The sequence below is a fragment of the Serratia sp. KH_031 genome (assembly GCF_057839655.1).
On the sequence record NZ_CM174496.1, the window covers coordinates 3,459,705 to 3,517,375 of the forward strand.

The 57,671-nt window shown below is 50.6% G+C and carries 32 protein-coding genes (2 of these 32 cut by a window edge); 6 read left to right on the forward strand and 26 right to left on the reverse strand.

Annotation, left to right across the window (positions count from 1 at the left end):
* The 17 genes from AC3ISQ_RS15600 to sdhC all read right to left on the reverse strand — a co-directional run.
* Window positions 1-1,843, reverse strand: partial view of an Ig-like domain-containing protein gene (locus tag AC3ISQ_RS15600; RefSeq protein ID WP_489347944.1) — the 5' end (the start) only. 2,138 nt of this gene lie to the left of the window's left edge; only the first 1,843 of its 3,981 coding nucleotides appear in the window; it begins with the start codon at window positions 1,841-1,843; its stop codon lies off the left edge, out of view.
* Window positions 1,844-2,140: 297 nt separating this feature from the next.
* A complete protein-coding gene (locus tag AC3ISQ_RS15605; protein ID WP_489347946.1) occupies window positions 2,141-5,761 on the reverse strand; it encodes an Ig-like domain-containing protein in 3,621 nt (1,206 codons plus the stop codon).
* Window positions 5,762-6,060: 299 nt separating this feature from the next.
* Window positions 6,061-10,059, reverse strand: coding sequence for an Ig-like domain-containing protein (locus AC3ISQ_RS15610; RefSeq protein ID WP_489347948.1), 3,999 nt, complete (start codon window positions 10,057-10,059; stop codon window positions 6,061-6,063).
* Window positions 10,060-10,358: 299 nt separating this feature from the next.
* A complete protein-coding gene (locus AC3ISQ_RS15615; RefSeq protein WP_489347950.1) occupies window positions 10,359-14,081 on the reverse strand; it encodes an Ig-like domain-containing protein in 3,723 nt (1,240 codons plus the stop codon).
* Window positions 14,082-14,372: 291 nt separating this feature from the next.
* A complete protein-coding gene (locus AC3ISQ_RS15620; protein WP_489347951.1) occupies window positions 14,373-18,011 on the reverse strand; it encodes an Ig-like domain-containing protein in 3,639 nt (1,212 codons plus the stop codon).
* 204 nt (window positions 18,012-18,215) lie between these two features.
* On the reverse strand, window positions 18,216-26,885 hold the full coding sequence (locus AC3ISQ_RS15625; protein ID WP_489347953.1) for an Ig-like domain-containing protein: 8,670 nt from the start codon (window positions 26,883-26,885) through the stop codon (window positions 18,216-18,218).
* A 207-nt stretch (window positions 26,886-27,092) separates the two neighbouring features.
* Complete coding sequence (locus AC3ISQ_RS15630) at window positions 27,093-29,186, reverse strand: TolC family protein (RefSeq protein WP_489347955.1); 2,094 nt, start codon at window positions 29,184-29,186, stop codon at window positions 27,093-27,095.
* On the reverse strand, window positions 29,186-30,361 hold the full coding sequence (locus AC3ISQ_RS15635) for an HlyD family type I secretion periplasmic adaptor subunit (RefSeq protein WP_489353323.1): 1,176 nt from the start codon (window positions 30,359-30,361) through the stop codon (window positions 29,186-29,188). Before AC3ISQ_RS15635 ends, AC3ISQ_RS15630 begins: the two co-directional genes overlap by 1 nt.
* A 161-nt stretch (window positions 30,362-30,522) precedes the next feature.
* Window positions 30,523-32,760 (reverse strand): type I secretion system permease/ATPase, encoded by a 2,238-nt coding sequence (locus AC3ISQ_RS15640; RefSeq protein WP_489347956.1) that lies wholly within the window; start codon window positions 32,758-32,760, stop codon window positions 30,523-30,525.
* A gap of 1,140 nt (window positions 32,761-33,900) precedes the next feature.
* Window positions 33,901-34,773, reverse strand: a complete 873-nt coding sequence (gene sucD, locus AC3ISQ_RS15645; protein ID WP_489347958.1) for a succinate--CoA ligase subunit alpha — start codon at window positions 34,771-34,773, stop codon at window positions 33,901-33,903.
* Window positions 34,773-35,939 carry an ADP-forming succinate--CoA ligase subunit beta gene (gene sucC, locus AC3ISQ_RS15650; protein ID WP_489347960.1) on the reverse strand — a complete coding sequence of 389 codons (1,167 nt, stop codon included), beginning with the start codon at window positions 35,937-35,939 and terminating at the stop codon, window positions 34,773-34,775. Before sucC ends, sucD begins: the two co-directional genes overlap by 1 nt.
* 119 nt (window positions 35,940-36,058) lie before the next feature.
* A complete protein-coding gene (odhB, locus tag AC3ISQ_RS15655) occupies window positions 36,059-37,279 on the reverse strand; it encodes a 2-oxoglutarate dehydrogenase complex dihydrolipoyllysine-residue succinyltransferase (RefSeq protein ID WP_489347962.1) in 1,221 nt (406 codons plus the stop codon).
* Window positions 37,280-37,297: 18 nt separating this feature from the next.
* Entirely contained in the window at window positions 37,298-40,105 is a 2,808-nt protein-coding gene (sucA, locus tag AC3ISQ_RS15660; RefSeq protein WP_489347964.1) for a 2-oxoglutarate dehydrogenase E1 component, read from the reverse strand.
* Window positions 40,106-40,349: 244 nt separating this feature from the next.
* Window positions 40,350-41,069 carry a succinate dehydrogenase iron-sulfur subunit gene (locus AC3ISQ_RS15665; RefSeq protein WP_489347966.1) on the reverse strand — a complete coding sequence of 240 codons (720 nt, stop codon included), beginning with the start codon at window positions 41,067-41,069 and terminating at the stop codon, window positions 40,350-40,352.
* Window positions 41,070-41,085: 16 nt separating this feature from the next.
* Complete coding sequence (gene sdhA / locus AC3ISQ_RS15670; RefSeq protein WP_489347968.1) at window positions 41,086-42,852, reverse strand: succinate dehydrogenase flavoprotein subunit; 1,767 nt, start codon at window positions 42,850-42,852, stop codon at window positions 41,086-41,088.
* Between the two features lies 1 nt (window position 42,853).
* Window positions 42,854-43,201, reverse strand: a complete 348-nt coding sequence (gene sdhD, locus AC3ISQ_RS15675) for a succinate dehydrogenase membrane anchor subunit (protein WP_489347970.1) — start codon at window positions 43,199-43,201, stop codon at window positions 42,854-42,856.
* Window positions 43,195-43,584: a succinate dehydrogenase cytochrome b556 subunit gene (sdhC, locus tag AC3ISQ_RS15680; RefSeq protein ID WP_489353325.1), complete on the reverse strand. Its 390-nt coding sequence runs from the start codon at window positions 43,582-43,584 to the stop codon at window positions 43,195-43,197. Before sdhC ends, sdhD begins: the two co-directional genes overlap by 7 nt.
* Before the next feature lie 657 nt (window positions 43,585-44,241).
* Between sdhC and AC3ISQ_RS15685 the strand changes: the two genes are divergently transcribed.
* Window positions 44,242-45,534 carry a citrate synthase gene (locus AC3ISQ_RS15685; protein ID WP_489347972.1) on the forward strand — a complete coding sequence of 431 codons (1,293 nt, stop codon included), beginning with the start codon at window positions 44,242-44,244 and terminating at the stop codon, window positions 45,532-45,534.
* A 49-nt stretch (window positions 45,535-45,583) separates the two neighbouring features.
* Here the strand turns inward: AC3ISQ_RS15685 and pcp are convergent, their stop codons facing one another.
* The 9 genes from pcp to AC3ISQ_RS15730 all read right to left on the reverse strand — a co-directional run bounded on the left by pcp (window position 45,584) and on the right by AC3ISQ_RS15730 (window position 52,559).
* Entirely contained in the window at window positions 45,584-46,228 is a 645-nt protein-coding gene (pcp, locus tag AC3ISQ_RS15690; RefSeq protein WP_489353327.1) for a pyroglutamyl-peptidase I, read from the reverse strand.
* An 8-nt stretch (window positions 46,229-46,236) separates the two neighbouring features.
* Window positions 46,237-47,244, reverse strand: coding sequence for a DUF979 domain-containing protein (locus AC3ISQ_RS15695; protein WP_489347974.1), 1,008 nt, complete (start codon window positions 47,242-47,244; stop codon window positions 46,237-46,239).
* On the reverse strand, window positions 47,241-47,972 hold the full coding sequence (locus AC3ISQ_RS15700; RefSeq protein ID WP_489347976.1) for a DUF969 domain-containing protein: 732 nt from the start codon (window positions 47,970-47,972) through the stop codon (window positions 47,241-47,243). Before AC3ISQ_RS15700 ends, AC3ISQ_RS15695 begins: the two co-directional genes overlap by 4 nt.
* Before the next feature lie 41 nt (window positions 47,973-48,013).
* On the reverse strand, window positions 48,014-48,751 hold the full coding sequence (gene pxpA / locus AC3ISQ_RS15705; protein WP_489347978.1) for a 5-oxoprolinase subunit PxpA: 738 nt from the start codon (window positions 48,749-48,751) through the stop codon (window positions 48,014-48,016).
* Window positions 48,741-49,673, reverse strand: coding sequence for a 5-oxoprolinase subunit PxpC (gene pxpC, locus AC3ISQ_RS15710; protein WP_489347980.1), 933 nt, complete (start codon window positions 49,671-49,673; stop codon window positions 48,741-48,743). Before pxpC ends, pxpA begins: the two co-directional genes overlap by 11 nt.
* Window positions 49,667-50,323 (reverse strand): 5-oxoprolinase subunit PxpB, encoded by a 657-nt coding sequence (pxpB, locus tag AC3ISQ_RS15715; protein ID WP_489353329.1) that lies wholly within the window; start codon window positions 50,321-50,323, stop codon window positions 49,667-49,669. The genes pxpC and pxpB overlap by 7 nt, the downstream gene beginning before the upstream one ends.
* 144 nt (window positions 50,324-50,467) lie before the next feature.
* The gene (locus AC3ISQ_RS15720; RefSeq protein WP_489353331.1) at window positions 50,468-51,211 is read right to left on the reverse strand and encodes a type 2 GTP cyclohydrolase I; all 744 of its coding nucleotides are present in this window, start codon (window positions 51,209-51,211) and stop codon (window positions 50,468-50,470) included.
* A gap of 17 nt (window positions 51,212-51,228) precedes the next feature.
* The gene (locus AC3ISQ_RS15725) at window positions 51,229-52,209 is read right to left on the reverse strand and encodes an MBL fold metallo-hydrolase (protein WP_489347981.1); all 981 of its coding nucleotides are present in this window, start codon (window positions 52,207-52,209) and stop codon (window positions 51,229-51,231) included.
* Between the two features lie 143 nt (window positions 52,210-52,352).
* Window positions 52,353-52,559 carry a YbfA family protein gene (locus tag AC3ISQ_RS15730; RefSeq protein WP_489347983.1) on the reverse strand — a complete coding sequence of 69 codons (207 nt, stop codon included), beginning with the start codon at window positions 52,557-52,559 and terminating at the stop codon, window positions 52,353-52,355.
* Window positions 52,560-52,966: 407 nt separating this feature from the next.
* Here AC3ISQ_RS15730 and AC3ISQ_RS15735 point away from each other — a divergent pair, with 407 nt between their 5' ends.
* The 5 genes from AC3ISQ_RS15735 to kdpD form a co-directional block, all read left to right on the forward strand.
* Window positions 52,967-53,056 carry a K(+)-transporting ATPase subunit F gene (locus AC3ISQ_RS15735; protein WP_489347985.1) on the forward strand — a complete coding sequence of 30 codons (90 nt, stop codon included), beginning with the start codon at window positions 52,967-52,969 and terminating at the stop codon, window positions 53,054-53,056.
* Entirely contained in the window at window positions 53,056-54,744 is a 1,689-nt protein-coding gene (gene kdpA, locus AC3ISQ_RS15740) for a potassium-transporting ATPase subunit KdpA (protein WP_489347987.1), read from the forward strand. The genes AC3ISQ_RS15735 and kdpA overlap by 1 nt, the downstream gene beginning before the upstream one ends.
* A 22-nt stretch (window positions 54,745-54,766) precedes the next feature.
* Entirely contained in the window at window positions 54,767-56,836 is a 2,070-nt protein-coding gene (gene kdpB / locus AC3ISQ_RS15745; RefSeq protein WP_489347989.1) for a potassium-transporting ATPase subunit KdpB, read from the forward strand.
* Window positions 56,837-56,854: 18 nt separating this feature from the next.
* Window positions 56,855-57,424, forward strand: a complete 570-nt coding sequence (kdpC, locus tag AC3ISQ_RS15750) for a potassium-transporting ATPase subunit KdpC (protein ID WP_489347991.1) — start codon at window positions 56,855-56,857, stop codon at window positions 57,422-57,424.
* 76 nt (window positions 57,425-57,500) lie between these two features.
* Window positions 57,501-57,671 carry the beginning of a two-component system sensor histidine kinase KdpD gene (kdpD, locus tag AC3ISQ_RS15755; RefSeq protein ID WP_489347993.1) on the forward strand. It continues 2,520 nt past the right edge of the window, so 171 of the gene's 2,691 nt are visible here — the first part of the coding sequence; its start codon is at window positions 57,501-57,503; its stop codon lies off the right edge, out of view.

Here is a 57,671-nt window from a genome sequence, read left to right on the forward strand (position 1 = left end):
CAGGTAGCAGACCCACGTATCTCCCAGCTGTGGTCATGGTGAAGTGTGCGCTATCACTGACAAAGCCACCACCGGTGTAACTATCGAACGATTCGTTACCAATCATCAATACACCGCTACCCGTGACTTTGTAGCTGTTGGATGGCGAAGAGTTAACCCCATCTTGTGCCACAATCTGCGCGGTAACAGTGAAATCGTAACTGCTTCCCTGACGGACGGTATTCTCACTAGGGATATTGAACGTCGCACTGTGTGCGTCGATTTCGGCCTGTGTGAGTACATGATCAACGGTCTCTTTCCCCCATTGAATACGCAGTGTATCCCCAGTTTTGGCACCTGTGTCTTGCAGTGAGACTGTCACATCAGAGCCATCCAGGGCTTTTTGCTCGGTATATCCACCAACAGCATCAGGAATACTGGTAATACCCGGGGCGCTTACAGTCATCAGCAAAGTGACGTCTTTCTGTGCGTAATTGGTATTGCCCAGACCATCAATAATGCGCGACTGAATAGTCCAGTTACTGTTGTGCGCCGAGGTATCGGTGTAAGCCCAAGACGTGCCGTTAGCCACTGCGTCATGCCAAGTGGCACCGCCGTCCAGTGAAACCTGCACTTTCTGCCCTACACGGAGTTCATTACTTAGGCTACCGTAAATACCGCGCCCCGCAGTACCGTCCGCCGTCACAAAGTCATGATCGTTCACACCGCTATCTTTGCTCATGCCATCGATAGTCAAGGTGCCCATCACCGGAACCACGGTAAAGACAAAGGCATCACTCGCTACGCTGGTATTCCCTGCCGCATCGGTCGCCGTGACTGTGATGCTGTGGTTGCCATTCGCCAACGGAACTTCCACATCAAGGGTCCAGCGCCCACGGCTATCGGCTTCGGTTTCACCGATCAAGGTGCTGCCATCATACAGTTTGATCACCGCACGGGGTTCCGCCGTACCATGAAACATCGGTGTATTGTCATCACTTTCGCCGCCTGAGGTAATGATCCCCGGGTGGCCGACTTCGTCGTCTATCACCTGTGTGATCGCCGGTTTGCCTGGTGCAGTCGCATCCAGCAGCAAACTCACCGGGCTGGACTCCGTGCTGACCCAACCCGCACGATCGGTGGCGGTGACGGTAAAGTTGTAAGATTGTTCGGCCAGATTCGTGGTCGGGCTGAACACCCAGTGCCCAGACGCATCCGCAATCGTCGACCCTAACAACACCCCATTACCATAAACTTTAACTGTGCTGTTCGCTTCTGCATCACCACCCAACGTTGGGCGTAAGTTATGGGTGGCGGAACCGTTGTTCAGTACACTGTCACCGTCAGCCAACTGGGTGATTAACGGGCGATCCGGCGCTTGAGTATCGACAATAAATTGATAAGGTGCGGAGAATTTCCCGACGTTACCGGCGCGGTCAATCGCTCGTACCTGATAACTGTGCTCACCATCCGCCAACGCATTACCGGGGGTAAAACTCCAGCGGCCATTGGCATCAACGGGGGTTCTCAGCAAGAAGAAGCCATTGTCATACACTTCGATAGTGCTGCGGACTTCACCGTTCCCCGAGAGGCCTTTGTAAGCATTTTTGGTGATCGGCAACTGCGGCGTATCACCCAGTAATGGGCGGCCGGTAGATTGCAGGCTTGTAGATTGCAAAGGCGCCGGACTTTGTGGGGCACTGGTCGCCACATTAGTCGCAGGTGCCGTTACTGGTGCGGTGATAGCGTTATTTGCCGTCGGGAAATACACGGCCTCTTCGTTTTCCGTGGTTGTCATTGGCGACAATAATAGATCCAGAGGATCGGCTCTTTCCGTGAGAGAATTCATGTTCGCGTTACTCATGATAAAAATATCCTTATTACTAGATGATAACGTACTTATTCTTATGGTATTAAATAAGTACAGGGCTTGGTTAAACGTCTATAACAACATGTCAAACTAATCATTTTGATGAATGATTACCGTCAGGAAAAAATAAAATAGCCTATTACACCTGACCAGTTAAATTAATTTAAGTGACCATAAATAAACTTAACTCGTCATAGTTCAATAAATTTAGATAGCTTAAAAAACACCACCCAAGATAACTCTCAGGTGGCGTGATTTATTTCATCAATAGTTATGTTTTATTTAATCACATTACATCAGTTCGATGATGACGTTATTTTGCACCAACAGTTCGGCATGCATCGCGCTATTTTGATAGACCTGATATTGCGTCCCATCGATCGACACTGTGTTACCCGCCACCCATTGACCCGATGCCACACCCGTGTCATGCAGGCCTGATAACACCACTCGATCACCGCTGTTACCGTTAACCATCACCTGCACGTTGCCGTCATTCAGGAACAAATCGGTTTGCCCCAGGTTCAGCACATCGTTAAGGGAGATTTTCAGCGTGTTGTCGCCAGTACCGGTGATGTCAAATTTCTCGATACCGCTGATCTTACCGGCATCGTTAAAGCCGCTTAAGCCGCTCAAGTTCAGAACTTGTCCTGCACCGGTTAGCTTCAGGGTATCGACCCCATTCCCCCCGTGGATCTCTGCGCCCTGTTGAGCAAAGTAAGCTAATGGATCGACCGATATGCTCACTACATCGTCGCCCGCTGTGCCGTAGTAGGTTTCCCAGTTATGGTCGATAACATCGCCCAGCGGAATATCGGTATAAACCACCTTGTTGGTTCCAATACCTAGGATATAGACTCCCCCCGCATCCCCCACCACTCGCACCCAACCAATCAGTTCACCGTCAGTGGTGTAGCTAAAGGTCTGCGCACTTGTCACGCCCTGTGGGTTACTCACGTACTGCTCACTCAGTAAATGACCATCAATATCGTACACCTTGATAAGGGCGTAGTTATTATAACCCGCGTCAATCCCAGTGAGTGATAGCATGACGCTGCTACGCCCATCGTCAAAAACAAACTCAGCCCATCCATCTTGTGCAATAAACAGCGAACCAGCGGCGGCTTGCGGCCAGAGGCTACTGCTGGCCTTTTTTATATTGGGGCCCCCTACAATAAATCCACCACTTTCACTGTGATACTCAGCCATACTGGTATTATCAGCAAATGTACCGTTATTAAACATTTGCCCTTGCTCAACCACCTCGGTGTAAACATCTGAGCGGTGAACGGTCTTCTCAGTCTGTATGGTATCTATATAGGTGACCCCCGAATTCCCCGCCACAATCTCAAGCCGGCCAATCAGTTCACCGGAGGTTGTGTAAACGAAGTTAGGTGAGTTGCTATAGTACTGGGTATGCAGCAACGCCCCATGCACATCGAATACCTTAATAGCCTCATATTTACATTCAAAATTCAGAATCTTTACCCCAAGGGAAACGCTGCTACGCCCATCGTCAAACATCATCACTGCCGTCGTATTGGCCGCAACATACATGAAAGAAGCATCAGGATTAATAGCAGTAGCTGGTAAGTTTTTTATGGTGGTATTCGTGCCAGTGACCGTAAACCCACCAATGTCACTTACGTAACCATTCAAATTAGTGTTGGCTGTAAAAACAGAGTTCATACCAAATATCTGCTTTTGTACTAGGCGTTCCCCAGCCCCTACCACCTCAAACTTGGGTGATAACGCCCCCACTAACCCATCTTGGTCGATGATCTGAGCCGTCACACTAAAGTCATTGATACCGCCCTGGGTTTGCGTCTGTTGTGCAGGCACCGTCACAGTCACACTGTTCGCCGTGATATTGGCCTGTGTCAATAGCTGGTCATAGGTGGTTGTGCCCCAGACGATATGCAGCGTGTCCCCCACTTTGGCACCACTGCCTTGCAGTGAAACCGTCATGTTCGAACCATCTGCCGCTTTCTCTGCCGTGTACCCTCCCACGGCATCCGGAATAGCCGTCACTCTCACCGCATTGAAGGAGGTTGACTCATAATCCAGGCCACCGAAACTCACCGGGAAAGGCTTCGAGTATTCCCCCGTCTGACCGTCACTCACTAACCGAACTTGCACCGAGAACGCGGTGTCCAGCCCGGCTTGCTCCGCCTGCCCTTGAGTCGTCCGGGGTGAGACAGGAACCTCAACCACACCCGCAGCAACCTCGGCGTGCGTCAGTACGTGATCCTCCGTTTTCACCCCCCAGCGGATATTCAGCGTATCGCCAGCTTTGGCTTGCGTGTTGGCCAGCGACACCCTCAGCGTCGCCCCATTACCGATCTCATCAAAGGTATAACCCCCTTCGGCTTCAGGAATGGCAATGATCACCGGTGTACCTGCTGAACCTCCGTCAGATATCGGGACACCACTGACAAAACTCACCGCCTGCTGTACGGTGTTGCTGCTTTCCCCATCGGTAATCCGCGCTTGAACTATCCAGTCCGCCGAATGAGCAGCGGTATCGGTATAGGCCCAAGACGTGCCGTTAGCCACCGCGTCATGCCAAGTCGCACCGCCGTCCAGCGAAACCTGTACTTTCTGCCCTGCCTGTAATGGATCGCTGATACTGCCGTAGATACCTCGTCCGGCAGTGCCGTCCGCGGTCACAAAGTCGTGATCGTTGACACCGCTGTCTTTGCTCATGCCATCAATGGTCAGGGTACCCATCACTATCGATACCACGCTGAATACAAACGGATCACTCGCAACACTGATATTCCCTGCCGCATCGGTCGCCGTGACGGTCACATTATGACTGCCATTCGCCAGCGGAACCTCCACATCGATGGTCCAACGCCCACGGCTGTCAGCATCGGTTTCACCGATCAAGATGTTGCCATCATACAGTTTGATGACTGCTAGGGGTTCGGCTGTACCGTTGAAGATCGGCGTTTTATCTAGACTCTCGCTGCCCGCAGTAATGATCCCCGCGTGGCCAGCTTCGTCGTCCATCACCCGTGTGATCACCGGTTTGCCGGGTGCAGTCGCATCCAGCAACAAGTTCACCGGGCTGGAGGCCGGGCTGACCCAACCCGCGCGATCGGTGGCCGTTACGGTAAAGTTATACGATTGTTCGGCCAGATTCGTGGTCGGGCTGAACACCCAGTGCCCAGACGCATCGGCAATCGTCGATCCCAACAACACTCCATTACCATAAATGCTCACGGTGCTGTTTGCTTCCGCATCGCCACCCAACGTCGGGCGCAGATTATGGGTGGCAGAACCATTGTTCAGTATGCTGTCACCGTCAGCCAACTGGGTGATCAATGGGCGGTCCGGCGCCTGAGTATCGACAATAAATTGATAAGGCGCAGAAAATTGCCCGACGTTACCGGCACGGTCAATCGCACGTATCTGATAGCTGTGCTCACCATCCGCCAACGCATTACCGGGGATAAAACTCCAGCGGCCATTGGCATCAACGGTGGTTTTCAGCAAGAAGAAGCCATTGTCATACACTTCGATAGTACTGCGCGCCTCACCATTCCCCGAGAGACCTTTGTGGGCGTTTTTGGTGATCGGCAACTGCGGCGTATCACCCAATAATGGGCGGCCGGTAGATTGCAGGCTTGTAGATTGCAAGGGCGCCGGACTTTGTGGGGCGCTGGTTGCCACGTTAGTCGCAGGTGCCGTTACTGGTGTGGTGATAGTGTTATTTTCTGTCGCTGCCGAAGCGGATGATTCAGTCACAGCAGTGTTTTGTACCATCTCTTCGCTAACAGCAGTATTGCTGCCTGTTGCCGTTGGGAAATACACGGCCTCTTCGTTTTCCGTGGTTGTCATTGGTGACAGTAATAGATCAAGAGGATCTGCTCTTTCCGTGAGGGATTTCATGTTCGAGTTACTCATGATAAAAATATCCTTATTACTAGAGAGTAAAGTACTTATTCTTATGGATCGATAAGTACAGGGCTTGGTTAAAATCATATAACATCAACATGTCACACTAATCATTTTGATGAATGATTAGTGTCAGGGAAAAAACAAAAACAGCCTATTACACCTGACCAGTTAAATTAATTTAAGTGACCATAAATAAACTTAACTCGTCATAGTTCAATAAATTTAGATAGCTTAAAAAACACCACCCAAGATAACTCTCAGGTGGTGTGATTATTTCATCAATAGTTATGCTTTATTTAATCACATTACATCAGTTCGATGGTGACGTTATTTTGCACCAACAGTTCGGCATGCATCGCACTATTTTGATAGACCTGATACTGCGTCCCGTCAATCGATACCGCATTACCTGCCACCCATTGACCCGATGCCACACCCGAGTCATGCAGGCCTGATAGCTCGACGCGGTCACCGCTGTCGCCGTTGACCATCACTTGCACGTTGCCGTCTTGCACGAACAGATCAGTTTGCCCCAGGTTCAGCACATCGTTGAGGGAGATTTTCAGCGTATTGTCACCAGTACCGGTGATATCAAACTTCTCGATCCCGCTGATCTTACCGGCGTCGTTAAAGCCAGTTAACACGCTCAAATCCAGCACCTGATCTGCACCGGTCAACTTCAGGGTATCGACTCCGTTCCCGCCGTGGATCTCTGCGCCCTGTTGAGCAAAGTAAGCTAATGGATCGACCGACATGCTCACTACATCGTCGCCCGCAGTGCCATAGTAGGTTTCCCAGTTGTGGTCGATAAGGTGATACTCACCACTTGCTGATGCCGGCACAGTCAGGAAGTTGTCGATATTCAACCAGTTATCAGTGGTATTCATTACGATTTTACTGATTGCCTGCCCTTCTGGTACCGTCAGACTCACTTCACCGTGATAGTTTATGCCGTCGTAATGGGTTATGCCCGCAGTTGTCGGGTAAATGGTCTTATTGATCAGCAGGTTGTTATCGGCATCATACGCTTTCACCGTCACCCCCATATCATTCAGGGCGCTGACCCAGAAGGAAACCAGCTTGCTCGGGTTATCCAGGACAAAAGTGGCTGACTTATCCACACCGCCTGCCCCACTGATAGCAAGGGCTTTTCTGCCCGCCACATGAGGTGCAGTAGAATCTATTAAAATAGCACCGCTGGCGGTAAAACCTTTACCTGCATAAATCTTACCCGCGCCCATCACTGCACTTTCGAAGTTATCGAATGTTTGACCCACATGATTGATTTGCTGGAAGGTCACATTATCAATCACAATCCCAGACTGAATCCCATCGGAATAAATCATTGCCCGGTCAATTTCAATTCCTTCTGGCGCGGTATAACTGAAGTGTTTACTATTACCTGACACCCCACCTGAACCATCCTGTAACACTTTTTGGTCAAAAATGACGTTACCCTTAGTATCATAAATCACTACCCGTGAACCACCGGTGTCATTCTGCAATCCAGTGATATCTAGTGCGAACTGCGCTACAGGTTTGACGAATGCCAAATTAAAATAGTTGCTGTCCGTAACACCAATGGATAAACCTGCTTGGGAAATAGTGGAGTTGGAGCCGTGAGTCATTGACGCATTACTGGTAATGATAATGTCATTACCATAATAGGTATTATTCGATGGCGTATTTTGCAGAGCATCACTCAATGCGCTAAATGTGCTGGCATTGATAATAAAGGCCGCACTTGACGCACCAATATTTCCTTCACTACTAATGATTTGTGCAGTAACCGCAAAAGTACCCTGAGTGTCTTGAGCCGTGGTTTGCTGAGCAGGGACATGCACCGTCAGTTGACCCGCCGTGATATCCGCCTGCGTCAACAGGTGATCATAAGTGGTGTGCCCCCAAACGATATGCAGTGTATCTCCCGCTTTAGCACCACTACCTTGCAGTGAAACCGTCATGTCCGAACCGTCTGCCGCTTTCTCGGTGTTGTAACCCCCAGCCGCATCAGGGATATCGATAATTTCGAGGACATCTACGTGCGAAGGCTCGCTGGTCTCAACCAAGCCACTGGTGGTCACTTCGGTGATCATTGTACCATGGGTATCCCCCTTGAATTCGATACGACCGATAGCGACCCCCTCTGCTGCCGTATAACTGTAAGTCAGTACTGTACCTTTCGAACCGCCTGCACCATAGATATCCCGAGTTTCCAACACAGCACCGGCAGTGTCATAGACAATAACCCTAGCATAGTTGCCACTGTTCGTTTCAATAGCGGTCACTTTCAACTGAACAAAACTGACATTGTGATCAAAAGTCAGCACCGCACTGCCATTGGTTGCACCCGTTGAATCAACGTCAGTACCAACATACAAAGAGCCTCCCGTTTGCGTTATCTTGGTACCCGTAACGGTGAACCCCCCATCAGCAAAATACATATTGTTGGCGGAAGCGTTATTGGTCAGGCTGGCAAAACTTTGCATCCAAGTTTGTGGAACTCCTGAGCCCTCGACTGGGAAGGTCGCTGAGTACTCGCCCAGATGCCCTTCGCCCACCAATTTGACATTGACCGAGAAGTCCTTCTCTGCACCTTGTGCCTGAGTGACGGTGGCCGGGACGTTAACCGTCAATACGCCCGCATCAATATCGGCTTGAGTCAACACTTGATCGTAGGTCTGTGCGCCCCACTGGATATTCAGAGTATCACCGGCTTTGGCCGTGGTATTTGCCAATGAGACGGTCAGTTGTGAGCCGTCTTCCGCTTTCGCGGTGGTGTAGCCATCTACCGCATCCGGTATGGCTAGAATGGCCGGCACGCCCCCGACAAAGCTAACCGACTGTTGTATGGTGTTAGACGTTTGTCCATCAGTCACTCGCGCCTGAATAGTCCAGTCGTTGTTGTGCGCCGTGGTATCGGTGTAAGCCCAGGACGTGCCGTTAGCTACCGCGTCATGCCAAGTGGCACCGCCGTCCAGTGAAACCTGCACTTTCTGCCCATCACGGAGTTCATGACTCAGACTACCGTAAATACCACGCCCCGCAGTGCCATCCGCCGTCACAAAGTCGTGATCGTTCACACCGCTGTCTTTGCTCATGCCATCGATAGTCAAGGTACCCATCACCGGAATCACGGTGAAGACAAAGGCATCACTCGCTACACTGGTATTTCCTGCCGCATCGGTCGCCGTTACCGTGATGCTGTGGTTGCCATTCGCCAACGGAACTTCCACATCAATGGTCCAGCGCCCGCGGCTGTCAGCATCGGTTTCACCGATCAAGGTGCTGCCATCATACAGTTTGATGACTGCACGAGGCTCCGCCGTACCGCTGAACATCGGTGTATTGTCATCACTTTCGCCGCCCGCGGTAATGATCCCCGGGTGGCCGACTTCGTCGTCTATCACCTGTGTGATCGCCGGTTTGCTAGGTGCGGTCGCATCCAGCAACAAATTCACCGGGCTGGATTCTAGGCTGACCCAACCCGCGCGATCGGTGGCGGTGACGGTAAAGTTGTAAGATTGTTCGGCCAGATTCGTGGTTGGGCTAAACACCCAGTGCCCAGACGCATCGGCAATCGTCGACCCTAACAACACCCCATTACCATAAACTTTAACTGTGCTATTCGCTTCTGCATCACCACCCAACGTTGGGCGTAAGTTATGGGTGGCGGAACCGTTGTTCAGTGCACTGTCACCATCGGCCAACTGGGTGATTAACGGACGATCCGGTGCCTGAGTATCGACAATAAATTGATAAGGCGCAGAGAATTGCCCCACGTTACCGGCACGGTCAATCGCACGTATCTGATAGCTGTGCTCACCATCCGCCAACGCATTACCGGGGGTAAAACTCCAGCGGCCATTGGCATCAACGGTGGTCCTCAGCAAGAAGAAGCCATTGTCATACACTTCGATAGTGCTGCGCACCTCACCCGAACCTGAGAGCCCTTTGTGGGCATTTTTGGTGATCGGCAACTGCGGCGTGTCACCCAATAGTGGGCGGCCGGTTGATTGCAGACCTGTAGATTGCAAGGGCGCCGGACTTTGTGGGGCGCTGGCCACCACATTAGTCGCAGGTGCCGTTACCGGTACAGTGATAGCGTTATTTGCTGTCGCTACCGGAGCAGGTGATTCGGCCACAGCTGTGTTTTGTACCATCTCTTCGCTAACAGCAGTATTGCTGCCTGTTGCCGTAGGGAAATACACGGCCTCTTCGTTTTCCGTGGTTGTCATTGGCGACAATAATAGATCCAAAAGATCTGCTCTTTCCGTGAGAGATTTCATGTTCGAGTTACTCATGATAAAAATATCCTAATTACTAGATAGTAAAGTACTTATTCTTATGGATTAATAAGTACAGGGCTTAGTTAAACGTCTATAATATATACATATGGCACTAATCATTTTGATGAATGATTAGCGTCAAAAAAAAACAAAAACAACCTATTACACATGGCCAGTTAAATTAATTTAAATGACCATAAATAAACTTAACTCGTCATAGTTCAATAAATTTAGATGACCTTACAAACACCACCCAAGATAACTCTCAGGTGGTGTGACTTATTTCATCAATACTTATGCTTTATTTAATCACATTACATCAGTTCGATGGTGACGTTATTTTGCACCAACAGTTCGGCATGCATCGCGCTGTTTTGATAGACCTGATATTGCGTCCCATCGATCGACACGGTGTTACCTGCCACCCATTGACCCGATGCAACACCCGAGTCATGCAGGCCTGATAGCTCGACGCGGTCACCGCTGTCGCCGTTAACCATCACTTGCACGTTGCCGTCATTCAGGAACAGATCGGTTTGCCCCAAGTTCAGCACGTCGTTGAGGGAAATCTTCAGTGTGTTGTCACCAGTACCGGTGATGTCAAACTTCTCGATCCCGCTGATCTTACCGGCGTCGTTAAAGCCGCTTAAGCCGCTCAAATCCAGCACCTGACCCGCACCGGTCAGCTTCAGGGTATCGACCCCGTTACCGCCATGGATCTCTGCGCCTTCCTGAGCAAAATAGGCTAATGGATCGACCGACATGCTGACCACGTCATTACCCACGCTCACTTGTGTATGGGTGATTTGTTGGAACGACAGTTGATCGATAGACAATCCACCACCTAAATCACCATTACCATTAACACCATCACCATAAATTTGGCAGCTCGCGATTTCGCTCCCTTCCGGGGCACTAAAGCTAAACCAAGTATAATATCCCAATTTTTCCGTACTGGTACCGTCAGACCGAACATGCTGATCGAACACGACGCGCCCTTCGGTATCGGTGATCACCACCCGTGAGCCACCCTGCTGGTTTTCCAGCCCACTGATGCGCAATGCGATCTCTGCCGCAGGTTTATCTAAGGTAATCAGCATGTAATTGGCTGGTTGACTATCTGAGCCTGGATTACCAATTCTCAAACCAATATAGGAAGCTGCATCACCTACATAATAGGTCATTGAAGTATTCGAGCTAATGCTAAACCCGCTCCCCTGGTAAATATTATCCACTGGTGTCTTTTGCAAACCATCACTGACGGTGGCGAGGGTTTTCTGATCCACCACAGCAACGTCCTGACCGTAGAAGGTTTCCCAGTTGTGGTCGATGAGGTGATAATCACTACTTGTGAATGCTGGCACTGTCAGGAAGTTATCGATACTCAACCGGTTATCGGTGGTATTCATCACGATTTTACTGATTGCTTGCCCTTCCGGTACCGTCAAGCTCACTTCACCGTGATAGTTTATGCCGTCGTAATGGGTTATACCCGCAGTTGTCGGGTAAATGGTCTTATTGATCAGTAGGTTGTTATCGGCGTCATACACTTTCACCGTCACGCCCATATCATTCAGGGCGCTGACCCAGAAGGAAACCAGCTTGCTCGGGTTATCCAGAACGAAAGTGGCTGACTTATCCACCCCGCTTGTGCCAGTGATGGAGAGGGCTTTGCTGCCCACCACATTGGGTGCAACAGAATATAGTGAAATAGAACCGCTGGCGGTAAAGCCTTCACCCGTATAAATATTACCCGCGCCCATCACTGCATTTTCGAAGTTATCGAATGTTTGACCCACATGGTTGATTTGTTGGAAGGTCACATTATCAATCACCAGCCCACCATTAGCCCCATCAGCATAAATTACTGCCAAGCCGATTTCACTGCCTTCTGGCGCGCTATAGCTGAAGTGTTTACTGTTATCTGGCACCCCACCCGTGCCATCTTGCAGCACTTTCTGGTCAAACAGAATATTACCGTTGACATCGTAAATCACTACTCGAGAACCACCCGCATCGTTCTGCAACCCGGTAATATCCAGTTCGAACTGCGCGACAGGTTTAACAAATGTCAGGTTAAAATAGCTATCACTTGGATTACCAATCTTCAAACCAGGTTGGGCACTACTGGACGCTCCATCATGAGTTAACAAAGAATTACTGGTAATAATAATGTCATTACCGAAATAAGTGTTATACGCCGGGGTCATCTGCAAATCATCACTCAATACGCTGAATGTACGGGCATTGATGATAAAGTCCGCACTTGGCGTACCAATAGTCCCTTCACTACCAATGATTTGCGCAGTGACCGCGAAAGTACTCTGGGTATCTTGAGCCGTAGTCTGCTGAACAGGGACATGCACAGTCAGTTGACCCGCCGTGATATCCGCCTGCGTCAGCACTTGATCATAAGTGGTGTGTCCCCAAACGATATGCAGCGTATCTCCTACTTTGGCGCCCGTGTCTTGCAGTGATACCGTCACATCAGAGCCATCCAGGGCTTTTTGCTCGGTATATCCGCCAACTGCATCAGGAATACTGGTAATACCCGGTGCACCTACAGTCATCAGCAAAGTGACGTCTTTCTGTGCGTAATTGGCATTACCCAAACCATCAATAATGCGCGACTGAATAGTCCAGTTACTGTTGTGCGCCGAGGTATCGGTGTAAGCCCAAGACGTGCCGTTGGCCACCGCGTCATGCCAAGTGGCACCGCCGTCCAGAGAAACCTGCACTTTCTGCCCTACACGGAGTTCATTACTCAGGCTACCGTAAATACCGCGCCCAGCAGTACCGTCCGCCGTCACAAAGTCATGATCGTTGATGCCGCTGTCTTTGCTCATGCCATCGATAGTCAAGGTACCCATCACCGGAACCACGCTAAAGACAAAGGCGTCACTCGCCACGCTGGTATTTCCTGCCGCATCGGTCGCCGTGACCGTAATGCTGTGGTTGCCATTCGCCAACGGAACTTCCACATCAAGGGTCCAGCGCCCGCGGCTGTCAGCATCGGTTTCACCGATCAAGGTGCTGCCATCATACAGTTTGATGGCTGCACGGGGTTCCGCCGTACCGCTGAATATCGGCGTATTGTCATCACTTTCGCTGCCTGCAGTAATGATCCCCGTGTGGCCTGCTTCGTCATCCATCACCTGTGTGATCGCTGGTTTGCCAGGTGCAGTCGCATCCAGCAGTAAACTCACCGGGCTGGACTCCGAGCTGACCCAACCCGCGCGATCGGTGGCCGTTACGGTAAAGTTATAAGATTGCTCGGCCAGATTCGTGGTCGGGCTGAACACCCAGTGCCCAGCAGCATCCGCAATCGTCGACCCTAACAACACCCCATTACCATAAACTTTAACTGTGCTATTCGCTTCCGCATCGCCACTCAACACTGGGCGCAGATTACTCGTGGCGGAGCCGTTATTCAGTGCACTGTCACCATCGGCCAACTGGGTGATCAATGGGCGGTCCGGTGCCTGAGTATCGACAATAAATTGATAAGGTGCAGAGAATTGCCCGACGTTACCGGCGCGGTCAATCGCTCGTACCTGATAACTGTGCTCACCATCCGCCAACGCATTACCGGGGGTAAAACTCCAACGGCCATTGGCATCAACGGGGGTTCTCAGCAAGAAAAATCCATTGTCATACACTTCGATAGTGCTGCGGGCTTCACCGTTCCCCGAGAGGCCTTTGTGGGCATTTTTGGTGATCGGCAACTGCGGTGCATCACCCAGTAGTGGGCGGCCGGTAGATTGCAGGCTTGTAGATTGGCTTTGTGGGGCACTGGCCACCACATTAGTCACAGGTGCCGTTATCGGTGCGGTGATAGCGTTATTTGCCGTCGCTACCGAAGCGGATGATTCGGTCACTGCGGTGTTTTGTACCATCTCTTCGCTAACAGCAGTATTGCTGCCTGTTGCCGTCGGGAAATACACGGCCTCTTCGTTTTCCCTGGTTGTCATTGGCGACAGTAATAGATCAAGAGGATCTGCTCTTTCCGTGAGAGATTTCATGTTCGAGTTACTCATGATAAAAATATCCTTATTACTAGATGATAACGTACTTATTCTTATGGTATTAATAAGTACAGGGCTTGGTTAAACGCCTATAACAACATGTCAAACTAATCATTTTGATGAATGATTATCGTCAAGAAAAAATAACCTATTACACTTGACCAGTTAAATTAATTTAAGCCCCCACAAATAAACTTAGCTCGTCATAGTTCAATAAAATTTAGATAACTTAATCAACACCACCCGAGATAACTCTCAGGTGGTGTGATTATTTCATCAATACTTATACTTTATTTAATCACATTACATCAGTTCGATGGTGACGTTATTTTGCACCAACAGTTCGGCATGCATCGCGCTATTTTGATAGACCTGATATTGCGTCCCGTCAATCGATACCGCATTACCCGCAACCCATTGACCCGATGCCACACCGGTGTCATGCAGGCCTGAGAGCTCGACGCGGTCACCGCTGTCACCGTTAACCATCACTTGCACGTTGCCGTCATTCAGGAACAGATCGGTTTGCCCCAAGTTCAGCACGTCGTTGAGGGAAATCTTCAACGTGTTGTCGCCAGTACCGGTGATGTCAAATTTCTCGATCCCGCTGATCTTACCGGCGTCGTTAAAACCAGTTAAGCCGCTCAAATCCAGCACCTGACCCGCACCGGTCAGCTTCAAGGTATCGACCCCAGTACCACCGTGGATCTCTGTGCCTTCCTGAGCGAAATAGGCCAACGGATCAACTGACATGCTGACCACGTCGTCACCCGCTGTACCGTAGAAGGTTTCCCAGTTGTGGTCGATAAGGTTAATGCCGGCAACATCTGTGCCATGCGCCCACTTACTGCTTTCCACTTCCAGTATATGTGTCCCCCAATCATCTCCTTGAACCTCTACCTTACCAATCAACTCTCCCTCTGCGGTGTAATCGAAGATTTGTGCAGTCTTAGTGTCGCTCGGGTTCCTCACGTTTTCTGTTTTTAACAAAACACCATGTACATCGTACACTCTGATAACAGCATAGTTACTACCCGGCTCAATCCCAGTTAACGACAGCTTGACATTGCTACGCCCATCATCAAATGCGATAGTCGCTGTACTCCATCCAGCAATCCACATGGAGCCAGATATAGCAAGTGACCAAACAGAATTGTCAGCTCTTTTTGTAACATTACTGCCTGTTACCGTAAAGCCGCCGCTTTCACTGACGTAACCGTTCATGGTTGCACCACTACTGAAGGCACTGGTATTAAATGCCTGCACTTGATCTATCACAGCCCCGGCACCCACTACTGCAAACCCTGATGATACTGCCCCGATCTCGCCATTTTGACCGATAATCTGCGCGGTAACCGTAAAGTCGTTAATGCCACCCTGCACCTGCGTCTGCTGTGATGGCACATTTATGGTCAAGCTACCGGCAGTGATATCCGCCTGCGTCAACACTTGATCATAAGTAGTGTGCCCCCAAACGATATGCAGTGTATCCCCTGCCTTGGCACCTGTGTTTTGCAGTGATACCGTCATGTCCGAACCGTCTGCCGCTTTCTCGGTGTTGTACCCCCCGGTCGCATCCGGGATATCGGTGATCTGCGGTTGATGATGGGAAACAGCATCTTGCGGATCAAGCACATTCTCCAAATAAGTCACGGAGAAATTATCAACCACTACCCCATTCTTATCACAATAAATCTTCACCTTGCCGATAATGACCCCGGCGGGTGCCGTGTAGTTGACCTGTCCTGCCCAGAGATCGGAATAGCTTGTTACAGCCATCCCTGCATCAGAGTATTTAATCAATGGGTTATAAATTTGTCTTCCGTTGGTGTCATAAACCTCCAACCAAGAACCGTTACCACTGTTATTCTCCAGCCCCCACAAGAGGTAGGAAATCGATTTGACCGGTTTATCAAAGTTCAGCGTGATTGATGCGTTATTCATCGCTCCTGAACCATCACCAATGTAAACGTATTGACCGTCACTATCTTGTGGTCCAGTTTTACCCGCTGGCAGCAGTCCCACGTAGCTCCCGGAGGTAGTCATAGTGAAGTGTGCGCTATCACTGACAAAGCCACCACCAGTGTAACTATCGAACGATTCGTTACCAATCATCAATACACCGCTACCCGTGACTTTGTAGCTGTTGGATGGCGAAGAGTTAACCCCATCTTGTGCCACAATCTGCGCGGTAACAGTGAAATCGTAACTGCTTCCCTGACGGACGGTATTCTCACTAGGGATATTGAACGTCGCACTGTGTGCGTCGATTTCGGCCTGTGTGAGTACATGATCAACGGTCTCTTTCCCCCATTGAATACGCAGTGTATCCCCAGCTTTGGCACCCGTGTCTTGCAGTGAGACTGTCACATCAGAGCCATCCAGGGCTTTTTGCTCGGTATATCCACCAACAGCATCAGGAATACTGGTAATGCCCGGGGCGCTTACAGTCATCAGCAAAGTGACGTCTTTCTGTGCGTAATTGACGTTGCCCAAACCATCAATAATGCGCGACTGAATAGTCCAGTTACTGTTGTGCACCGTGGTATCGGTGTAAGCCCAAGACGTGCCGTTAGCCACTGCGTCATGCCAAGTGGCACCGCCGTCCAGCGAAACCTGCACTTTCTGCCCTACACGGAGTTCATTACTTAGGCTACCGTAAATACCGCGCCCCGCAGTGCCATCCGCCGTCACAAAGTCATGGTCATTTACACCACTGTCTTTGCTCATGCCATCGATAGTCAAGGTGCCCATCACCGGAACCACGTTAAAGACAAAGGCATCACTCGCCACGCTGGTATTCCCTGCCGCATCGGTCGCCGTGACCGTGATGCTGTGGTTGCCATTCACCAACGGAACTTCCACATCAAGGGTCCAGCGCCCACGACTATCAGCATCGGTTTCACCGATCAAGACGTTGCCATCATACAGTTTGATGACTGCACGAGGCTCCGCCGTACCGCTGAATATCGGTGTATTGTCATCACTTTCGCCGCCCGCGGTAATGATCCCCGGGTGGCCGACTTCGTCGTCTATTACCTGTGTGATCGCCGGTTTACCGGGTGCGGTCGCATCCAGCAGCAAACTCACCGGGCTGGACTCTGGGCTGACCCAACCCGCGCGATCAGTGGCAGTGACGGTAAAGTTGTAAGATTGTTCGGCCAGGTTCGTGGTCGGGCTGAACACCCAGTGCCCAGAAGAATCGGCAATCGTCGACCCTAACAACACACCATTACCATAAACTTTAACTGTGCTATTCGCTTCTGCATCACCACCCAACGTTGGGCGTAAGTTATGGGTGGCGGAACCGTTGTTCAGTGCACTGTCACCATCGGCCAACTGCGTAATCAATGGGCGGTCCGGTGCCTGAGTATCGACAATAAATTGATAAGGCGCAGAGAATTGCCCGACGTTACCGGCGCGGTCAATCGCACGCACCTGATAACTGTGTTCGCCATCCGCTAACGCATTACCGGGGGTAAAACTCCAACGGCCATTGGCATCAACGGGGGTCTTCAGCAAGAAGAAGCCATTGTCATACACTTCGATAGTGCTGCGGGCTTCACCGTTCCCCGAGAGGCCTTTGTGGGCATTTTTAGTGATCGGCAACTGCGGCGTATCACCCAGTAGTGGGCGGCCAGTAGATTGCAGGTTTGTAGATTGCAAGGGCGCCGGACTTTGTGGGGCACTGGCCACCACATTAGTCGCAGGTACCGTTACCGGTGCGGTGATAGCGTTATTTGCCGTCGCTACCGGTGCGGATGATTCAATCACCGCGGCACTCGGCGCAACTTGTTGTTCGCTAGCCGTAACATTGCCACGTGCTGCCGCGGGGAAATATACTGCTTCTTCACTCTCTGATGGGGCAGTCGATTGCACCAATGTATTGAGAATCTCTGTCTCTTCGGTGAAGTTATTATTTTTTGAGTTACTATTTTCCATGGTGTTTATATCCTTGTTGCTCAATATCCATATTCCAGTATTCATTTCCTGAAAATGAATACTTATTCTTATAATAAAATGAGATTTCTAAACTTTATTTAAATAACCCCACTTTATTGGCTTGGTTCTTGCCAGAATAAATAGCTGCTGACAAACTCCAACCAATAAAGTGGCACCCTGCCATATGGCAGGGTGCCTACAGCATTACATCAACGTAACCTGTACTTTATCTTCAACCAGCAAAGAAGCATTCTGCGCAGCATTGTCGTAAACGTGATAAGTCACGTTGTTGACCTGTGCGGTTCCGCTTTCATTCCATTCACCAGCAGTATCCACTACGTTCAGGATATCATCAGCGTCACCGTCGATGACCAACTGGGTCTTGCCGTTATCCAACACCAGATCCGTTTCACCCAGATGCAACACGTCGTTAATAGACAGTGTCAACTGGTTAGAACCTTCACCAGAAATATCGAACTTCTCAACAGACTCCATCCCTGAGTTATCCAACATTGTCAGATCGAGGTGCACGTCATGGCCTACCAGAGAAACGATATCCAGCTTGCCTTCAGTACCCACGATTGGTTCATTCGACAAGTTAGCCACATCTTCTGCAGTCAGCTCGTGGTTCACTACTGAATCATCAGCCGCCACATCAGCTTCTACACCAACGACAGACTTCAGCATGAAGGTGCTTTGAACCATGTCGTCATCATCCAGTTCAAAATCTGGCACGCCTGGAGGTGTAGTATCGATTTCCAACGGATAGTTGTCAGAATGCGCACTAGCGTTACCCGCAGCATCCACTACAGTGATGTTAAACTGGTAGAAACCTTCCGCCAGTTCGGCCGATGGCGTGTAGCTCCAATGACCAGTACCATCGACTACTACAGTGTCCAGCAGTGTCTGACCGTTGTAGATCTGCACGGTACAACCGATTTCAGCACGGCCTGTCAGGGTCGGCGTTGTATCGTTGGTTGCATCACCTTTTGCCAGTTCAATGATCAACTCACCTTCTGGGACGTTATCTTTGTAGATCATATCGATAGAGCCCGGTGCTGGTGGAGTTGTATCAACCAACATGGAGAAATCACCAGACATGATGCCAACATTACCCACCAGATCCACACCTTTAACATTCAGCGTGTGTTGCTGTTCGCTCAGTGCAGATTCCAGAGTGAACGTCCAGTTTCCTTGTGCATCAGCAACCACGGTTTTCACTAGGATGTCATCAACATAGATCTTGACCTGACCACCAGGTTGAGTGGTGGTACCACTCAATGTTGGACGAGGATCGTTAGTCACGCCACCATTAGTGATTGGGCCTACAATGCCTTCAACATGGTCGTAAACTTCGGTAATGACTGCCGTTACCGGTTGTGCTGAACCATCGGTGATCACCAATGAATAAGCATTAGACGGTTGACTGGTGTTACCTGCCACATCTCCCGCTTTTGCTGTGAAGCTGTAGCTGCTGTAGTCCAGATCGCTAGATGGTGTGAAGCTCCAACGGCCATTCGAACCGATTACCGTGGTTGAACCGATCAGTTGGTCACCATTGTAAATAGAAACGATAGTGCCAGGTGCCGCGGTACCGCTCAGTGTTGGTGCGCGGTCATCAGTATAACCACCAGACAGTACTGGGCCTGTTTGCGGACCGAAGTCATCGAAGATGCTCTCAATAACCGGTGCGTTAGGCGCAATGGTATCCACAACAATCGAGATAATATTGGCGCTGGTGCTTTGGTTACCCGCATCATCCACCACGATTGCACTCAGAGTGTGCGGACCATCAGCCAGTGCAGCATCTGGTGTGAAGCTCCACTTACCATCAGTACCCACTTCTGCAGTACCGATTTGAACACCATTGTCGTAAATCACAACAGTCGTGCCCGCTTCAGCATTACCACGGATTTCCGGGTTCGCATCATTGGTTTGCGCGTTGTTATCCAACTTACCGATGTGCTGAGGAACATCATCAAATACGCCATTATCTGTACCGGACATATCTACCGGATTTGGAGCAATGGTATCGATGTTCATTTGCACTGGATCAGAAGGCTCACTAATGTTGCCCGCTGGGTCCTGAACTTCCACGGTGAAGTTGTGATCGCCATCAGCGATTGGTGTCGTTGGCGTGTAGCTCCATGAGCCATCTGGATTAACCACATCAACCACGGCAAGCACGGTGTCGCCATCTTTAATGATGACTTTGCCGCCAGTTTCAGCGCCTTCACCACTAAAGGTCGGTGTTGGTTCGTTAACGCTGCTACCACCTGCAATAACCTGCCCTTCAGAGTCTTCAATGACCAATGGAGTCGGTTTAGCCGGAGCAATGGTGTCGATCGCGATAGTCACTGGATCAGAACGGCCACTGGTATTGCCAGCCCTGTCTTCCACTTCTGCGGTAAACGCATGCTCACCATCTGTCAGTGGAGTTGTTGGTGTGACAGTCCAGCTACCATCGTCTCCTGCAACTGCTTCACCAATAATGGTTTCGCCGTCACGGATGATCACTTTCTCACCAGGCTGCTGCCCTTCACCACTGAAGGTTGGGGTAGAGTCATTGGTCAGATCGGTGATCACATTGCCCGCATCATCAGTGATTACGATGTCCGCCATATCTGGCTTCACAGGAACTACGGTATCTATCTCAACCACACGTGCATCTGAAGGTTCGCTGACGTTGCCCGCTGGATCACGTTCTTCGAAAGTAAACTCATGGTTACCGTCTGCCAGCGCTGTGTCCGGTGTGAAGATCCAAGAACCGTCTTCACCCACGACCACTTCACCGATAACGTTGCCGCCATCTTTGATGATCACAGTGTCGCCCGCCGCCTGGCCTTCGCCAGTGAAGGTTGGGGTGGTGTCGTTGGTGATGTCAGCGATCACATTGCCAGCATCATCGGTAATCACAACGCTGTTGGCGTCGATCTTAGCTGGTGCAGTGCTGTCAATTTCGAACGCGATAGGAGCAGATTCTGGGCTGACGTTGCCAGCAGGATCTTCAACCACGAAGGTAAAGTCATGATTGCCGTCTGTCAGTGCTTCTTCTGGTGTAAAGGTCCAAGAACCGTCTTCACCCACTACCACTTCGCCGATAACTTCGCCACCGTCTTTAATGACCACTTTATCGCCAGCTTCTTGGCCTTCGCCGCTGAAGGTTGGCGTTGTGTCATTGGTCAGATCAGTAATTACATTACCTGCATCGTCAGTTACGGTAACATCACCGACATCCAGAGCAGCCGGTATTACGGTGTCAATATCAATCACACGTGGATCAGAAGGACCACTGGTATTACCAGCAATGTTTTCTGCTTCAAATGTAAAGCTGTGATCACCGTCTGCCAGCGCAGTTTCTGGTGTGAAGGTCCAAGAGCCGTCGCCACCAACAGTCACTTCACCAATGATGGCTTCGCCGTCACGGATGATCACTTTATTACCCGCGTCTTGACCTTCGCCACTGAAGGTTGGCGTTGAGTCATTAGTAGCATCAATGATCACGTTGCCAGCATCGTCAGTGATCAGAACATCATTAATGTTGATAGCTGGTGGTACGCTGGTATCGATATCGATAACACGGACATCAGAAGGTTCGCTAACGTTGCCCGCAGGATCGCGTGCTTCGAAAGTAAACTCGTGATTACCTTCTTCCAGCGCAGTGTCTGGTGTGAAGGTCCAAGAACCATCTGCACCGGCAACCACTTCACCGATAACGTTGCCGCCATCTTTGATAGTCACAGTGTCGCCCGCTTCCAGGCCTTCGCCAGTGAAGGTTGGGGTGGTGTCGTTGGTGATATCAGTAATCACATTGCCAGCATCATCGGTGATCACAACACTATCAGCGTCGATCTTAGCCGGAGGAGTACTATCAATGTCGAAGCCGATTGGATCAGATTCTGGGCTGACGTTACCAGCAGGATCTTCCACCACGAAGGTAAAGTCGTGATTACCGTCTGCCAGTGCTTCTTCTGGTGTGAAGGTCCAAGTACCGTCTTCACCTACCACGACTTCGCCGATAACTTCGCCACCGTCTTTGATGATCACTTTATCGCCAGCTTCTTGGCCTCCGCCGCTGAAGGTTGGCGTTGTGTCATCAGTCAGATCGGTAATCACATTACCTGCATCGTCAGTCACTGTGACATCAGTCACGTCCAGAGGAGCTGGTACCACGGTATCAATATCAATAACGCGTGCATCAGAAGGTTCGCTAATGTTGCCCGCAGGATCGCGTTCTTCGAAAGTAAAATCGTGATTACCGTCGGCCAGTGCAGTGTCTGGCGTGAAGGTCCAAGAGCCGTCTTCACCAACAACCGCTTCACCGATAACGTTGCCGCCATCTTTGATGATCACAGTGTCGCCCGCTGCCTGGCCTTCGCCAGTGAAGGTTGGAGTGGTGTCGTTGGTGATGTCAGCGATCACATTGCCAGCATCATCGGTGATCACAACGCTACCAGCGTCGATTTTGGCCGGAGGAATACTGTCAATTTCAAACGCGATAGGAGCAGATTCTGGGCTGACGTTGCCAGCAGGATCTTCCACCACGAAGGTAAAGTCGTGATTGCCATCTGCCAGTGCAGTGTCCGGCGTGAAGGTCCAAGTACCGTCTTCACCCACCACCACTTCGCCGATAACTTCGCCACCGTCTTTGATGACCACTTTATCGCCAGCTTCTTGGCCTTCGCCGCTGAAGGTTGGAGCAGTGTCATTGGTCAGATCGGTAATCACATTACCTGCATCGTCAGTCACGGTAACATCACCGACATCCAGAGCAGCCGGTATTACGGTATCAATATCAATCACACGTGGATCAGAAGGACCACTGCTATTACCCGCAGTGTTTTCTGCTTCAAATGTGAAGCTGTGCTCACCGTCTACCAACGCAGTTTCTGGTGTGAAGGTCCAAGAACCGTCAGTACCTGCAACCGCTTCACCAATGACAGTTTCGCCGTCACGGATGATCACTTTGTTGCCAACGTCTTGGCCTTCGCCACTGAAGGTTGGCGTTGAGTCATTGGTAGCATCAATGATCACGTTGCCAGCATCGTCGGTGATCAGAACATTATCAATGTTGATGACTGCCGGTACGCTAGTATCGACTTCAACAGTACGTGGGGCAGACTCTGGGCTAACGTTGCCAGCAGGATCTTCCACTACGAAGGTGAATTCGTGATTACCATCTGTCAGCTCAGTTTCCGGTGTAAAGGTCCAAGTACCGTCTTCACCCACCACCACTTCGCCGATAACTTCGCCACCGTCTTTGATGATCACTTTGTCGCCAGCGTCTTGGCCTTCGCCGCTGAAGGTTGGCGTTGAGTCACCCGTTTGATCGGTAATAACGTTACCCGCATCATCGGTGATTTTGACATCGTCCACGTTCAGTTGGTCTGGCGCAATGGTGTCAACAATCACGTTGATAGGATCAGAAGGCTCGCTCTGGTTGCCCGCTTCATCTTCAACAATAACGGTAAAGTCGTGCTCACCTTCTGGCAGGTCTTCGGTCGGTGTCCAGCTCCAGCTACCGTCTTCATTGACAGGTATTTCAGCAATAACTTCGTCACCATCTTTGATGATCACTTTATCGCCAGGTTCCTGACCATCACCACTGATGATTGGTGTAGGATCGCTGGTAGACCCACCCGGAGGCACTTCATTTCCTTCGCCATCGGTGACTACCACATCGACCGGTTTGGACGGAGGTGTCGAGTCAATAGCGACAGACTGTGTAGCTGGCGCACTGGTGTTACCCGCAATGTCTTCTGCTGTTACGTTGAAGTTATGCTGGCCATCGGCCAGTGCAGTTGGCAGAGTAAAGCTCCACGTGCCATCTGCACCTACAGTGGTCGTTCCAAGTACAGTTGAGCCATCTTTAATGGTCACAACCGCGCCAACTTCTTCGCCTGCACCTGTAAAGGTCAGCTTACCGTCGTTGGTTGGGTGATCACCCGTTACCACTTCACCAGCTTGGTTGGTCAGTTCAAAGACTGGCGCATTAGGTGCGGTAGTATCGATCACGATGTGGAAACCAGTGCTTGGTTCACTGCGGTTACCTGCACCATCAATAGCCACAACGGTGATAACATGAGCGCCATCGGTCATGCCAGTTTTAGGAATGTAGTTCCAGTCACCATTAGCGTCGGCGTTGGTAGTGTATGTCTCAACACCGTCGATCAAGATAACGACCTTGCTACCTGGCTCTGCAGTACCAGACATGATCGGTTTGCTGGCGTCTGTCACCATACCATCGGTAACGTAACCAATTTTCTTACCAGTCATATCAACAACGCTGTCCAGCACCGGCTGAGCTGGAGGAGTGATATCGATCACTACAACAAATTCAGTAGATTTTGAACTGGTGTTGTTCACGCTGTCTTTAGCATCAACAGTGAAGTGGTGCTCAACGTTTTCACTCAATGCGTCAGTTGGGGTGAAAGTCCAAGTGCCATTCTTACCATCACCAATAGGCTGATCAGCAACAGCTGTACCAATCGCCACACCATTGTCATAAATAGTGACTGTTGAGTTCAACTCAGCCGTACCAGAAATGGTAGGTTTCGTATGGTTAGTGGCTGCATGGTCAACGATCACCACGTCGCCATCGGTTACGCTATCGATGGTTGGACGATCTGGCGGAGTCGTATCTACAATAAACGTGGTTGGTGGAGAAATAGCACTCTTGTTACCCGCACGGTCAATACCTTGCGTAGTCAGGCTATGCAATGTGTCTGCATACGGGTTAACTGGTTTATATGACCAATGACCAGTCGCATCAACGTTAACGCGGCCAATTTCTACCCCGTTATCGTAAATAATAACTTTAGTGTTAGGTTCCGCGATTGGACCATTCTTGTTACTGATAGTTGGAGTATTGCTAGCAATGGTTTTAACTACCGGATCAGCTTTTAAACCGCCAGACTTCAGCAGGTTAGTTTCAGCATAAACGCCGGTACTTCTCAATAACTGCTCCGTTGATTCGATATCAAAATCAGGAATATCTGGTGCCACTGTGTCTACCTCCAATGTAAACAACTCAGTACGAGTACCTGTATTACCAGCAACATCTGTTGCTACTGCATAGAATGAGTAAACACCGTCTAGCAGTTCCGTTACAGGCTCCAAATTCCATAGACCCTGTCCGTTCGCAACAGTCCTGCCAAGTTCAACTTGTACATCGCCGTTGTTGTAATAAACCACCACCTCACTGTCTGGCTCTGTTGTGCCATGCAAGTTTGGGGTAGCGTCGTTTGTGACGTCTCCGCTTACCAGGTTGACCGGGTATTCGAATTCATCGGTGTGTGATGAACCATCAATCGTTACTATTGGGGCAACAGTATCGATGGTCAGTGAAAAGACGTCAGACATAGCACTGTAATCAGTGCCGTTGCTAGCCTTAACGCTAAATGTATGTGAGCCGTCAGCAAGCCCTTCAGGCGGGGTATAACTCCATACACCACTGCTGTTAACCCCAACAGAGGCCAGATCCATGTCATCAATGAAGATGTGGACTGTGCTGCCAGGTGTTGCAGTACCATTCAGAGTTGGTTTGTTGTCGTCAGTAAGATCGCCACTACGTAATTCACCCGTAAACTTACCAACGTCATCCACAACGCTGGTGATTTCGGCATGCAGATCATTAGCCGGGATATGGTCCGCGACAATAATGACGTGGATAGGATCAGACGGTTCACTTTGATTGCCGGCTTTATCTTCAATGATCACAGTAAAATCATGATCGCCGAGATCTATCGCGTGTTCACCATCTGGTGTGAATGTCCAGTGACCATTACCATCAACATCTACTTCGCCGATAATTTTATCGCCGTCTTTGATGATCGCTTTGCTACCAGGTTCTGCATTATCACCGGTAAAAGTTGGTGTGGTATCAACCGTGTCCGAACCAGGCAAAATAACTTGGCCGTCGTCGTCAGTCAGGACAACATCACCTGCATTAGGTTTTGCCGGTGATACGGTATCAACGATGACATTGATAGGATCAGACGGATCACTCTCGTTACCATCTTTATCGACCTCAATGATGGTAATGTCGTGATCACCTTCAGTAATCGGGGTTTCAGGTGTCCAGCTCCAAGAACCGTCATCACTGACAGGAACTTCAGCAATAATCTTGTCGCCATCTTTGATGATCACGGTATCGCCTGGCGTCAGGCCATCGCCACCGAAGGTTGGCGTATTGTCGTTAGTCGGCACACCGTCATTGATTGGCTTACCGCTATCATCAAGCACCGTCGGAGGGTTAGGTTTGGCTGGTTTACCCGTACCGTCACCACCACCGTCGCCACCTGTACCACCACCGTCACCGCCAGTACCGCTACCGCTGTTCGAATTCTCGTTATCGTTCCCGCCATGGTGACCGGAAGCCAATGCCGCGATACCCAGCGTACCAAATACAGCAGCCAGTCCCATCCAGGCAATCGCATTGTTGTTGTCATCATCATCGGCAACAACAGCCCCCAAGTTCCCTATGGCATCGCCACCCAGAACGAGTTTGCTAACTTCACCCGTCTGCATAAATTCTGTATTTGCGCCAACACTCGGATCGGCAGAAATAAACTCGTAGTACTGGCCGTTTTCCGCCATACCTACCAATTTGCAACGTTCGGCACCTTCAAAAGCATAGAAATCCTGAATTTCAACCTCAGTACTTTTAGCATCAGCACCGTTCAGCTTAACCTGCAACGATTTACCGACACGTTTAACACTGATATTTTCTGGCGCCGCGTTGGTGTTGGGATCAACAAAAATGAACTGCGCATTTTTAACCGCTTTAATGTTGACCTTGCTACCGCCGAGATCGTGGGAAGAAATAATCTTCCCATTGACCACCTGAATTAATTTAACGATAGATTTATTCATAATGAATACCTAAATTCCTTATTAGTGAGTATCAATAATCATGTTTTATACAAGACAATTATCTCAATCGAAATTGACATATAAAAATAATATTTTTGTTTAAGATTAACTAAACAACACAACTATAGAAAGCCAATATCTGGCGAATGATTCATACCAATAGATCACCTCCCTGTTGTGTTTAATTTACCTGCATACTTGCCAGAGTTAAAATGGCAAAGCACTGTCTTTTTTAACTTTCGGATTAGACCAACCTTGATCAAGCCACGGTAATAACAAACCGGCCTCCTTTCTCATGGTCAATACACCAAAATACCCATCAAAACGGCTAGAGATAGCATTCACCTGATTACTGTAGTGCTCACTTTCTGCAATTAATACATCCAGTAAGGTTCGTTTACCTAAGTGATACCACTGTTGATAAAACATCCAGCGAATACGATCACTCTCTATCGAAAGTTTTTCATATGCTTGTGCCCGATCGACTTGCTTAATAATGTCTTCGTATTGCGTTTTGATTTTATATTCAATATCGCGCTGACGTTGTGCCTTACCTTCTTTGACTGCCTCAGCACGCCGCTCGGCCGCTGCAATTTTTGACATCCCAGAGAAGCCATTAAAAACATCCCAACTAACAGAAACCCCGGCTTGCAGATCCGTATCTTCACCATAGTTGCCTGCAGAGAAGCCTTTGGAAGCGACTAAACTCAAACTTGGCAGGTTCTTCGCTTTCTCTTCCGAAGCACTAGCCATCTGCGCCATATATTGCGCATCAGCTTCACGCATCATCGGCGTGTTATTGATATTAGTTAACGCTTGATTCAATGGCGGTAGATCCATTTTCCACGCGCTATCTACTGGCAGAACCTGCATGGTGGCGTTACCTAACCATTTCTGCAAAGAGACCTCCAACTGACGCATTTCTGCTTCGGCATTATCACGAGCCTCACGCGCTTGCAGTAAACGCGCTTTGGCTTGGGTCAGTTCGCTGACGCGGCCGGGGTCCGTTTGTACAATGCGGCTAAGCATCGTTACCAACTCATTCATGCGAGCTGCATATGCCGAGGCTAACTCGTAAATAGCTTTCTGTTTCCCCAGACGCACTTCGGTTGAAGTCACGTCAAAAGCCAAAGTATCTAACTGCGTCAAATAACGCTCACCGGCAACAACTGCAGTATATTCACGGTTTGAGATAGCGCTGGACAAGCGACCCCAGTCAAAAAGCGGCATTGACAATGATGCGTTTAAATCACCATCGTTGTCATACAGCTTATTGTTGCTACTGCCCGCGCTTAACGGCAATACGGAAGCATTAACGCGCATTTGTGGCCACCGCTCGCCTTTGGAGGCGGAAACATCGGACTCTGCTGCCATCCATTCAGCTTGGCTCTGGCGTAATTGGAAATCGCGCGATATCGCGATCGCAACCGCTTGGCGGAATAACCGACTGATCTTAGTTTCACGTCCACCAGTGTGTACCACCCCCGCCCCCACAGTTTTCGGTGCCGATAAACCACCACCAGAAACACGATCGGTGCTCACGGGCTCTAGCTTCAAATCACTCACTCGCGGATCTAACTTCACGCTGGCTTGTGCTTGTGCTTTCGCTTCGGCAAAAACATCTTCTTGCGGCGTTGGTGTATTCACCGCTGGTTTAGTGGTAACAGGAGCACTGTAAGTCGTCACTGGTGCCATAGGCACAGGTGCCTGCACGTTGTTAGTTACGGTGTTTTGCACCGGTTTCCCACGCGGTACAATATACGGCTTAGCTGGTGCAGCGTTGCTGTTCGAAAACAAACGGCTATCAGTGCTGCTCGCAGTAGTAGTTTGCACCGCAACTGGCGGTTGGATCTGCTGCGCTTGAGCAGACACCACGGGCTTGAGCGTATTTGTTGGCGTCACTGATGATGGTGACACTCGCTGCATCGTCGTTGGCGATGTGCTATAGACCACTTGCGGTTGCACAGCCACGGGACGCGGTGTTTCAGCCACGAGCCGAGCAGACGTTTCTTTTGGTGTAACCACATTGAGCACGGGCTCAGACACTATCTCGGGCACTATCTCAGACACTCTCGGACGTTCAACCACCAGGGTCGATGTCATCGGTTTGCTAACCGGTTCTGAATTTGACTGATGATTCTGATCCCACTGATCCAAAAAACCTTGAATGTCGTTAGCTTGCTTACTGTTAGCATGAACCAGAGAGCTGCCCAATAACGCACAAGCGATCCCAATACAGAGTTGTAGCGGCTTACGTTTAAAGCGCAATGGCCGTTGTGAATGTTTCATTGCCTTATGCATTATCTTTCCCTAAACGCTTCGCGGGCCTTCAATACTGGTTTCAGCAGATAGCTCAAAATGGTTTTTTCACCGGTCTTGATTTCAACCGACGCAGTCATACCTGGAATAATCGGATGTCTCTTACCGCCGGCCACTAGCTCTGTTTGTCCCGAGCGCACTAGTACGCGGTAATACGAGGTATCTTTGCCTGGTTGGCGGTTTTTCTCATCTTCCAAGGTATCTGGGCTGATGTATTCGAGCGTGCCATCCAACCCGCCATAAATAGCGTAATCGTAGGCAGTTAATTTCACCGTGGTCGGAGCCCCAGGGCGCAGGAAGGCCACGTCTGCCGGGCGAACCTTAGCCTCTACCAGCAGTTCATCATCCAAGGGTACGATTTCCATAATGTCGGCCCCTTGTTGAATAACCCCACCGATAGTGTTCATACGGATGTTTTTCACTGTGCCTTTAACCGGCGCGAGCACCGTGGTACGTTTCATGGTGTCCTGCCTAGCAACCACGGTTTCCAGCGTTTGCGCCAGTTCAGATTCCAGCTTGACCAATTCAGCGTTAGCATCCGAGTGATAGCGGTTCTTACGTTCAGAGATTTGCAGGCGGAAATCATTCGCTTGCCGTTTCATACGTAGCAACTCCACTTCAGACATCAGCCCCTGAGCCACCAGCGGTGAAGACATACCTATCTCTTTTTCTGCCAAAGCTAGGCTGCGTTGTAATACAGCAATCCCTTCATCCATCGCCTGTTTACGTGCCTGATAGGCTTTGGTTTCGTCACGTACCACCGAAGGTATCGCTTTTACGCTGTCCGGGAAGTTAAGGGGTTGACCAAAAGATTCTGCACGCAAACGCGCCACAGTACCTTCCAGACCAATCACCTTCGACACCCCCTCACGGTAGGAAGCGCCAGCACGCGTGGCATCAATCTTCAGCAAGACTTGACCTTTCTCGACGATATCACCCTCACGCACGTTCATATCTTCGAGAATACCGCCTTCCAAGATTTGAATGACCTGCTCACGGCTAGCCGGGATCACCTTCCCTTGGCCTTTAGTGACTTCTTCAACCTTGGCTTGCGAAGCCCAGATACCGCCAACGATCAGAGTAATGATAAATAGATACAGCACGAGCATCGAACCCGGTGTGGACTGTGTGAGCAGCGCTGCACGCAGATCCCTCATAAACTCGGTGTCGCCTTTTTTTACTTTCCCTTTCTTTTTAGCTGGCTTGGGCGCTGCCGCTTTCTTAGCTGGTTCTGACGCTACTGATGGAGTGGTAGCTGGGACTACTACGGTATCTTTCGGCGCTTCATCTTGATTGTTAGTATTCATCTGTTATTTCCTTATTCCACCACCGCTACTGGTGCAACTTGATTCGCAGCGGGACCTACCGGCGGGCTTTTCACCTCTGCCGCAGGTTTTTTACTTAATGTCGCCAGCACTTCAGCTTTCGGACCATCAAGTACCACTTTCCCTTCATCCATCACCACGATACGGTCAACCTGCTCAAGCAGTGAATAACGGTGAGTGACCACAACCATGGTTTGATCTTTGGTCGCCGCCCACATACGTTGCAGGAATAGTCCTTCTGTCTGGGTATCCATCGCGCTGGTGGGTTCATCCATCAGCAACAGTTTCGGTTTGCAAAGCAGGCAACGAGCTAGCACCACCAGCTGTTGCTGACCGCCAGAAAGCCCCTGACCATGCTCACCAATTGGCAATTCAAAACCCAGCGGATGTCGACGCGCCATTTGATCTAGGCCGGTTATACGTGCCACTTCCAAGAACGCTTCGGTACTGCAGTTGGGTTGCCCCATCATGATGTTTTCACGTAACGAGCCGTAGAACAGGCGTGAATCCTGACCAACGAATCCCACTGTCGCGCGCCAGTCGGCAGGCTCGATTTGCAATGAGTCCAAACCGTCCATTAAAACCTGCCCGCTGGTTGGTTCGTACAGCCCAGCCATCATGCGTAACAGAGTCGATTTACCACTGCCGATACGTCCCAGAATAGCGATACGTTCACCCGGCGTGATTTTAATATTGACGTTCGTCACCACTGGCGGTTTAGGCATGCCATCCGTACTTGGATAGGTAAAGTTAACTCTCTTGAGTGTCAGTGCACCGGTTAGTTTTGGTGCAGCCAGATAGTTACGGTCAGGGTCACGTTCTGATGGCTTCGCCATCAAACCATTAATGGATTTCATCGCGGCACGTGCCTGCTGGAAACGCACAGCCAAACCAACAATTTGCCCCAGTGGCGCGACCACTCGACCAGACAAAATAACCGTACCGATCAGAGCCCCCATCGACATCTCACCAGCACCGATCAGGTACACCCCCCAGCACACGATGGCTACAGTCTGAACCTGCTGCATGGTACTCACGAAGTTGGTTGCCAAGCCGGAAAGCATCTTGGATTTCATTGAAGTAGCTGATGTCAACGCACTGTAATTCTCCCAGCGGCGTTGCATGAAGCCTTCACCACTGATAGCTTTCAGTGACTCCATACCTTCGATGGACTCAATCAAAACCCCTTGTTTTAGGGAGCTTTCACGCAGGTTTTCCTGCATGATTTTTGATAATGGCCATTGAATCAGCAGGCTGATAATCAAAATAATCGGGATTGCTGCCAGTGAGACAAAAGCTAACGGCCCACCGATGAGTGAAATGATGAAAACAAACAGGAATACAAACGGCAGATCGCTGATTGTTACTAATGTTGCAGAGCTCACGAAATCACGCACAGACTCATATTCACGTAACTGGTTAGCGAACGTACCTGCAGAGCCCGGCTTGTGTTCCATACGCATAGACATGGCATGGCGGAAAAGCTTGGAGCCAAGGAGAAGATCGGCCTTTTTCCCCGCAACATCGAGCAAATAGGCTCGAATATTACGGCCTATAAACTCCATGAAAATAGCGATCATGACACCAATCGCCAACGACCAAAGTGTTACGTAGGCTTCATTGGGCACCACGCGGTCGTACACGTTCATAGTAAAAAAGGTACCCGCTAACGCCAATACGTTAACCAGCAGTGCAGCCAGCGCGGCGCTGTAATAATAACGACGAAAACGCCACAGAATACTCCACAGCCAATGTCCCTTAGATTTCTCCTCTGGATCACCAGCACGGCGGTCAATTTGCGGACGTTCTTTAATTAGTAGTGCATAACCTGAATATTGTTGTTTAAGATCTTCCTCACTCAGTTCAGCAATACCGCCCCCCGTTTCCGGCAAAATCACCTGAAACAGATGCCCATCCTGTTGGTTTGCTTCATGAGCAAGCAACACCATGCCGCCACCGTCTTTACGGATTAAAATTGCAGGTAGCACGAAACTAGAAATATCTTGCGCATCACGCTTGACCAAACCCGAGTTCAACCCTTGGCGGGCGAGTGCATCAGTAGCGACAGAAGCTGTCAATTGATCTGCTTTCGGTAATCCGGCACAAAAAGCCTGAGTGCTAGTCGCATGCCCATGATATTCGCAGATCCAGAGCAAGGATTGTAATAGGGTATCAAGACGATGGGGAATGAAGGGTGTCCTTCCTTCCTCTTGGATTTCTGGTTGATTCATTTTATTCCTACTTTATTTTCCTATTCCTACTGATTTACATCAGAGGTTGATCCGTTTTCATTCACCCAACTAATTAGTGACAACAACAAACCAGAGATAAAATCAAAAATGATGCATTACTTTTTATTTTTGTTAAAAAAAAGGAAAAACAAAAAAAAGCTTAATGAAAGATATCCAGAAGGGTAGGAAGTTATAAATTTTTTACGAAGCACCTTCATTCATCCTTGAATCATATTAATCATTTGGATAACCTCCACTGGCATCATTTATGTACCAAGAGTTCTACCGATGACTATGCTTTTCATTTTCAGACAGCAACATTCCCTGCTGCTCGTTGAAATCTATTGAATATACATTTAGGATTATCAGCCTTCCCTATAGAACTGGGCACCTAACAGCCTTCACTCCAATAAAAAAAATATATAGTTAATGACTTAAAAATAAACACAACATATATATGGATATTCCTCAACTGCCGCTCACTCTAAGTATCTTCCCAAAAAATGTCAACACGCTAAAAATCAACCTAACAAAAACAATTTATAGCAATAAAAACAATGCATTGTAATTACTCGCATTCAAAAAGCCTGATAATTAATAGACTTTCCATAACGATGCCTTCAACGACTGCAACACGAACAAACTCAATAATCAGACAATAATATCGAAAAAAATCGATGAACAAGATAAAACAAACAGAAAAAAACAAAAAACCAGTCAATTACACCAACAATCACTTTTAAACATAGAAAGTAACTACAGAAAAACTTTATTACACCTTAGAAAGATAATTACTCCCTACGATTTATTTTCAATAAATGTCTTTACACATTCTTATTTATTTAAATTTCCAACAGAAATCTCTCATAAAAAATAGAATAAAAAATGAATAACGATCAATCATTCAAAAAAACAATGCCGTCTTATGTCTGGATAAAAGAGAAACTACCGGAAAGAGGGATAAATAAGTTACAGCTGTCCCCTTTTCTACACCAAATCGTAGTGGACTAATGAATATATAGCGACATTTTCCTTGGGTACACGTGATGAAAACGGAAATCTAAGGAGACATTTTGATTTTATACCATAAAAAAGCCGCCCATTTGGGCGGCTAAACGAATGATGTTTCTTATCACATCTTTAGCGATTCAGCACAGCTTTCACTGCATCACCGATATCAGCCAAGCTACGTACGGTTTTCACACCAGCGGCTTCCAGCGCAGCGAATTTCTCATCCGCAGTGCCTTTACCACCTGCAATGATGGCACCAGCATGGCCCATACGCTTGCCTTTTGGTGCAGTCACACCAGCGATGTAACCCACAACGGGTTTGGTGACGTGCTCTTTAATGTACGCTGCGGCTTCTTCTTCTGCGCTACCACCGATTTCACCGATCATGACGATGGCTTCTGTCTGCGGATCCTGTTGGAACATTTTCAGGATATCGATGAAGTTAGAGCCTGGGATCGGGTCACCACCGATACCGACACAAGTAGACTGACCCAAGCCAGCGTCTGTGGTTTGTTTTACGGCTTCATAAGTCAGCGTACCAGAGCGGGAAACGATGCCCACTTTGCCCGGCAGGTGGATGTGACCCGGCATGATACCGATCTTACATTCGCCTGGGGTGATCACACCTGGGCAGTTCGGGCCAATCATACGCACACCGGCTTCATCCAACTTCACTTTCACTGTCAGCATATCCAGCGTTGGGATGCCTTCAGTAATGGTGATGATCAGTTTGATGCCTGCATCGATGGCTTCCAGAATCGAGTCTTTGCAGAACGGAGCTGGAACGTAGATAACCGACGCAGTAGCGCCAGTCGCTTCTACCGCTTCGCGCACGGTGTTAAACACCGGCAGCCCCAGGTGAGTAGTGCCGCCTTTACCCGGCGTTACGCCGCCAACCATTTTGGTGCCGTAAGCGATCGCTTGCTCAGAGTGGAAGGTACCTTGGCTGCCAGTAAAACCCTGACAAATGACTTTGGTGTTTTTATCGATCAAGATAGACATTATTTACCCTCCACTGCAGCAACAACTTGCTGAGCCGCATCTGTCAGGCTGGTCGCAGCAATGATATTCAAACCGCTGTCTGCCAGTTTCTTGGCACCCAGTTCGGCATTGTTACCTTCCAAACGCACAACGACCGGGACGTTAACGCCCACTTCAGCCACTGCGCCAATGATACCGTCGGCGATCAGGTCGCAACGCACGATACCACCGAAAATGTTAACCAGAACCGCTTTCACTTTGTCGTCAGACAAGATGATTTTGAACGCTTCGGTTACGCGCTCTTTAGTTGCGCCGCCGCCTACGTCGAGGAAGTTAGCGGGCTCGCCACCATGCAGTTTAACGATGTCCATGGTTCCCATCGCCAGACCCGCACCGTTCACCATGCAGCCGATGTTGCCATCAAGAGCAACGTAGTTCAGCTCCCACTGAGCAGCACGGGATTCACGCTCATCTTCCTGAGAAGGGTCACGCATTTCACGCAATTCAGGTTGACGGAACAAGGCGTTACCGTCTGCACCCAGTTTGCCATCCAGACAGATCAGATCGCCCTGCTTAGTGATCACCAACGGGTTGATCTCAACCATAGCCAGATCGCGCTCCAAGAACAGCGCTGCTAGACCCATGTAGATCTTAGCGAATTGGCTAACTTGCTTACCGGTCAGACCCAGTTTGAACGCCAGTTCACGGCCTTGGTAAGGCTGTGGACCTGCCAGTGGATCGATGGTCATTTTGTGGATCAGTTCCGGGGTTTCTTCCGCAACTTTCTCAATTTCCACGCCGCCTTCGGTAGAGGCCATGAACACGACGCGACGAGTCGCGCGGTCAACTACCGCACCCAGATACAGTTCTTTATCAATATCTGTCGCAGCTTCAACCAGAATCTGGTGAACCGGCTGACCCAGTGCATCAGTCTGGTAGGTCACCAGACGCTTGCCCAGCCAGGCTTCAGCAAAAGCACGGATGTCTTCTTTGCTGTTAACCACTTTTACACCGCCAGCTTTACCGCGGCCGCCAGCATGAACCTGACATTTAACTACCCACGGACCGGAGCCGATTTTAGATGCAGCTTCTTCTGCTTCACGCGGTGTAGTACAGGCGTAACCAGTCGGTGCTGGCATGCCATACCGAGCAAACAGTTGTTTGGCCTGATATTCGTGTAAATTCATGATGTTCTATCCATTCAGTTCTGAAGGTTTTAGCCGAGCCATTTTGACGGAAAACCGCCTGACTTTAATCGGCCACATAGCACAGAGTGTGGGCGCGGCAGAACCACGCCCATTGCAGGTTATACGTCCAGCAGCAGACGAGCCGGATCTTCCAGCATCTCTTTCACCGTCACCAAGTAACCCACGGATTCTTTACCGTCGATCAGGCGGTGGTCATAAGACAGAGCCAGATACATCATCGGCTGAATCACCACCTGACCATTCACCGCCATTGGTCTGTCTTTAATAGCGTGCATGCCCAGAATGGCGCTCTGCGGTGGGTTGATGATTGGGGTAGACATCAGCGAGCCGAATACACCGCCGTTGGTAATGGTGAAGTTACCGCCAGTCAGTTCTTCGACCGTCAATTTGCCATCACGGCCTTTGACCGCCAGCTCTTTGATTTTCTTCTCGATGTCCGCCATGCTCAGCGAATCTACGTCACGCAATACTGGCGTTACCAGACCGCGCGGCGTAGAAACCGCGATGCTGATATCGAAGTAGTTGTGATAAACCACATCGTCGCCATCGATAGAAGCATTCACTTCTGGATAGCGTTTCAGGGCTTCAACCACCGCTTTAATGTAGAAGGACATAAAGCCCAAACGTACGCCGTGACGTTTTTCGAACGCTTCGCCGTATTGTTTACGCATGTCCATGATCGGCTGCATGTTGATTTCGTTGAACGTGGTCAACATGGCGGTGCTGTTTTTCGCTTCCAACAGACGCTCTGCCACACGCTTACGCAAACGAGTCATTGGTACGCGTTTTTCACTGCGATGCCCCAACGCGGCAGCTTGTGGTGCAGCAGCGGCTGCTTGTGTTGCAGCAACAGCAGGTTTCCCGCCTTTCGCCAGATGCGCTTCTACGTCTTCACGAGTGATACGACCACCGACACCGCTGCCTTTGATGGCGCTAGCGTCAAGATTGTGCTCTGCAATCAGGCGACGGATCGCCGGGCTGAGTGCATCATTGCTTTCTTCTGCCAGGCTCGCAGTAGCACGCTGTGCTGGAGTCGTCTCTTTGCTCGGCTTAGCTTCGGAGGTTTTACCAGAACTATCACCAGAACGAATACGCCCCAGGATCTGACGAGAAAGCACAGTAGCACCTTCACCTTCTACGATGGCTTCCAGAACACCCGCTTCGCTGGCTGGAACTTCCAGCACCACTTTATCGGTCTCGATCTCTACCAACACTTCGTCACGCTGGACGCTGTCGCCAGGCTTTTTATGCCATGTGGCAACGGTCGCATCGGCAACCGATTCAGGAAGGTCAGGAACCAGAATATCTACGCTACTCATTTAGCTTTCCTTTAATCTCTAATCAATATTCAGCGCGTCATTCACCAGAGCCTGCTGCTGCTTCTGGTGTACGGACATATAACCTACCGCCGGAGAAGCGGAAGCTGGACGTCCTGCGTAACGTAAAGAAGCCCCAAATGGCACTACTTCACGGAAGTTGTGTTGGCTACAATACCAAGCGCCCTGATTCAGCGGCTCTTCCTGGCACCAGACGAAATCATGCACATGGGCATACTGTTCCAACACCGCTTGAACGGCTTGATGCGGGAATGGATACAGCTGCTCGATACGCACGATCGCCACGTCTTTCTGGTCATTCTTGCGGCGTTGTTCCAGCAGATCGTAATAAACCTTACCGGAGCACAGCACCACGCGCTTGACGTTTTTCGGGTTCAGTTCGTCGATTTCGCCAATGGCAGGTTGGAAAGTGCCATTCGCCAACTCGTCGAGGGAGGAAACCGCCAGCGGGTGACGCAGCAGAGACTTCGGTGACATCACGATCAACGGACGGCGCATACCGCGCAGCGCCTGACGACGCAGCATGTGGTAAACCTGTGCCGGAGTAGACGGGATGCACACTTGCATGTTTTGTTCTGCGCACAGTTGCAGGTAACGCTCCAGACGCGCGGATGAGTGCTCCGGCCCTTGGCCTTCGTAACCGTGTGGCAACAGCATCACCAGACCGCACATACGGCCCCACTTCTGCTCACCAGAGCTGATGAACTGGTCGATAACCACCTGAGCACCGTTGGCGAAGTCACCGAACTGCGCTTCCCAGATAGCCAGTGTGCGCGGTTCAGCGGTGGCGTAGCCGTATTCGAACGCCAGTACCGCTTCTTCAGACAGTACGGAGTCCCAAACTTTGAACTCGCCCTGCCCGCTGTGAACATTCGCCAGCGGAATGTAGACCGAACCGTTTTTCTGGTTATGTACCACCGCATGACGGTGGAAGAAGGTGCCGCGACCGGCATCTTCACCGGAAATACGAATCGGAATACCTTCATCAACCATGGTGGCGTAAGCCAGCGTTTCTGCTGCGCCCCAGTCGAACAGCTTCTCGCCTGCGGCCATCTCGGCGCGATCGCCGTAGATTTTCGCGACCCGTGACTGCATCTCAACAGATTCAGGAACACTGCTGATGCGGCGAGCCAAATCCTGCAAGCGCTTCATCTCAACTTTGCTTGGGTACTCTTCGTCCCACTCGTGGTTCAGATATGGCGACCAAGTAAAGGAGTGCAGGTTCATCGGACGCCATTCTTCGACCACGCAATCACCGCGGTCGAGCGCATCACGATACAGGTTGACCATTTCCGTGGCATCTTCCAGGGTGGCAACTTTCTGTGCATCCAGTACGTCAGCGTAGATTTTACGCGGCGTTGGGTGTTTCTTGATCTTCTGATACATCACTGGCTGGGTTGCACTCGGCTCATCGGCCTCGTTGTGCCCATGGCGGCGGTAGCAGACCAGATCAATCATCACGTCACGTTTAAAGGTGTTACGGAAATCCAACGCTACGCGGGTAACAAACGCCACCGCTTCTGGATCGTCAGCATTAACGTGGAAGATAGGCGACTGAACCATCTTGGCGATGTCTGTACAGTATTGGGTAGAACGCGCATCCAACGGGTTGGAAGTGGTAAAACCAACCTGGTTGTTGATGACAATACGTACCGTACCACCCACTTCATAACCACGTGCCTGCGACATGTTCAGGGTTTCTTGCACTACGCCCTGCCCCGTAATCGCCGCGTCACCGTGAATAGTGATTGGCAGTACCATGTTGCTGCGTGCTTCATCCAGACGGTCACGACGGGCACGAACAGAACCCATAACCACCGGGCTAACAATCTCAAGGTGCGACGGGTTAAACGCCAGCGCCAAGTGAACCATGCCGCCTTCGGTTTCCAGATCGGAAGAGAAACCTTGGTGATATTTAACGTCACCGGTACCGAGGTGTTCTTTATGCTTACCGGCAAACTCGTCGAACAGGTCAGCAGGACGTTTGCCCAGCACGTTGATCAACACGTTCAAACGGCCACGGTGCGCCATACCCAGTACGACTTCACGCGTGCCATTTTTACCGGCATGGCGAATCATCTCTTTCAGCATGGGGACCAATGCATCGCCACCTTCTAGCGAGAAGCGTTTCGCCCCTGGGAATTTAGCCCCCAAATAGCGCTCCAACCCTTCTGCGGCAGTCAACTCATTGAGGAAGCAGCGCTTATCATCAGCACTGAAGCTGTTTTGGAAAGCGCCGGTCTCAATACGTTGCTGGATCCAGCGTTTTTCTTCAGTGTTGGTGATGTGCATATATTCTGCACCAATCGAGCCGCAGTAAGTTTGTTTCAACGCTGCATACAGATCGCCCAACTTCATGGTTTCTTTGCCGATAGCGAAAGAACCCACGTTGAAGGTTTCTTGGAAGTCCGCTTCGGTCAGATTGTGATAAGCAGGATCAAGGTCAGACACTTGATCTTGTTTCCACAGACCGAGAGGATCGAGGTTCGCATGTTGATGCCCGCGGAAACGGAAGGCGTTGATCAACTGCAATACCTTGACCTGCTTGGCATCGGTTTCTGGATCGCTGATGGTGGTGTTGTAACGCGCGGCGTCCTTCGCCAGACGGCGGAAGTAGTCACGAGTTTGGGAGTGGAGTTGATCGGGTTTGACACCCGCAGTAGGTAACTGTTGAAAAATGGAACGCCAACTATCTTCAACGGAGCCCGGATCGGTTAAGAAGTCTTCATAGAGTTGTTCTATATAAGACTGGTTCGCGCCCGCCAGATAGGAGGAATCCAGCCAGGCCTTCATTGCGCCGTTCTGCATTATGATCCCTTAAGCATTAATGCTTTAGTTTTCGCTTTCGCCGTGGTTAACATTTTTTACCGTGTTCAAAGACGGTTGCCGTAAACGGTTCACTCGACGTACTTACACTCGTACGTTCTGTTTTGGACCTTTCGGTCCCTGCAAGGAACCTTTAAAAACTGGCGGAGCAAACGGGTCAGTTTTTAGAGATCCCCTCTGTTTGATATTGCGCCGGGTTGGTTCCCGGCGCAGCATCTTGCTCTTTTTATGCGCCGCGTTGCAGCAGCATTGACTTGATATGACCGATTGCACGCGTCGGATTCAAGCCCTTAGGACATACACTGACACAATTCATAATGCTATGGCAGCGGAAAACACTGAAAGCGTCGTCCAGATCATCCAAACGTGCTTCAGTTTCCGTATCACGACTGTCGATCAGGAAGCGATACGCTGCTAACAGACCTGCCGGGCCAACAAATTTGTCAGGATTCCACCAGAACGATGGGCAAGATGTCGAGCAGCAGGCACACAGGATGCACTCGTACAAGCCATCCAGTTTTTCCCGCTGTTCCGGCATTTGCAAGTGCTCACGCGCCGGTGGATTCTTACCGTCATTCAACAGGTAAGGTTTGATCTTTTCGTACTGGGTATAGAACTGCCCCATATCGACCACCAGATCGCGCACCACTGGCAGACCCGGCAGAGGACGAATGACGATTTTGCCCCCTTTCGCGTTTTGCAGTGCAGAAACTGGAGTAATACAGGCCAAACCGTTCTTACCGTTCATGTTCAAACCGTCGGAACCACACACACCTTCACGGCATGAGCGACGGAAAGACAGTGTAGGATCTTTTTCTTTCAGCTGAATTAGCGCATCCAGCAACATCATGTCCCGGCCTTCTTCCGCTTCCAGGGTGTAATCCTGCATGTGCGGCGCGTTATCGACGTCCGGGTTATAGCGATAGATTGAAAATTCGAGTCTCATTGTCCGATCTCCGCAATTAGTAAGAACGCACTTTCGGCGGGAATGCCGGGCGCAGTTTCGGCTGCATGTTCACCTCACGGCGAGTCATGCTTTCCGATTGCGGCAGATACAGCGAATGGCACAGCCAATTGGCATCGTCACGTTCCGGGTAGTCGAAGCGGCTATGCGCGCCACGGCTCTCGGTACGGAAGTTGGCCGAAACGGCGGTGGAATACGCGGTCTCCATCAAGTTATCCAACTCCAAGCACTCAATGCGCTGGGTGTTGAACTCGCTGGAAGTATCGTCCAAACGTGCATTCTTCAAACGCTCGCGAATCACTTTCAACTCTTCCAATCCTTTCGCCATCGCATCACCTTCACGGAATACCGAGAAGTTATGCTGCATACAGGATTGCAGTGCTTTACGGATTTCGACCGGATCTTCGCCAGAACGGGTGTTATTCCAACGGTTCAAACGATCCAAAGAGGCTTCAACGTCAGACTCGCTGGCATCACGGCTATCGCCCTGCTCTGCCAGAGATTCCTGCAAGTGCAGACCGGCAGAACGACCGAACACCACCAGATCCAGCAACGAGTTACCGCCCAGACGGTTAGCACCGTGCACCGATACGCAGGCAATTTCACCCACGGCGAACAGGCCAGGGATAACCACATCTTCGCCTTTCTCGTTCACCGTCAGCGCCTGACCGGTCACTTTGGTCGGAATACCGCCCATCATATAGTGGCAAGTTGGGATAACTGGGATCGGCTCTTTGACCGGATCGACGTGCGCGAAGGTACGGGACAGTTCCAAGATACCCGGCAGACGGGATTCCAGAACCTCTTTACCCAAGTGATCCAGTTTCAGTTTGGCGTGTGGACCCCACGGGCCGTCACAGCCACGACCTTCACGGATTTCGATCATAATCGAACGCGCAACCACGTCACGACCCGCCAGATCTTTCGCGTTTGGCGCATAACGCTCCATGAAGCGTTCGCCATGTTTGTTCAGCAGGTAACCCCCTTCACCACGGCAACCTTCGGTAACCAGAACCCCAGCACCGGCGATACCGGTTGGGTGGAACTGCCACATTTCCATGTCTTGCACTGGCACGCCAGCACGCAACGCCATACCGACACCGTCACCGGTATTAATGTGGGCGTTAGTGGTAGATTGGTAAATACGGCCTGCACCGCCAGTGGCTAAAATGGTGGCTTTGGCTTTGAAATACACCACTTCACCGGTTTCAATGCAGATAGCCGTCGTCCCGACCACCGCACCGTCTTGGTTCTTCACCAGATCCAGCGCATACCATTCAGAGAAGATGGTGGTGTGGTTTTTCAGGTTTTGCTGATACAGCGTGTGCAACAACGCGTGACCGGTACGGTCAGCCGCAGCAGCGGTACGCGCCGCCTGCTCACCACCAAAGTTCAGTGACTGACCGCCGAACGGACGCTGATAAATGCGACCATCATCCAAGCGGGAGAATGGCAACCCCATGTGTTCCAGTTCCAGAATCGCTTCCGGGCCGGTTTTACACATATATTCAATGGCGTCTTGGTCACCGATGTAATCGGAGCCTTTCACCGTGTCATACATGTGCCATTCCCAGTTATCTTCGTGGTTGTTACCCAGCGCAACGGTGATGCCGCCCTGTGCAGACACGGTATGGGAACGGGTTGGGAAAACTTTGGATAGCAGAGCACAAGTTGAGCCTGCTTGAGAAATCTGTAGTGCTGCGCGCATACCTGCGCCACCTGCACCGATAACAACTGCATCAAACTCTCTGACTGGCAGTTTCATTTTACGCACCCCACACAACGATTGTTCCGTACAGCAAATAGACCAGCAGCGCGACGACGATCGCCAGTTGCAGAATCAAGCGTAATGCCAGTGGCTTGATATAGTCCGTCAATACCTGCCACATACCGATCCAGGCGTGAACCAGAATCGACAGCAAAGTCAGCAGAGTGAACACTTTCGTAATGGAGGTGGCGAAGAAACCGCGCCAGATTTCGTAGGTGATGTCCGGAGCTGTAGCAACAAAGCCCAGGATATAGAGAACATACAGGGTGATGACGATGGCGGAAGCACGCAGTAACAACCAGTCGTGTACGCCGTTACGTCCTAATGCCGAAACATTGCTTACCATACCAGGACTCCAGCCAGAATTGACAGCACGACGGTCAGACCGAACGCCACTTTGGCAGAACGGGTACCGGCAGCTAAACTCTCTTCGATATAGCCAAAATCCATTAACAAGTGACGAATGCCACCGCAAATGTGATAGGCCAGCGCAGTGAGGATCCCCCAGAAAATAAATTTCACGAAGAAACTATCCATAATGGCAGCCGCTTGCAGGAAGCCCTCTTGGGAAGAGAGAGACAGCCCCAGCAGCCAGAGGAGGATACCCACGGCAACGAAGGTAATTACGCCAGAAACGCGGTGTAAGATGGACGCTATCGCAGTTACGGGAAATTGGATCGTTTGTAGATCCAAATTGACAGGTCTTTGTTTTTTCACGGTTTTGCCCACACAGCTCTTATTATTTTCCTTCCTCCGGGCCTGGGTGGGGATCAGACAGCGTTGAGAGCCAAAACCCTCGCACTTCACGCGCTCAAACATCAACATCCTCTGTGCTTAAACGGCGCATTGTTATATATCTGATGAATTTTAAGTTGTGCCTTAAAAAGTAAAAGATATAACGCTGGGTGCTCCTACTTCAGGGTAATCCGGAGACCTGGCGGCAGTATAGGAGGTTCACATTCCCATTACAATTCCCATACAATCTGTTTAGTCACATTTCCCTTGAACAGTGATTCCGATCACGGTTTTCACAATTTATACAAAATTAATTATCTGATTTGACAAGAGATCAACAATTACATTACAAATAGGGTAGCAAACAGCCCTATGATGCGCTACCGGTCCGCAGATACACTTCCCCCTACGCTTAAGTTATGCAACAGTGTATTTGGTTAAAATCCTCAAACACGTCGTAGGTAATGATTAACAGAACAATCGAATCGTTAACAACTGAGCCACTCATCTGGTTAGCACTCTGTACCCTACTCACGCTTTTGCGGCGTCGCTCACAGAGTTAGCGTCTGTTCTATTTTTTGCAGGCAACCGGGAGAGATTTAAGGTATTTCAGTTGTTATATATTTAAAAATAAGGCGAAGGAGACTGTAAATGACTGATAAGAAAGCGACGCTAACGATCAATAATGGCGAAGCTCAAATTGAGCTGGGTGTACTTACCCCTACCCTGGGGCCAGATGTTCTGGATGTCCGTGCTCTAGGTTCCAAAGGTTATTTCACGTTCGACCCCGGCTTTACCTCTACCGCTTCTTGCGAATCCAAAATCACCTTTATTGATGGTGATAAAGGCGTTCTGCTGCACCGTGGCTTCCCAATCGAGCAACTGGCAAAAGAATCTTCCTATCTGGAAGTGTGTTACATCCTGCTGTACGGCGAGACCCCAACTGCAGACCAGTTCACAGAATTTCAAACTATCGTTACCAAGCACACTATGATCCACGATCAGATCACCCATCTGTTCCGTGGCTTCCGTCGTGACTCGCACCCAATGGCGGTGCTGTGCGGCGTGACTGGTGCTTTGGCTGCCTTCTACCACGATGCGCTGGACGTTAATAACGAGCGTCACCGTGAGATCACCGCGTTCCGTCTGCTGTCTAAAATGCCGACCGTGGCAGCGATGTGTTACAAATATTCCATCGGCCAGCCGTTCGTTTACCCACGTAACGATCTGTCCTACGCTGGTAACTTCCTGCGTATGATGTTCTCTACGCCGTGCGAAGAATATGTGGTGAACCCAGTGCTGGAGCGCGCGATGGATCGTATTCTGATCCTGCACGCAGACCACGAACAAAACGCATCAACCTCAACCGTGCGTACCGCTGGTTCTTCTGGTGCTAACCCGTTTGCTTGTATCGCCGCAGGTATCGCTTCCCTGTGGGGGCCTGCGCACGGTGGTGCTAACGAAGCCGCACTGAAGATGCTGGAAGAGATCCAAACCGTTGAACACATTCCAGAATTCATCAAACGCGCCAAAGACAAGAACGACTCGTTCCGTCTGATGGGCTTTGGTCACCGCGTGTACAAGAACTACGATCCACGTGCCACCGTGATGCGTGAAACTTGCCACGAAGTGCTGAGAGAACTGAACAAGAAGGACGACAACCTGTTGCAAGTGGCGATGGAGCTGGAACACATCGCGCTGAACGACCCGTACTTCATCGAGAAGAAACTGTATCCGAACGTCGATTTCTACTCAGGTATCATCCTGAAAGCGATGGGGATACCGTCTTCCATGTTCACCGTCATCTTCGCTATCGCCCGTACCATCGGCTGGATTGCTCACTGGAACGAAATGCACGACGACGGCATTAAAATTGCCCGTCCGCGCCAGTTGTATACTGGCTACGCCGAGCGTGAGTTCAAATCCCAAGTGAACAACAAGTAATCGGCTTTAAACTTGACTGCGCCGCCCAATGGGCGGCGTTTTTATTGGTTTAATGCGTCGCGCCACCCACTACTTTCAGATCGTGCTCTACCTGCAGCGCAATAGATATTGCCAATTCCAGCGCAAACAGCACCGTTGAAGCCGCCATACTTGGGGCTCCGGGATGCACAGCTGCCTGTTCTGGTAAGTACGGAATATGAATAAAACCGCTCTTGATGTCAGGCCGTTCGCGTAAACGATGCAGTAAACCGTACATCACATGGTTACAAACGTAGGTGCCTGCGGTTTGCGATACTGAAGCCGGAATTCCCGCCTCGCGCATCGCATTCACCATCGCTTTGATCGGCAACGTACTGAAATAAGCCGCCGGGCCATCAGCAACAATCGGTTGATCGATCGGCTGCTGCCCTTGGTTATCAGGAATACGCGCATCATCGACGTTAATCGCTACCCGCTCCAACGTGACATCTGTACGCCCACCGGCTTGCCCTACCGCCAAGACCATCACCGGTTGAACGTCATCGATAGCGGTATCTAACGCTTTCAACGCCTCACCGAACACACAAGGCAACTGGCGCGCCACAATACGTGCGCCAGCCAATTCCAGATCGTTTAACTGCTTAACTACTTCCCAAGAGGGATTAACGTGCTCGCCACCAAACGGCTCAAAACCGGTAATCAAGACCTTTTGCATCATTTCTCCTACAGGAACATCAGGAAATACAACAAGAACACGTTAACCAACAGCAATAATACGCCTGTCGGGATTTGCGCCTTGATCACCGCGTTCTTGTCCGGCAGCTCCAATAACGCCGCGGGGACAATATTAAAGTTAGCCGCCATTGGTGTCATCAGGGTGCCGCAATAGCCAGAGAACATGCCGATCGCCGCCATCACCGCCGGATTCCCACCGTGTTGCAGTACCAAAATTGGAATACCAATACCGGCCGTCACGATCGGGAAAGCAGCAAACGCGTTACCCATCACCATCGTCAGCACCGCCATACCAATGGCGTATACGGCAACGGCAATGAAACGGTTATCCACCGCCAGATATTCCTGCGTTAAATGCGAAATCGCCGTGCCCACACCCGCGACGGTGAACAATAAGCCTAACGTCGCCAGAATCTGCGGCAAAATAAATGCCCAACCAATGGAGTCCAACAAACGGCGCGCTTCTTGGATCGGCTGTGCTACGGTCTCGTGAGTCATTTTCACCGCGATGATCATCCCCAATACAACTCCGCAGGCCATGGAGAACAGAGTGATCAACGTGGAATGGTTTCCTGCACCAAACACCGCATTTTGCAACGCCGGAATATTGTTGAACAGCAATACGCCAACTACCGTCACCACCGGGATCGCCAGTGCGGGGATAAACAGCTTGTTACCCAACCGCTTGGCGCTGGCTTCACGTTCTTGCGGAGTACGTTGATGGTAGCTGCCCAAACGCACACCGCCGAAACCGGCAATCAGCGCCATCACCACCACCAGCAAGCCGATCACGATATGCAGTTGACGTTTACCTTCCGCTCCACCACCGAACAGTGCGTAAGTCCAATCTCCGACTAAAAAGATCAGACCATACAGCAGCCAAAATAAGCCAGTAGTAATACGACGCGGGTTAGCACGATCGCGAAATGACATCACGGCGATAATCAGCAACACCACGCCAGCAAGCCAGTAGAGATATTGTTGTTGGAAATTCATAGCCCTTCTCCCTTCGCTTGCAGTGCCGCTTGGTTTAACTGACTCAGTTCAGCACTGAGTTTTTTGTCCAAACGATAGAGACGGAACGAGTGGATCAGGAAGGCAAAGATTGCGGTTGGAATACCCCACAACGCGATGTGCAGCGGCTCAGTCTGAATGCCGCCGGATTCCAACATAAAGTTATGCATAAAGATAATCGCCCCGAAAGCGACAAAGATATCTTCACCGAAGAATAAACCTACGTTATCAGTGGCGGCAGACATCGCACGTAGGCGATAGCGCACATCATCCGGCACGTCGCCATAACGGTTTTCGGTAGCCCCTTCCGCCATCGGTGCTAACAGCGGGCGCACCATTTGCGGATGTCCACCGAGGCTGGTCAGCCCCATTGCGGCGGTAATTTCACGTACAAACAGATAGACGATCAGCAAACGGCCAGCGGTGGCGCTTTTGATCTTAGCGATCCAGGCCTGTGCTCGCTCTTTCAAGCCGTGGCGTTCTAATAAGCCAATCACCGCTAACGGCAGCAGCAAGATCAATGGCAGGTTACGAGTATTCAGAAAGCCCTCGCCGAGTTTTTCCAGAATGGTTGCGAGCGGCATCAAGGCCGCCAACCCGGTGATAATACCGGCGGCAATGACCACCAGCACTGGGTTAAAACGTAAAACAAATCCGACCACGATGGCTGCGATGCCAATCAGTGGCCAGAGGTTAACCGCCTGTTCCATAAACGTCCCCTAGATTGTTGTGTTTGCTGTAATCATTATTTTTATTCTGCGCTTACCGTAATACCTTCAACGGTAAAACTTTCACGCAATTTGCGGGCATACGCCAACGCATGTTCACCATCACCATGCAGGCAGACCGTTTCGGCCTGAACGGCGGACCATTTTCCTTCTACAGTACGAACCCGGTGATGACGCACCATTTCCAATGTTTGTGCTAACGCATCTTGGTCATGGGTAATCAATGCTCCCGGCTGGCCACGAGGTACCAAAGTCCCATCAGCCTGATAGCCACGATCGGCAAACACTTCCTGCCGTGTCGCCAGCCCTAGTTTTTGTCCTGCACGGATCAACTCACTCCCCGCCAATCCCACCAATCGCAAGGCGGGATCAACAACCTTAACCGCTTGAGCGATAGCTTCTGCCAGTTCAGGTTCGACGGCGGCTTGGTTGTACAACATGCCATGCGGTTTAACATGCACCATGGTGCCACCTTCGGCGCGAGCAATCGCCGCTAACGCACCCAGTTGATAAACCACCTGCGCATAGACCGTTTCTGGCGCAAGTTGCATCCGCGTGCGGCCAAAGTTTTCCCGGTCCGGGAAACTAGGATGTGCACCAATCGCTACCCCATATTGCAGTGCCCAACGTACCGACTGGCGCATCGTTTGCGCATCACCCGCGTGAAAACCGCAGGCAATATTGGCAGAACTAACCAATTGCAGCAGTTGTTGGTCGTTGGCACAGCCTTCGCCGAGATCGGCATTCAAATCAACGATCATCTAGCCCCCAGGCAACCTGTTGGATAAAGAGATCCTGCTCGGCTTTAGCACGTTGCGCTTGCGCCAGTGAACAGGGAACAAAGTGGATGAATTCGCCTAAACGAACTTGCGCCAAATGGAATAGATCGGCTTCGATCACGCAGGCAATACGTGGGTAACCGCCGGTAGTTTGCGCATCGGCCATCAATACAATCGGCTGACCATTATGTGGCACCTGTATCACGCCCGGAATCAAACCGTGTGAGAGCATTTCGCGTTCAGTCGTGCGTTCTAACGCCTGACTACCGTGTAAACGATAGCCCATGCGGTTACTTTGCGGGCTGAGTTGCCAAGCGGTACGCCAGAAGTTTTCTTTGGCTTCTTCACTGAACTCGTCATATTCCGGCCCTGGCAAGACACGAATACGATTGTTGAATAGCGGTTGTTTCACGCCACACACGCGATTAGGCAGTGAGGTCGATTTCCCTACTGGCAGACGATCGCCATCTTTTAATAATCGCCCTTCAAAACCCCCAAATGCCGCTTTCAGATCGGTACTGCGCGAGCCCAACATTTCTGACACCGCAATACCGCCGGAGATCGCCAAATAGCTCCGCATACCGCGTTTTGGCATCGCCATGGTTAATTTTTGACCTTGTTTAACGCGGTAGCGCCAACCGGTCCACAGCGGTTTACCCTCTAAGTGCGCATCACAACCGGCGCCGGTCAGTGCAATCCAACCTGACTGGGTAAACTCGCAAGCAAACTGCCCAAGCGTAATTTCCAAACCCGCAGCATTTTCCGGGTTGCCCACCAGCAAGTTGGCGATTTTCAAGGCAGGAATATCCAGCGCACCACCTTGGCTGATGCCCAAACGACGGAAACCGTTGCGACCAAGATCTTGAATAGTGGTGTAAATACCGGCACGCAAAATATTCAGCATACGCCCTCCCGTTGCGGCACAAAGCGCACGTTATCGCCGGGACGTAGCAAGGTTGGCGGCATTTCATGAGGATTAAATAATGCGAGCGGTGTACGGCCAATAATCTGCCAACCACCGGGGGTAATCAGTGGGTAGATACCGGTTTGACCACCGCCAATCCCCACCGAACCTGCGGCTACCGCCAAACGGGGCTCAGCACGACGCGGGGTTGCCAATTTTTCAGGCATACCGCCCATATAGGAGAAGCCGGGCTGGAAACCGAGAAAATACACCACATAAGCCGCTGAGGAGTGACACTCAACTACCTGCTTTGGCGTCATACCGGTATGACGGGCGACCTCTTCCAGATCGGGGCCAAATTCACCGCCATAAATCACTGGAATATCAACGTCACGTGATTCCAGCACTAAACTTTCTTTGCTTTCCCAGCCTTGTTGCAACAAAACCAATATCGCTTCGGCATCGGCTTGTGGGGTATGTAGCAATAACGTCAGGTTATTCATCCCCGGAACCACTTCCCGCACGTCAGGATGATGATTCAATTTTTCTGCCAATGCCCAGATTCGCTGCTGGCTTAGCAACGTCACGGGAGGCGTTAGTTCTAGTACTACCGCTCTTTCACCCAACAGGTAACATCGCGCTTGTTGCACTTGCACTATTCATCCTCCTTATTATTACACATGGAAACATCCAGTTATGCGCGAGCCAGCGCTGGCTGTCAATAGCGCAAAGTTAGTAAAAATAAGGCATTAGAAGTAGAAATGGCTCAAAAACATGAGCCATTTGAAGGGGATTTAGGCGGGATTGGGGATATCGATAAAGGTTACTTCAAAACCGTGTTGCTGCGCTAACCACTCGCCCAGCGCCTTCACACCGCCGCGCTCGGTTGCATGATGCCCAGCAGCGAAGAAGTGCACCCCCATTTCCCGCGCGGTGTGAATGGTTTGTTCAGAAACCTCCCCGGAAATAAATGCATCGACACCAAAACGGGCAGCACTGTCGATAAAACCTTGTCCACCGCCAGTACACCAAGCCACGCGACGAATCTGCATTGGCGCATTATCGCCACAGTGTAATACCGCGCGCCCTAAACGGTTTTCGATGCGTTGTTGCAGTTGGCTCACCGTCAGCGGTTGCGCTAATTCGCCGTATGGCACTAGCGGCTCGACTTCGCCAATCACTTCAATTTCTAACGTTTTGGCCAATTGCGCGTTGTTGCCTAGCGTTGGATGCCCATCCAGCGGCAGATGATAACCGTATAAATTAATGTCATTGGTTAGCAGCGTTTTCAGCCGATTACGCTTCATACCGCACACCACGGGGGCTTCGTTTTTCCAGAAGTAACCATGGTGAACCACTATAGCGTCAGCCTGTTGTTCAACGGCTGCATCCAACAACGCTTGGCAAGCGGTCACGCCCGTCACAATACGCTGCACTTGCGCGCGGCCTTCCACTTGCAAACCGTTCGGCGCGTAGTCCTGGAATGCGGCGGTATTCAGCTCGCTATTAATCAGTTGTTCCAGTTCCAGGTTGTTCATCATGTCCTCTCTTCAAATCAGAATTGTTGTTGATCGCCTTGCTGCATGAAAATAAATTTCACACCCAGAGAGTTACCTTGCTCAAGCTGCTGTTTGATAACCGTACCCACATCCTCGCCCTGTTTTAAGCTAGGCTTGATATGACTAATCACCACCGGTAAATCTTTAAGTGAACCGGCTCCACCACTGTATTGCTCCAAATTTTTCAGCTCTTTCAGCAACCATTCTGGTGTGAGATGCCCAAACAGTTTTTTGTCGGTCACGCCGTTAGGGTATGAGGTTTCGATAATCATCCCCTTCAATTTCTTCTGCTCAATCAACGGCCCCAAGACTCGCCAAATAGCATCCAAATTACGTGACTGCTCCACCGCATCCGGGCCGGTGTCACCAAAATAAGCGAAGCTATCTTTACGATCGGCAATCAGCACCATAGAAGAAGGATAGCGATCGTGACTCAGTGGGTAAACCACGCCACTCAATCCAGTGGTACCGAAGGTGAAACGTTGTTGTTCACGCACCGGTTGCAGACGATAGGTTCCGAGGCGAGCGCCGTTGCCCGAGTCGGTAAAGTTCGGCCAAGTTTTCCAATTGAAGTAATGATTACGCAGCGTGCCGACGGTATCTGCGGTGGCGTAAATGGTTTTTTTATTGTCTTCTGGCGAGCCGATCACCAAGCCAGCAACATGATCAAGATGGGCGTGACTAATAAAGTAACTGCCGATCAACTGACGGAAGACATAACCTTGCGGGGTATAAGGCGCGGCCAATTCTGGCGTCACCTGCGGGAAACTGCCTTTTTCCAGCCCTTTGCTGATGCCTGGCAATAGCGAACCCGCATCCAGCGCCACGTATTGTGGCTGATTATCGCTGCGGATCAGATAGGACGTCAGATTGTCGTCACTCACGCCACCACTGGTACCTAGCGCGACCACCTCAAAACCGGCCATCGCCAATGCAGAATAGCTGCTCAGGCAAAGTGCCAGTATTTGTTTCATCATCGGGTTGCTCCTTCAACGAATTACTGCAGATCCTTTATTGTCGGGTACTTTTGCCAATCACGGCAAGCAATTAGCCTGCGCTACCTCCCAAAAACACAAAACCCTCGCCATAAGACGAGGGTTGGTAAGAAAACTAGCGTGGTTTAGAAGAAATCACCCGACGCCAATTCAGCCTGTTGCAGCCATACCGGTTTGTCGCTGGTTTTCGACCAGACACGGTGTAAATAGCTGTAAAAACGGGCACGGTCGCTGCGAAACAGCATCACCGGTAAAGCCAAAACACCTGCCAGAATCACTGCGCTGCGGCGCAGGAGAATCCGATGCAGTGGATAAGCGTGGTACATAGACATGCGAACCTCCCTATAAACGCCGTGCGACAGAATCACTGTAACGCTGGCGTATCAAATTAAATAAGACAAACTGGAAACTGGGCAAAATTTTACCGCATTGGCTGAAAGTTTACCACTCATCAGACCACTAAAGCGCATTAAAAAGCACAAAAAAATACCACTCGCTGTAATTTTGTTACGATTGCGTTAAATGACAACCTATCATTATTAACACTATGGTTTTTATATTCCATTTACCCCATTCATCCGCAAAAGAACCGTTAAAACAACCCAAACCACGCCAATTTTTCCTGTGAGCCCAACCATTTTTATACTTTCTTTACGCCAGCCATCCCCTTTTTAACATTTTCTTTCCATACGCTTCTTTACACTTTGTTTATCAAAAATCACACCTCTGGAGGTGTCCCGTGAGTTTAAGCGTTATTGGTGGTGCGCTGTTGGTTGTACTGCTGTTGGGCTATCTGGTTTATGCCCTATTCAATGCGGAGGATTTCTAATGGCTGCTTCAGCCTTTCTATTAATTGCCAGCTTCCTGCTGGTACTGCTAGTGCTAGCACGACCGCTTGGTAGTTTTTTGGCGCGTCTGATTGAAGGGGAACCTCTGCCCGTTTTACGGCATGTGGAGAGAGCGGTTTGGCGTTGCTGTGGTAACGACACCGCAGAAATGAACTGGTGGCAGTATGCGCTGGCGATCTTGTGCTTCAACATACTCGGTTTGTTGCTGCTGTTTGCGCTGTTGATGTCTCAGGCTTCCTTACCGCTCAACCCGGAAGGCTTGCCAAATCTGTCATGGCACTTGGCGCTAAATACCGCAGTGAGTTTTGTCACCAACACCAACTGGCAGGCTTATAGCGGCGAAAGCACCTTGAGCTATTTCAGCCAGATGGCTGGGTTGGCGGTGCAAAACTTCCTGTCTGCCGCGACCGGTATCGCCGTAGCGTTTGCGCTGATCCGCGCCTTCGCTCGTCGTTCTAGCGCCACTATTGGTAACGCTTGGCTCGATATCTGGCGCATTACCCTTTATGTACTGCTGCCAATCTCGCTGCTGATTGCGCTGTTCTTTGTCAGCCAAGGTACTTTGCAGAACTTCTTGCCGTACCTGCATCTGACCACATTGGAAGGCGCACAACAGACGCTGCCGATGGGGCCAGTCGCTTCTCAGGAAGCCATCAAAATGCTGGGGACTAACGGCGGTGGCTTCTTTGGTGTTAACTCGGCGCATCCGTTCGAGAACCCAACAGCGTTGACCAACTTTGTGCAGATGTTAGCCATCTTCCTGATCCCTTGCGCACTGTGTTTCGCCTTTGGTCAGGTCGCCGGTGAGAACCGTCAAGGTCATGCCTTGATTTGGGCGATGGGGCTGATCTTTGTCGTCGCCGTCGTGGTGGTGATGAACGCCGAATGGGCAGGCAATCCACACCTGAGCGCACTAGGCAGTGCCAGCAATATCAATATGGAAGGTAAAGAATCCCGCTTCGGTATTCTCGCCACCAGCCTGTATGCCGTGGTCACTACTGCCGCGTCTTGTGGTGCAGTCAACGCCATGCACGACTCCTTTACCGCGTTGGGTGGCATGGTGCCCATGTGGTTGATGCAGATTGGCGAAGTGGTGTTCGGCGGCGTGGGTTCTGGTCTGTACGGTATGTTGCTGTTCGTATTACTGACCGTATTTATCGCCGGGCTGATGATTGGTCGCACACCAGAATATCTGGGTAAAAAGATCGACGTTTACGACATGAAGATGACCGCACTAGCGATTCTGGTGACGCCAACCTTGGTATTGCTGGGTTCGGCACTGGCGATTGCGACTGATGCAGGGCGTTCAGGTATCCTCAATCCGGGTGCGCATGGCTTTAGTGAAGTGTTGTATGCACTGTCTTCTGCGGCTAACAACAACGGTAGCGCCTTCGCTGGTTTGAGCGTCAATACGCCGTTCTACAACCTGCTGCTGGCCTTTGCCATGTTTGTTGGACGTTTCGGCGTGATCTTGCCGGTGCTGGCGATCGCCGGTTCACTGTGCCAGAAAAAACGCCAGCCTGCGGGCAACGGCACTCTGCCAACCTATGGGCCGCTATTCATTGGTTTGCTGGTCGGCACCGTGTTGCTGGTGGGTGCATTAACCTTCGTTCCAGCGCTGGCGCTGGGCCCGGTAGCCGAGCATTTACAGCTCTGGTTGGCAAACTGAGAAACGAGAAGAGAATATAAAGATGACTCGTAAACAACGTGCGCTGTTTGAACCGGCACTGATGCGTACCGCGCTGATTGACGCGCTGAAAAAACTGGACCCACGCACTCAATGGCGTAACCCAGTGATGTTCGTGGTGTATATCGGCAGTATCCTGACTACCATTATCTGGCTAGCAATTTTGGCTGGTCAGGCCGAGGGCAATGCCGCCTTTACCGGCAGTATTGCGCTGTGGTTGTGGTTTACCGTGCTGTTCGCCAACTTCGCCGAAGCATTGGCAGAAGGCCGTAGTAAGGCACAGGCAGAAAGCCTGAGAGGCACCAAGAAAACCAGTTGGGCGAAAAAACTGGCGAGCGCTGACCGTAATGGTGCAACCGAGAAAGTCTCGGCAGAAAGCCTACGTAAAGGTGACATCGTGCTGGTTGAAGCTGGTGACACTATTCCGTGCGACGGCGAAGTGCTGGAAGGCGGCGCCTCGGTGGATGAAAGCGCCATTACTGGTGAATCCGCACCGGTGATCCGTGAATCCGGTGGTGACTTCTCTTCCGTGACTGGCGGTACGCGCATTCTGTCAGACTGGTTGGTAATTCAATGTAGCGTTAACCCTGGCGAAACCTTCCTCGACCGCATGATTGCAATGGTCGAAGGGGCTAAGCGTCGTAAAACCCCGAACGAGGTGGCGCTGACCATCCTGTTAGTGGCGTTAACCATCGTGTTCGTGCTGGCAGTCGCTACGTTGCTGCCATTCTCTGACTACGCCGTCACCGCGGCAGGCAGCGGTGCTGCCGTCAGCATCACGGTGTTGGTTGCGTTGTTGGTTTGTCTGATCCCAACCACTATCGGCGGTTTGTTATCTGCCATCGGTGTTGCTGGGATGAGCCGGATGTTGGGCGCTAACGTGATCGCCACCAGCGGGCGTGCGGTCGAAGCCGCTGGTGACGTTGACGTACTGCTGCTGGATAAAACCGGTACCATCACGCTGGGTAACCGTCAGGCTTCTGAGTTCCTCCCTGCCCCCGGTGTGAAGGAACAAGAGCTGGCTGACGCCGCGCAACTTTCTTCACTGGCGGATGAAACGCCGGAAGGCCGCAGTATCGTGGTACTGGCGAAACAGCGCTTTAACCTGCGTGAACGCGATTTGCACGCACTGAACGCCACCTTTGTGCCCTTCTCTGCTCAAACGCGCATGAGCGGTGTGAACGTGCAGGATAGGATGATCCGTAAAGGTGCGGTTGATGCCATTCGTAAGCACGTGGAATCCAACAATGGTCACTTCCCACAGGCTGTGGACGATTTGGTGGCAAGCGTCGCGCGTACCGGTGGGACACCGCTGGTGGTCGCCGAAGGTCCACGGGTGTTGGGTGTCGTTGCGCTGAAGGATATCGTCAAAGGCGGGATCAAAGAACGTTTCGCCGAGATGCGCAAGATGGGCATTAAAACGGTGATGATCACCGGGGATAACCGTCTGACCGCCGCCGCCATCGCAGCCGAAGCCGGTGTGGACGATTTCCTATCAGAAGCCACACCGGAAGCTAAACTGGCGCTGATCCGCCAATATCAGTCCGAAGGTCGTCTGGTCGCCATGACCGGTGACGGTACCAACGATGCTCCAGCGCTGGCGCAGGCCGACGTTGCGGTAGCGATGAACTCAGGGACTCAGGCGGCGAAAGAAGCCGGTAACATGGTCGATTTGGACTCCAACCCAACCAAGCTGATCGAAGTGGTACACATCGGTAAGCAGATGCTGATGACTCGTGGCTCGCTGACCACGTTCAGTATTGCCAACGACGTGGCGAAATACTTCGCCATTATCCCGGCGGCGTTTGCGGCAACCTATCCGCAACTGAACGCGTTGAACGTCATGCACCTGCATTCACCGTCTTCGGCCATTATGTCGGCGGTTATTTTCAACGCCTTGGTGATCGTGTTCTTGATCCCACTGGCATTGCAAGGGGTGAGCTATAAACCGTTGACCGCTGCCGCTTTGCTACGCCGTAACCTGTGGATTTATGGTATGGGCGGGCTGTTGGTGCCCTTTATCGGTATCAAGCTGATCGATCTGATATTAGTTGCGCTGAATCTGGCCGGTTAAGATTACGAGGAAATGATAATGTCTTATTTACGTCCTTCATTGGTCATGCTGATTTTACTGACGCTGATCACCGGTATCGCTTATCCGCTGCTGACGACCGGATTGTCACAACTGTTGTTTAGCGGTGCAGCTAACGGTTCACTGCTGTATCAAGAAGATAAAGTGGTAGGCTCCGAGTTAATCGGTCAGAACTTTACCAAGCCAGAGTATTTCTGGGGGCGTCCGTCCGCCACCGCCGAAACACCGTATAATTCGATGTCTTCTGCCGGTAGCAACTTGGCGGCTACTAACCCAGCGCTGGATAAAGCTATCGCCGAGCGAGCAGCCTTATTACGCCAAGCGAACCCATCGATGAAAGGGCCGATCCCGGTTGACCTGCTCACGGCTTCCGGCAGTGGACTTGATCCGCAAATCTCAGTCGCAGCAGCGCAATACCAGTTGGCACGTGTCGCTAATGCTCGCCACCTACCACCGGAGCAAGTGGCTAAACTGATAACAGAGAATACCGATCAGGCCACACCGAGCTTTATTGGTGAACCTGCGGTCAATGTGTTGAAGCTGAATTTGGCGCTCGATGCGCTGAAATAACAGTAAGTTATTAAGTTATGATCAAGGGTTCGGTTTACATCGAACCCGTTTTGCATTGTGATAGAAAGGATTTCTCATGGTTGACGAAGAACAGCAACGCCCCGATCCCGACAGCTTGCTTGCAATCGCTAATGAAAAACCGCGCGGTAAGCTGAAGGTATTTTTTGGTGCCTGTGCCGGAGTAGGTAAAACCTACGCCATGTTGCAAGAAGCACAACGCCAACGGACGCTGGGGTTAGACGTATTG

Coding starts and splice junctions, on each gene's coding strand:
- AC3ISQ_RS15700 (WP_489347976.1), bottom strand. CDS start 47,972: ATGGAACAGGCGGTTAACCTCTGGCCACTGATTGGCATCGCAGCCATC.
- pxpA (WP_489347978.1), bottom strand. CDS start 48,751: ATGATCGTTGATTTGAATGCCGATCTCGGCGAAGGCTGTGCCAACGAC.
- AC3ISQ_RS15630 (WP_489347955.1), bottom strand. CDS start 29,186: ATGCATAAGGCAATGAAACATTCACAACGGCCATTGCGCTTTAAACGT.
- sucA (WP_489347964.1), bottom strand. CDS start 40,105: ATGCAGAACGGCGCAATGAAGGCCTGGCTGGATTCCTCCTATCTGGCG.
- kdpA (WP_489347987.1), top strand. CDS start 53,056: ATGGCTGCTTCAGCCTTTCTATTAATTGCCAGCTTCCTGCTGGTACTG.
- sucD (WP_489347958.1), bottom strand. CDS start 34,773: ATGTCTATCTTGATCGATAAAAACACCAAAGTCATTTGTCAGGGTTTT.
- AC3ISQ_RS15610 (WP_489347948.1), bottom strand. CDS start 10,059: ATGAGTAACTCGAACATGAAATCTCTCACGGAAAGAGCAGATCTTTTG.
- AC3ISQ_RS15730 (WP_489347983.1), bottom strand. CDS start 52,559: ATGTCTATGTACCACGCTTATCCACTGCATCGGATTCTCCTGCGCCGC.
- pcp (WP_489353327.1), bottom strand. CDS start 46,228: ATGCAAAAGGTCTTGATTACCGGTTTTGAGCCGTTTGGTGGCGAGCAC.
- sdhA (WP_489347968.1), bottom strand. CDS start 42,852: ATGAAACTGCCAGTCAGAGAGTTTGATGCAGTTGTTATCGGTGCAGGT.
- sucC (WP_489347960.1), bottom strand. CDS start 35,939: ATGAATTTACACGAATATCAGGCCAAACAACTGTTTGCTCGGTATGGC.
- AC3ISQ_RS15605 (WP_489347946.1), bottom strand. CDS start 5,761: ATGAGTAACTCGAACATGAAATCCCTCACGGAAAGAGCAGATCCTCTT.
- AC3ISQ_RS15665 (WP_489347966.1), bottom strand. CDS start 41,069: ATGAGACTCGAATTTTCAATCTATCGCTATAACCCGGACGTCGATAAC.
- AC3ISQ_RS15615 (WP_489347950.1), bottom strand. CDS start 14,081: ATGAGTAACTCGAACATGAAATCTCTCACGGAAAGAGCAGATCCTCTT.
- AC3ISQ_RS15725 (WP_489347981.1), bottom strand. CDS start 52,209: ATGATGAAACAAATACTGGCACTTTGCCTGAGCAGCTATTCTGCATTG.
- AC3ISQ_RS15640 (WP_489347956.1), bottom strand. CDS start 32,760: ATGAATCAACCAGAAATCCAAGAGGAAGGAAGGACACCCTTCATTCCC.
- pxpC (WP_489347980.1), bottom strand. CDS start 49,673: ATGCTGAATATTTTGCGTGCCGGTATTTACACCACTATTCAAGATCTT.
- AC3ISQ_RS15625 (WP_489347953.1), bottom strand. CDS start 26,885: ATGAATAAATCTATCGTTAAATTAATTCAGGTGGTCAATGGGAAGATT.
- sdhD (WP_489347970.1), bottom strand. CDS start 43,201: ATGGTAAGCAATGTTTCGGCATTAGGACGTAACGGCGTACACGACTGG.
- AC3ISQ_RS15720 (WP_489353331.1), bottom strand. CDS start 51,211: ATGAACAACCTGGAACTGGAACAACTGATTAATAGCGAGCTGAATACC.
- AC3ISQ_RS15685 (WP_489347972.1), top strand. CDS start 44,242: ATGACTGATAAGAAAGCGACGCTAACGATCAATAATGGCGAAGCTCAA.
- odhB (WP_489347962.1), bottom strand. CDS start 37,279: ATGAGTAGCGTAGATATTCTGGTTCCTGACCTTCCTGAATCGGTTGCC.
- kdpB (WP_489347989.1), top strand. CDS start 54,767: ATGACTCGTAAACAACGTGCGCTGTTTGAACCGGCACTGATGCGTACC.
- kdpC (WP_489347991.1), top strand. CDS start 56,855: ATGTCTTATTTACGTCCTTCATTGGTCATGCTGATTTTACTGACGCTG.
- AC3ISQ_RS15620 (WP_489347951.1), bottom strand. CDS start 18,011: ATGGAAAATAGTAACTCAAAAAATAATAACTTCACCGAAGAGACAGAG.
- AC3ISQ_RS15695 (WP_489347974.1), bottom strand. CDS start 47,244: ATGAATTTCCAACAACAATATCTCTACTGGCTTGCTGGCGTGGTGTTG.
- AC3ISQ_RS15635 (WP_489353323.1), bottom strand. CDS start 30,361: ATGAGGGATCTGCGTGCAGCGCTGCTCACACAGTCCACACCGGGTTCG.